Here is a 48,998-nt window from a genome sequence, read left to right as displayed (position 1 = left end):
GGGGGGAGGGGGGAGGGGGACAGGGGGGGAAAGAAATATCCTTTACACTTTTGCTCGTTGTAGATGCTAGCAAAAAGCTTTATCTCAAAGTGGTTCTGTTGACAAGTTATTGTAAGATGTTGAAAAAGTTTAACAAACTTGAGATAAATTGACAAAATCTAATTGGGCATTGGGCAATGGGCAATGGGCATTGGGAATTGGATTCGGGAGAGATTCTTTTCATGCCCTATGCCCGATGCCCCATGCCCTATGCCCGATGCCCTAATTCTTGCCGCAAGCGGTACAAAATTGTATTTTGGTCAACTTGGGACAAAATTTCTTGAATGACGGTGCTAGCGCCTAGTTGACCCCATGTGCAGCCTTTTTTCAGGTACTCTTGTGCGGCTTTACCGATCGCGTAGGCGCCATAACCGGCGATACCTGCTTGAGCGATCGCACTTCCGGCGAAGGCTGTTATATTGGTGGGATTTTCACCACTGGCTAAGGCGGTGGCACTTTTGCCTAAGCCTAAAAGCAAGCTGCTTCCTAATTCTCCCAAAAGTAAACCGCCAGAACTAAATAAAATTGTCTTAAGAAGTGAACCTGCTTCGTAACCGGTCATCGGTAAGCCGTATAATCTTGCTAAGGAGCGAATTAACGCTAAGTCGGCAACGCTTCCGCCGACGATGTCTAAAAAGGCGATGGGATTTAAGCCGACTGCTAAAGCTTTGTATTTGGTAAACTGCCAAATCAGGTCTTCTGCTTGTTGTTCGCGTAAGTCGATGGTTTTTTGAGCGATCGCTGTTTCTGCATCTCTTGCCTGAATCAGTGCATTTAAGGCGAGAAGCGATCGCCCTTCACGATTGAGAATATTTAAAATTGTCTGTTTGAGTTCCTCTACTTGAATTGGTGGTGTCTCCCATTCATAAGTTACACGTCCATCAGTCCACTCAACCCGCACTTCCATTAGCGCAGGTTCCGCTGCTACCATAACAATTTCATCTGGTAATAGTGGCTTTTGTTGGGGATGTCCTGCACCGAGTTGTTGCAAATTTTTATAAATAGCGGTTCTATCTGTATCTGGATACAAGTCTATTTTGTTAAATACAAGAATTAGGGGTTTTTGCGATCGCCGCAATTCTAGCAACGCTTGATACTCAGTCTGGGTAATATCACCCGAAACGACAAACAAGATTAAATCAGCTTGCTGCGCTATGTCTCGCGCCATTTGTCCTCTTACTTCCCCTTGAATTTCATCTAATCCGGGGGTATCAATTAATTCTACCTGCACTTTTCCGCCAGGAGTCCACCGCAGGGAACGAGGATACTGAGTTACGCCGTTAAGGGGACCTGTTTGGAGAATTTTTTGTCCCACTAAGGCGTTTAAAACTGCTGACTTTCCACGACTGACTAAACCGAAAGCGGCAATTCTAATTACGTTAGAGTCAAGCTTATTGAGAGTATTCGTCAATGTCTCTAATTCTGGTTTCACAAAAGATGCTAATTCCAGGTTTGATTGCGGTTGTCCGGGTTTGCGAAGATATCCATACCAAGACAGCACTTGTCTGAGACTAGCACGAGCGCGATTTAAATGAGTTTCTTGGAGATTAGGCACGTTCTTGCCTTTGTTATAACAAGCTACATATCTATTTTGATTCAATTACATAACAAAACTCAGCAATGCCTAAAGACGCTACTGAGTTATTAATTATTTAATTATCCACAATCTGTGGTTAATTACACGTTTGAATTATGCCACGTCTAATAAGTTAGATAAAATTACGCTTTTCTGAAGCGAGTTTAATTATCAGCCAGAAATAAAAATTCCTGGCTTAGATATCTATCGCCAAGTCCGGTTTCCGTCTTCGTCAGTTCTTGCTTGACGAATGACATCGGAAATTTCTTCCGCATCTTTTACGTGGTGAAGTGCTTTTTGTTCACCATCTGGTTCATCGACAACAAAATAAGTCGGTACTGTGATATGCTCGCCTGTAATGTCTGGTGAATCTACAGCAATTTGTTGAGCTTTTTCTTCAACTGATTTTGACTCATCAACCACATCTCCGGGATTGAGTGTGGCGTTCTTTTCTTTAGGTGTCGGTTCTTCTCTGGATTCTATAGTTGGGCTTACTGGTTGCTTAATTTCATTTTCTGATTGATTAGCCATAATCTTTAATTTTCCAGAATTCGTCTACTAACATTACTTTATAGAATCAAAGCCGTGAAGAGTTCCTTCTCAAGAAAGACTTTGAGCATACGACTAAATGATGAATTTCTTAGGTTATATCAATTCTATATGAGGTTGCGCTTAATAAACCCTCACCCTAGAAGGGTGGGGCTATACATACAAAGCCCACCTACGTGGGCTAATTAGACGTATCTTCATAGAGAAATGGTATTAGTGCTGATGTTACTTTTGAGGTTGAAATGGTGTATACTTACCGCCTAGAGCCTCAACAATGGTGCGGGTATTCGCTTCCATCATTTTGATGTAGGAATCGCCTTCGCTTCCAGGGGCACCAATTGAATCAGAATAAAGTTGACGCGGTGCTAGTTTGACGTTGGCTTCTTGGGCAACTGTGGTAATTAAAGCTGGATTAATCGTTGTTTCGGCAAAAATTGCGGGAACGCCAATCTTTTTAACTGATTCTACCAAACGTTGTACTGTTTGAGCGCTGGGTTGTTCTTCGGTGCTGATGCCAATTAATGTACCGGCGATCGCTATTCCATAACCGCGTCCATAATATTGAAATGCATCATGGGTTGTTATTAATTTGCGTTTCTCCGGTGGGATAGTTGCAATCTCTTGTTTTATCCAGCTATCCAACTGTTGTAATTCTTTACTTAGTTGCGTTGCGTTTTGGGTAAATTTCTCTTTATCTTCTGGCGATAACTCTATTAAAGCATCCCGAATCGCGTTTACCATCGCCCGCGCATTCTCTGCGTTACCCCAAACATGCGGATCTGGTACTATTTCACCTTTGCCTTTATCTAACTGCAAAGGCTTGACAACTTCCCCCACCGCAACCTGACGCGCTTTTCCTCCAGTAGCTTTCATGATTTTAATCAGTCCCGGTTCTAAGTTGTAGCCGTTATACAAAATCAAGTTAGCTTCTTCTAAAAATCTACTATCTTCTGGTCTTGGTTCATATACGTGCGGATCTGTACCGGGTTTGAGAATTCCCGTTAGCTTGATTTCATCTTTGCCAACATCTTGCGCTAAGTCAGCAATGATGGTACTTGTTGCGACTACCAACGGTTTGCCATCTGCCTTTGGGGTGTTACGGTTATTTGGTTGAGTACAACTAAATAAGAAAAGGCAAAAGGTAAAAGTAATGATTGTTTTTAGCTTTTGAGCTTTTGTCTGCCTAGAGGTGCGAACTTCTGTCTGGGGTATTATTTCCATTTATATCTGATATTACTTCCTATTATAGATGTTTTCATATTTGTCTCATATTTATATTAAGCTCAAGGAAAGCAATATTTAACTTCGTTATGAAAACTGTCTCGTACCCGAAATTTGATTTATCCAAAAGGAACCCAGGCAAGATGCCTTTAGAAGTTGTCACAAGTGAGGCAAATTCCGCTGAAGCGATTAACATTGCTCATTTAGGGGTACACTACCGCACGCAAGAAGCTTTGAGAGACGTTAATTGTATTATTAAGTCAGGGAGACTAACAGGAATTTTTGGTCCCAACGGTGCCGGTAAAAGTACGCTGATGAAAGCGATGTTGGGATTGGTTCCCGCTAGCCGTGGTACAGTGTTGTATCACGGTAAACCTTTGATGCAGCAACTTGATAAAGTTGCTTATGTACCGCAGCGATCGCAAATTGACTGGACTTACCCCGCTACCGTTTGGGATGTGGTGATGATGGGAAGGGTAAAAAAAACAGGTTGGTTTCGTAACTTCTCAACAGTTAGCCGTCAGGTAGCGAAAAGTGCTTTAGAAAGAGTGGGAATGAGCGAATATAGCGATCGCCCAATTGGACAACTTTCTGGAGGACAACAGCAACGAGTATTTTTAGCCCGTGCTTTAACCCAAGAAGCGGAAATTTTCTGCTTTGATGAACCGCTTGTAGGGATAGATCAGAAAACTCAGTCAGTAGTTTTTCAAGTCTTTGGTGAACTCGCTGCCGCTGGTAAAATCGTCTTGGTTGTCAACCACGACTTAGGCGAATCAATCACCCACTTTGACGATTTGATTTTGTTAAATCGCGACTTAATCGCCACAGGAAGCCGCCAACAAGTACTAACTGAAGACAATTTGTCAAGTGCCTATGGTGGGAAAGTTATTTACTTTTCTGATGCAGCGTGAATTGGGAATGGGTAATGGGCATTGGGCATGGGGCATGGGGCATGGGGCATGGGGCATGGGGCATGGGGCATGGGGCATTGGGCATTGGGCATTGGGCATGGGGCATGGGGCATTGGGCATTGGGCATTGGGCATGGGGCATTGGGCATGGGGCATGGGGCATGGGGCATGGGGCATTGGGCATGGGGCATGGGGCATGGGGCATTGGGCATGGGGCATTGGGTGGGGGAACCCCACCCCTACTTGTCCCCCCATCTCCCCATCTCCCCCCCTCTCCCCCTCCCCCACTCCCCCTCTCCTCGCGTAACGGTTCATAATATAAATAATTATGCTTGAATCATTAATTGAGCCGTTGCAATATGGCTTTATGCAGCGATCGCTTGTAATTGCGATTTTAGTTGGTTTGTTGTGTGCGATTGTTGGCAGCTATTTGATGGTGCAGCGATTAGCTTTGCTGGGTGATGCTATCAGTCACTCGGTTTTGCCTGGATTGGCGATCGCCTTTTTGCTGGGTGGAAATATTTTTATCGGTGCATTTATTGCGGGTGTCATCAGTACAATGGCGATCGCTTGGATTAAAACGCGATCGCCTATCAAAGAAGACGCAGCAATGGGGATAGTTTTTTCAGCGTTTTTTGCCCTTGGTGTGACGCTAATTACTATCATTCAAAAAGATAATAAAATTGACCTCAACCACTTTCTTTTTGGTAACATTCTCAGTGTGACAGTTGACGAAGTTAGAGACACATCAATTATCGCTGCGATCGTGTTGCTAGTCGTCTTTTTATTATACAAAGAACTGTTATTTTATACCTTTGACCCTTTAGGCGCTCAAGCTGCGGGATTGCCAGTAAATCGGCTGAATTTTGGATTAATGCTGCTGATTGCTTTAACAATTGTTGCCAGTATGAAAGCTGTAGGTGTGATTTTAGTTTTATCACTTTTAATAACACCAGGAGCAACTGCTTATCTATTAGTTAAACGCTTGCATAAAGTAATGATTTTGGGGGCAATAATTGGCGTAATTTCTAGTATTAGCGGTATGTATCTAAGCTACTTTTATAATTTGCCATCTGGTCCGGCGATTGTTTTGGTAGTATCAGGATTGTTTTTCTTGACTTTTTTATTCAGTCCCCAACACGGTGTTTTTACTTATCGTCAAGGAAATTTATCTCGCGTAAAAATAAGCCAGCGCCGTGGGGGGGTGGAGGAGTTTGAGGCGATGAAAGCGCAAATACGCGAAGAAGAACAATAAAAAGAATGGGTAGTAGTGCATAGTAATGATTTAACTTTGTAAACTAGCGTTATACTGATGAACGAAATACCAGACTGCCCCAATGTGGTTGTTGAGTGATTTTGAGAACGACAATGTTTTACGTACTAAACGTGAAATTCGTTGGCGTAAAGTATTGTTGAATCGTTCAATATAACTTGTTTTACCACTGTCCTTACCGACTGCACTTCGGGCGTTTACTTGGTAAGACTTGTACGCATACGCCTCCCAAAAGTCTGTGTAGATGCATTTTCAGTATTTATATATCTTAACATACCTGACTTTTTTGACACCTACCTACTTACTTAAGAAGCACCTTTCTTAATGATTTCTACGATTATTTTAGAGAAAGCTACAATGATTGGAATAAATAAAGGAATAATTATAGTCACTAACCATACTTTGATGGTATTCATATCGAAAGGCCATACTGGGTAACTATTAATCATAGATTTATAGGATGAATCTAGTTTTGAGATAATGTTCATTTCTTTTTGAATAGTTTTTACTAATTGAAAAATTTCATTTGGATTTTTTGTATTAAGTAATTCAGAAACCATATAGTTATTTATGTTCTCATAATACTCATTTAGTTTTTGTGCAAAAGGCTCTAGAAATTTGTTTTTTGATTTTTCCATTTCTTTATGAACAGTATATAATGTCCACATAAAGCAAGTAGAAGAAAACAAAATTAAAATTGGTATTATTGAAAGCATATACACAAATCTCTCAAGAAGTATCTCTTTTTTGTAAAAATAATAAATAGACAAAAAAGCCATAAACCATATTAAACCTAGCAAGTATGTGGCTGTTATCATATATTCACTTATTATTTTCAAACCACCACATTTATCAGGATGCCAAGGGTTTATCTTTATTTCTTTTGACTGAACAAATTTTCTTATTCCTCTAAGATTAATAACTAAAATAACTGCCTCCATAATTATGACATACATTATTATCGTTGCAATGATTGTGGAACTTATTCTTGGAATAAATTTCGTACCTGTCCACCCTAATAAATCATCCCTTGAACCATAAAATAATATTCCATAAACTATGCTTATGAATATAGGTATAAATCTAGATAGTGGATGCTTATATAATCTTAATAAATCATTCACTTCTCTATAATATTGATTTTCTATCATGTTGTTCCTGTAAAGGAAACTAGATAATCTTTCTAAAACATTATCAGTTGATAACCAATAATAGAAACCCACGACAATAGGGTTGTAACTTAAAATCCACATCCAGGCATTCCAATCTTTTAATAAACCTTTTTTTCCATCCGATAAGAAAAATGATTTACTTAAAGTAGCAGCCATTATGTATATTAAGGCCATGAGAATTGCTGATATAATGCTAATTTTAAATGGATTTATATCAATTTTATGTAAAAGTTTTACAAACAAAAAATTTGCTATAGGATCTGAAGTATAGATTTTTTTATTTATTATGTTTTTTTCAGTCATGAAATTACTCCTTAAAATTAAGACTAGGACAGTGAAGTTACTACTATTGAGCTATTTTGTGTAGGGAGTTTTTCTAGGTTAATCTCTTTTTATTTACTTGATCTTGAAAGAGAGTCGGAAAATCCTTAATCCAATCAGAAAGAACATCCAGAGTCATAACGTAGTGCTATCTACAGTATAAAGTTTAGCCTTTTTTATAAATTAGTTAGTGTTCGGTAAGATGAACAATAACAACTACACACGAATTTATGGCAATTTCAGGAAAAATTTTCAGCTTTATTCCATTGTTTTTGCTTTAAAATGGCTATTTTTTGTAAATTTTCAGCCTAGTATTTATTATTACTTAGAAGACGTGGTGTTGTTAATAAGCCTTAGTTATCAAGCTATTTGCCCGTAGAGTAGCAAAATGATTATGGGTTTCATTTTATCTTGAAACTGGCTAAAAGTTCAGTAATTTCTCTAACAAATTTTTTTCAAAATCTCAATATAAGTATTGTCTTTATGGATTGTGCCTATATTTATTACTATAGAGATTAGACTTTTCCAAGACTTTATGATAGATAAAAACCAAAAACTGGATGAACTAATTAGTCTCAAAACTGATGATCGAGCGCAGAAAATCCATGACAAAGCGGCTTTCGGTAACTTGCGTGGCGGACCAGATACGCCCCAAATGGGACACCTTGTAAACTTTTGTAAACACTAAGTCTAGAACCCTTGTAAATAAAGGATTATATATATGCATTAATGCCTTTACAGTTAATAAGTTAATCAAAAAGTAAGTTCTGCAACCCAGGCATTAGATAAAATAATTGCCCAACAAGGATAAAAATGTAGTGCAACCGCGCAGCTTTCGTGTGCGGTTAAGGCGTAGGCGAATATGAGAGTTACATAACTTTACAACGTGTCCCATCTTACACGTATAATGAAAGCAAGATGTTTTATACTTATAGACTGTAGGGTGTGTTGTGCAAGAGCGCAACGCAGCAAGGACTGTACTTGGTGCGTTAGCTAAAAGCATAACGTACCCTACAATTTAAGTTTATTAACTATGCCCTACAGTCAATTTACTATCGGCAAAGTAAAGCAAGATTTTCAATTAACTACTGTAGAGGGAGTTCGTTTTTTTCCAGATTCGATTGAATCGGTTACTCCAAGTTCGAGACTGCAAGCTATTTTAGAGGATTTACCGTGGGCTTTAGCCGTAGATACAGAGAAAGCGCGTTCAGAGGTGATTATCAATCCTGTATTGCTGGAAGTACGACGTATTTTCAATCAACAAATCAGCGTGTTTTCAGGGGAAGAGTTTAACGTTGATGCAAGTATTGGACTCAACGGTGTATGTGACTTTATTGTTTGCCGTTCACCGGAACAATTAACAATAGAAGCACCTGCTATTGTTATTGTTGAGGCGAAAAAATCAGATATAAAATCTGGACTGGGACAATGCATTGCAGAAATGGTAGCTGCACAGCGATTTAATGAAAAAAGAGGGCAACCCTTAACAGCAGTTTACGGTACTGTCAGCAGTGGAACGCAATGGCGATTTCTCAAATTAGAGGGACAAACAGTAACAATTGATTTAATGGATTATTCGCTTCCTCCTATCGAGCAAATTCTCAGTTTTTTGGTGTGGATGGCGAAAATGGGTTAATTTTTGTTGAGAAATATTACCCGGTTAAATAACAATCCTCAAAAATAAAATTGCGTGCAGACTTGACAAAAAGCCAATTTATGTATAAAGATGAATTGAAGTACCTTTCGTCCCACATATTGAAGTGGGTAGGAGGCAATGCATGATTGGCAGTATTTCTTTAACCACGTTGACAATAGTTTAAATGAAGGCGTTTACCGCATCTTTGAGCCAGAATGGAAAGCAGAGATTCTCTACTGGTTCAGTCGAGAGGATGTAGGGAAAAAGCAAAAAGAAGAGTTTATCCAGGCTTTAATAGATTTTGATGATGGGTGCGGCGATTTTTATCGATATCGCGCTTATTTTCTGGCTTGTGAGGCTTTAGCTAAGTTCCCAGATTGTAGTTTGGGCGATCGCATTGTCGAACAGTTGCTGAAATTAAGTTATGCCTATTTCAGACAGGATAAACGAGATTGGCAAATACTTCCGCAACCTTTGGTGAAGACAGCAAGAAAAACGCTGGAATTAACCGATAAAAAACGGGTAGTTGCGGCTTTTGTTCAGTTAGTTCATACTACTGAAAGTCGTACAATTATGCGACTTGCAGCAGAGAAATTAGAACAATTAGATCCGGGTAATAAAAGCGCGATACTCCGAAGGAGTGGCTTCGCCAACGCTGCAAAGTTTTTCTTAAAGTCATCTGCTGAAGATATACCCACAACTCAAGAGGAAATAGTTTCTGTTGATGAAAATGCGCTCGCTGCTATCATCAATACCATAGAGACGACACTCTCTAAGGAGATTTGCTATGATGCGATCGCATCTTTGGGGAAAATAGCTTATGGCAATCAAGCTGCTATTACTGCCCTTGAAAAGTTCTTGCAGATAAACCAAGGTGATAGAATTTGTTTGGAGGCAGCAACTACACTGTGGAAAATTGATTTAGGTAATCTTGCTGCGCTCAATGCTTTAGTGTATATCCTCGAAACTACTGGAAATGCACATTTATTAGATTGTGCTGCTGCATATTTGCTGGAAATTGATTCGGGTAACAAAGCTGCAATTGTAGCTTTATTAAAAGTAATTGAAAATTCTTCAGATCAATCTCTTTGTCGGGTAGCTGCTTTCAACTTGGGAAAATTTGAACCTGGTAACAAAGTAGCGATTAGCACTTTATCCCAGATGCTGGAAACTTCTCAGCGTCAAACTAGTAAGGATGAATGGGAGCAATTCTATGCAGCCAAAAGCTTAATAAAAATCGATCCAGACAATGCGAAAGCGATCGCCACTTTCTGCCAGATGCTGGAAACCTCTGAACGTCACTGGATGCGTTTGCAAGCAGCCGAATATCTAGTGCAAATAGAAGACTATCGTCAACAAGCGATTAAAGCGCTGTGGGAAGCGATCGCATTACAAGATGAGTATGAATGTCGTAATGCGATCGCTATTTTTGCGAAAATTGACCCCAGTTATCAACTTGCAATCAATGCAGAAATTCAACTTATCAAAACCACACAGAATATATCAATTCTAATTGATGCAGTTCAAAATTTAGAAGAATTTGATTTAGGCAACAAACTCGTGAAAGATAAGCTAAACGAGGTCATCTCTATTTTTATTCGGCTGATTCAAATTTTTCAGGAACCTGATGAGAATAAAGACGACTTTTACCCCAAAGCCATCAGTAAACTATCTTATGAATCCTGTCTTTTAGATATAGCTGATAGCTTGACGAAAATCCTAGAAAGCGAACATTTGCCGCAAGTCGTCATTGCGCTCAAAGAATATCTCAGCGAAAAGTTCTACAAAAACAGTTCTTATCGCTATGAAGCTGTGTTTGACATTATCTGGCATTGTGCAGAAAATATGACTTATCCAGAGTTCTACAAAGCTTGGCATAGCTAATAAGAAACATCCTCATAAAGCCCACACCCTAGAAGGGTGCGGCTATACGAACGAAGGCTGCCTACGCAGCCTCAATTAGCCCACGAAGGTGGGCTTTGTTCGTGTAGCCCCAGACTTCCAGTCTGAGGGCTAATTATTCAACCCGAAAACTCCTCACTCATGCGCTGTTCTAAAAGCTCTAATAAAGTATCTACATCCTTACCAATTTGCTCAAAACAATTCGCTGGTGCAGGTTCGGGTGCAAACTGAATTAACTTAACTTCACCGCTACCAATAGCAATCATGACAACTTCAACTTCCGGTTGATAATGCTCAATAATTCCTAATAGTTCCTGAAGCCTATTTTCCACTCTTTCATTTAGTTTCTCTACCGATTCTTTGGGACAATAAACAAAATGCGGCTTCGGTTGCAAATCAATGCCGATAGTACCCTGAGTGTCACTATTTTCTAACCATAATGCCCAAGATAACGCCGCCAATTCTAGCTGATTTGCTTTGACAAATTTATCCAACTGGCGACGCCACTTGGTATTTCCTGATTCTGACTGGGTACTACCAAACATCATAATAATTTTAGATTTTGGATTTTGGATTTTGGATTGTAAACACTTTCATAGGACTTACGCAAAATACCTCTCAAACTCTTATTCCTTCTCTTCGAGACGCCAAGGGCGAACGTGTCCTTCGTGTCTTCTCCTTCGGAGACGCTTCTCTTCGAGAGGCTTCGCCAACGCGAACGTGGTTCGTTACTCCGTGAAGGAGTGCGTAAGTCCTATTTCACTCGATCGCATTTCTACTTTAAACCAGATTGTACACGCCAGAGACTTTCATAAATGCCATTTTTCTCTAGCAGTTGTTCATGGGTTCCGGATTCTACTAATTTCCCATGTTCCATGACATAAATGCAATCGGCATTGCGAATGGTGGAAAGTCGATGAGCGATCGCTATTGTTGTTCGATTGACTGTAATTCGTTTGAGCGATCGCGCAATTGCGGCTTCTGTTTCATTATCCACCGCTGAGGTAGCTTCGTCTAAAATCAAAATCGGTGGATTCTTCAAAATTGCGCGAGCGATCGCTATTCGTTGTCTTTGTCCACCAGAAAGCTTTTGTCCGCGTTCTCCCACAATTGTCTCATAACCTTGGGGCAATCGCGCAATAAATTCGTGAGCTTCGGCAATTTTCGCTGCCGTGATTATTTCTTTTTCTGAAGCATCAAAGCTGCCATAACCAATATTTTCTGCTACAGTACCATGAAACAGAAATACATCTTGACTTACCAAGCCAATGCAGCGGCGTAAGTCTCGCAAATTCAAGTCTTGTAACTCTATACCATCAACGGTGATGTTTCCGGAGCGCACTTCGTAAAACCGTAACAAAAGTTTGACTAAAGTGCTTTTCCCAGAACCAGTAGAACCAACAATTGCAATTGTTTTTCCTGCGGGAATATGTAATGATAAATTCTCAATTATCGGTTGCCTATCTTGATAAGCAAAACTGACATTTTTAAATTCTACATCGCCGCGTACCGTCTCAACAGGTAAAGGCACATTTCCTGGATGAATGGTGATTTGTGTTGCCAATAAATCCATGATGCGATTAGTAGAAGCCATTGCTCGTTGATATAAATCAAAGGTATCTCCCAATCGAGTTAGGGGCCATAATAAAAGTTGAACTAAAAACACTAAAACGCTGTAAGTTCCAACAGACATTCTGCCAGCGACAGCTTCCATACCGCCGAATATCAGCAATACTGTGAAAGCTGTTAAAATCAGCATCCGAATCAATGGTATAAAGGCAGCAGAGAGAGCGATCGCTTTTGTATTACTTTGGCGGTAAGCTTGACTATCTTGCCTTAAACGTGCCTTTTCATAATCTTCAGCCGTAAAACTTTTAATCGTAGTAATACCGCTGATATTATTAGATAACCTTCCATTGAGTAAGCCTACCTTTTCTCGCACATCAGCATAGCGCGGTGCCAGCAATTTTTGGAAAGCAACCGAACCAAAAACGATAAATGGCATCGGTAATATTGCCATCCACGCCACACTAGGAGCTAGAATAAAGAAAGCACCACCAATAACTACAATAGTTGTCATAACTTGGATAATGTCATTTGCTCCCACATCCAAAAAGCGCTCTAATTGGTTAACATCATCACTGAGGATAGACATTAAACCACCAGTACTGCGTTCTTCAAAAAAAGCCAATTCCAACTCTTGCAAATGGCTGTAAGCATCCAAACGTAAATTATGCTGAATACTCTGCGCCAAATTGCGCCATAACAAGTTGTAGAAGTATTGAAAAACCGATTCTAAAATCCAAGTTACAGCAGTCAGGAACGCCAAAATCAAAAATTGCCCAAACGTATCTTTTACTCCCAGTTGTGCAATAATAGAATCTTGCTTTTTGACGACCACATCCAAAGCAATACCAATTAAAGCTGGTGGTGCTAAATCGAAAACTTTATTGAGAATAGAACAAACACTAGCTAACCAAATTTGTTGACGATATTCATGTCCATAATCAAGCAAGCGTTGCAGAGGATGTACTGAATTTCCATCCCTTTTTAACATCCGACGATATTTTAATACAGTAGACACAGCCGTTTCCAGTTAAGTGACCATTGATATTAGCACGTTACAAAGGTTTGAGTCTTGACTCTTAGGTAGAGTTATGAAAATGGAAGACTTTCTGTAACTGATGATACTCTTGAGCTAGCAGAAGGTAGTATTTTACTTATTTCTCGGTATGAAGGAAGGAGAAAAAATTTGAAAAATCAGCAATTGGGGAATTGGCAAACGACAGTAGCCGGATTTTTAGCGGCAATAATTGTTATTATTAGCTTGAATGCTTTTATCATTATTAACCCAGGACAAGCAGGTGTAATCAGTATCTTGGGTAAAGCCAGAGATGGTGCTTTAGGAGAAGGTATTCACCTGAAACCGCCTTTTATCTCAGTAATAGATGTGTATGATTTGACAGTGCAAAAATTTGAAGTGCCGGCAGAAAGTTCTACTAAGGATTTACAAAATTTAACTGCGAGATTTGCGATCAATTTTCGGCTCGATCCGATACAGGTAGTAGAAGTAAGAAGAAAACAAGGAACTTTAGAGAATATCGTTTCAAAAATCATTGCTCCTCAAACACAAGAAGCCTTTAAAATAGCCGCTGCAAAAAGAACAGTAGAAGAAGCAATTACCAAAAGAACTGAGTTGAAAGAAGACTTTGATAATGCGTTAAGCGATCGCCTAGAGAAATATGGAATAATAGTATTAGATACAAGTGTAATTGACTTAACCTTTTCGCCAGAATTTGCCAGAGCAGTTGAAGAAAAACAAATCGCGGAACAACGAGCGCAAAGAGCGGTCTACATAGCACGCGAAGCCGAACAAGAAGCGCAAGCAGAAGTTAATCGTGCCAAAGGCAAAGCCGAAGCTCAAAGACTCTTAGCAGAGACTCTCAAAGCTCAAGGAGGGCAATTGGTTCTACAAAAAGAAGCTATTGAAGCTTGGAAAACCGGTGGAGCTCAAATGCCCAAAGTCCTAGTTATGAGTGGAGATTCTCAGAGCAGCGTACCTTTTCTCTTCAATATGGGCAATCTTCAAAATGAATCCTGATGTAAGGTAATGACCATCTAAAATTTACACAGGAGCGATCGTCAACTAAAATACAACCATAAACACCAAGGACATAATAAACATATTTATGTCAACACCCAATCACACGAATCTCACTGTCTCAGAAGCGAAAAAAATCCTGAATAAATTCAACTGTCTGGATATCGCACCTGTTGTCAAGCCATCAGAAAAAGTTTTAATCCGTCAGGCGTTACTTTTGTTAACCAGCCTTTCTGATTATCAAATTTTAGGAATTTGCGCTGATACAGAAGAAGAAGGAATGCTTGCCACGAGAACTTATTCCCAAGCTTTGGGTTATGAAGTACCGAGTAATTTACCCCCAATTGAAGGTCCAGTTTACGTCAAATTAAACGGCAAAAACGGCTTGTGTTATCTCGATTCCTACGCAGGACATCATCGAGGCGTATTGGTGTCTTGCCAATCTTACAATGAAAAGGGAATCAACGAAATGTATGGACATTTGCCCTTGGATTTATTTGTATAAACTTCATCAAAAGTAGGGTGGGCAATGCTCATCCTACTCACTAATAGCTTTCGTACAGACGTTCCACCGGAACGTCTCTACCGCTTTTTTTAACTCTTAACAACTAACTACTATCCAATAACTCTTACTCCCTTCCCGCTACAAAATTACCTATCTTCTTTTTCTTCCTCCTTCGTGTCCTTCGCGTCTTCGCGGTTCGTTAAATAGGTATTCTTCAAGCAAGAAGGGAGTAACTTTTAACTCCGCTCCTCTTAACAACTAACTACTATCCAATAACTCCTACTCCGCTCCTCTTAACAACTAACTACTCTCCAATAACTCCTAACCAATTACATGAGTATTATTACATTACAATCAATCAATAAAGATTTTGGTATCAAAGAAATTTTAAAAGATGCCAGCTTTAGTATCGATGCTACTGATAAAGTAGGCTTAATTGGCACTAACGGTTCTGGCAAATCAACATTATTAAAAATAATTGCCGGACTAGAACCGCTTGATAGCGGTCAAATTTTAGTTAATAATTCTAAAATTATCTATCTTCCGCAGCAACCAGATTTAGACGAAAGTCGCACAGTTTTAGAGCAAGTTTTTGCTGATAGCGGCGAACAAATGGCTTTAGTGCGCGAGTATGAAGAACTTTCTGATAAAATAGCTCACAATTGCGAAGATAATCAGTTAATGTCGCGTTTGTCTGCGGTCATGCAAAAGATGGAAGCGACTGGTGCTTGGGAGTTAGAAACTAACGCCAAAATCATCCTGACAAAGTTAGGAATTTCCGACTTTAACGCCATTATCGGCACATTATCTGGAGGCTATCGCAAGCGCATTGCTTTAGCAACAGCTTTGCTTTCAGAACCGGATGTTTTACTCATGGATGAGCCAACAAACCATTTAGATGCTCTTTCTGTGGAATGGTTGCAAAGTTACTTGAATCGCTATCGCGGCGCACTTTTATTAATAACTCACGATCGCTACTTTTTAGATCGCGTTACCAATCGTATCATAGAAATTGACCGAGGCGACATTTACACATACGCAGGTAACTACTCATATTATCTAGAAAAGAAAGCTTTAGCGGAAGAATCTGCTGTTAGCAGTCAACGCAAACATCAAGGGGTATTGCGACGCGAATTAGAATGGTTAAAAAAAGGACCCAAAGCCAGAAGTACAAAGCAAAAAGCGAGAATTGATCGCGTCCACGCAATGCAAGAAGCTGAATTTAAACAAGTTCAGGGTAAAGTTGATATTTCTACAGTTGGTCGTCGCATCGGCAAAAAAGTTATTGAACTAAATAACATATCCAAAGCATACAACGGACGCACTTTAATTAAAGATTTTACCTACAATTTTAGTCCAGAAGACCGCATCGGCATTATTGGTGGTAACGGTGCAGGTAAATCTACTTTAATGGATATTATCACCAAACGCATTCAGCCAGATTCGGGGAGTGTAGAAATTGGTTCTACAATTCACATCGGCTATTTTGACCAACATTCGGAAGAATTACTCACAGCATTAAACGAAAATCAGCGGGTAATTGACTATATCAAAGAAGAAGGCGAATTTGTCAAAATTTATGATGGAACACAAATTACAGCTTCGCAAATGTTAGAGCGGTTTTTGTTTCCCGGAAATCAGCAATATGCACCAATTCATAAACTTTCCGGTGGTGAAAAACGACGTTTATTTTTATTGCGTGTTCTCATGAGCGCACCTAACGTGTTGATTCTCGATGAACCGACAAACGATTTAGATGTGCAAACATTAGCAGTGCTAGAAGAATATTTAGAAGATTTTTCTGGGTGTGTAATTGTAGTTTCTCACGATCGCTACTTTTTAGACAGAACAATTGACAAAATTTTCGCTTTAGAAGATAACGGTAATTTACGTGAATATCCCGGTAACTACTCAATTTATCTCGACTACAAAAAAGCCGAAGAAACCGCACTACAACAAATCGCTCCTGCTAAAGAAAAGTCGAAAATAGATGCTGAACCGAAAAATACAGAAAATAAAAAGCGTCGAATATCAACTTGGGAAAAGCGAGAATTTGAGCAATTGGAAGGGAAAATTGCTAAGTTAGAAGACGAGAAAGCACAACTAGAAAAAGCCTTGACAAACGTTGCACCAGGTAATTATACTCAAGTGCAAAAATTGTACGATCAAGTGGAAGAACTCAAGCAAGCGATCGATGTAGCGACCGAACGTTGGATGGAATTAGCAGAGATGGAATAAAATAATTAAATTCGACCGACAAAGAAGGCTACACTACCTATTACTTGAATTAAGCGTGAGCGAAGTAGGGAAGGCTAAACGACCATAAGCATGGGTTCTATAAGTAATTGCACCCGATGCATAACCACCCTGATAGCCTGTAGCACCATAAGCCTGTGCTAATTGGGTAATATCTGCGACCACAGGTGATAGACGGTTGATTAATGATGACACACTAAAACAAAAGTAAAAATCATGACACAATCACTACAAAAACTATATACGTTTGATGAGTTTTTAAAGTTTTTAGAAACACAACCGGAAAACACTCGTTACGAATTACACGATGGAGATATCGTTAAAATGCCGCAACCACTTGGAATACATGAAAAAATAATTATGTTTTTAGCAAGGATGCTACTTTTAAAATCCATTGAACTCAAAAGTGTTTATGAAATAAGCAGCAAAAACGTACTAGTTAAGCCGGAAAACAAACAATCAGGTTACTATCCAGACATTTTGTTACTAAACCTTCCTAACTTAGAAAACGAACCGCTATGGGAAAAAGAATCGACTGTTAGTCAAGCCGCATCAGTTCCTTTAGCCATTGAGGTGGTTAGTACTAATTGGAGAGATGATTACCATAAAAAATTAGCTGACTACGAAGAAATGGGAATACCTGAATATTGGATTGTAGACTATGCTCCTTTTGGTAGCAAGATGTTAATAGGCGAATCCAAACAACCAATCATCACAATTTATACTTTAAATGATGATGGGGAATATCAGAGTAAACAATTTAGGGAACAGAACCGTATAGAGTCACCAACATTTCCAGATTTAAATCTAACTGCCGAACAAATTTTTTCAACAAGGTATTGACAAATCAAAATTAATTGCATTAAAAGCGATTTAGTATACTGATTTAAACTTATCAATACAACTATCGCTGGTGTTTTGAGGATGTTTGCGGATATCGGCTAATAATTCTTCTCGTTTCACATTTATGGTTAAAGTCGAATTTAATAAGCAAAATGAGCTTTGACTTTCTCAAAATGCCTTTTGACTTTCTCATTTCGGTGTTTTCCGCAAGCAAAAAGCCTTTTGACTTACTCAAAATGCCTTTTGACTTACTCATTTTGGTGTTTTCCGCAAGCAAAAAGCCTTTTGACTTACTCAAAATGCCTTTTGACTTACTCATTTTGGTGTTTTCCGCAAGCAAAAAGCCTTTTGACTTACTCATTTTGGTGTTTTCCGCAAGCAAAATCAACTTTTACTTTCTCAAACCCCAGTTTGCTTTCTCATTTTCCTTGATTCACGCAGTCATCACAACTATCGTTAATGCGATCGCTTGCCATGCATTTAAAAACACTTGGATGCAGTTCCACAACACCCCTCTCCTTAACAAGGAGAAAGAAAGGGGGTGAGGTTTTATGTATCTCACTCAACCGAGAATCGCTATAGTTGAGGGATTTTGGCGTTAGTATAAATAAAATCGACAAGCGATCGCGCGGGAATTGACTATCTTTATTCTGACCGGAATTGTATAATTTGAAAGTGTAGCTTATCAGTGCGTAGATACAGACATCTTAATCAGACAGTGGTGTAAGCAAACCCCATTTTATCAAGCCAGTGTCTAGGCAGAGGCTCAAAGAAAGATTTTAAGCCTAGCATTATTATGTAATAAAACCCTTCCCTGCCATGAGCGATGAAATTCCAGTCAAAAAAATCTTAATGTTGTCAGCCAATCCCAAAGGTACGAAACAACTGCGTTTAAATGAGGAAATTCGTGAAATTAAGGAAGGGTTACAACTAGCGAGACAACGCGACAGATTTAAAATAGAGTCGGCAGAAGCAGTGCGCGACTTAGATATTCACCGCTCTATTCTGAATTACGAACCCCAGATTATACATTTTTCCGGACATGGTGCAGGGGAAGAGGGCTTAATATTTGAAGATAACACCGGACAACAAAAGCTAGTGGATGCAGCAGCATTAGCTGGACTGTTTGACTTGTTCGCAGATCAGGTAGAGTGTGTATTACTTAATGCTTGCTATTCCGAGATTCAAGCTAAAGCGATCGCCCAACATATTGATTATGTTATCGGCATGAGTCAGGAAATTGGCGATAAAGCTGCCATTAAATTTGCTGTTGGTTTTTACGATGCTCTGGGGGCTGGAAAAACCGTTGAATTTGCATATAAACTTGGTTGTAGAGTCATCCGCATGGCAGGGATTCAAGAGCATTTGACACCTCAACTGTTGAGAAAAGAAGATTTGCATGGGGAAAGTATAAATACCACACCCGTACTCACTTCACCCCCACCCGATGCTCGCAAAGCAACCGTTGTTTCTCCTCCAACCACACTAGAAGAAACTACTATTACCAAGTATCGTCAGAAAGTTGAAGAATTTGCTTCTGATGGCGTGATTGATGATGACATTGAATCCCACATATTAAATGATTTACAGAAAAAGCTAGGATTAACGGATGAACAAGCCCGTGAAGTCCAAGAAGAAGTATTAGAACCTTATAAGATTTACAAGCAACAATTTACCAAGAAAGTAGCTGAACAAGGATACCCACTGGGGGAAAAAGCTGAAGCTGAATTAAAGAAGTTGCAAAACTACTACGGAATTAAAGACGAGTACATAAATTCACTGAAACAAGAAGGGGAACAACAAGAAGCCAAAAAACTACGACAACAACAAGAAACCAAAAAACTACGACAACAACAAGAAGCTCAAAAGCTTCAACGACAACGAGAACAACAAGAAGCCGAAAAACTACGGCAAGAATATGAAAATAAACTAGGGCGTTATGAACAGGAATTATTAAAAGCAGTTAAAGCTCAATACCCACTGGATGAATATCTTCGCAATGAAATTAAAAATTTCCAGCAGTTTTTAGGACTCAGCGATGAAGATGTAGCACAGATTGAAAAACCAATTCTGGACAACAAAGAAGTAGAATACCAAGAAAAACTCCGACTACAAGAAGCCGAGAAGCGACGACAACAGGAACAACAAGAAGCCCAAAGACTGCAACAACAGAAACAGAAGACTGATGACCTGCCCTCTGAAAAGGGAATAGACTACACCAAACTGCGCGACTTGCTAGCAGAAGGCAAGTGGAAACATGCAGATCAGGAAACTCTAGCTGTCATGCTCAAAGTCACTGGCAGACGAGAACAAGGCTATTTAAATTCCCAATCCATCGAAAACTTTCCTTGCACAGACTTACGCACCATTGACCAACTTTGGGTAAAATACAGTAATGGGCGATTTGGGTTTAGTGTGCAAAAGCGCATTTGGGAAAGTGTGGGAAAGGACTACGAAAAGTTTGGCGATCGCGTCGGCTGGCGTCAGATGAGAACTAGGCAAGTTGACAAATGGTTTGGATTGAAACAAGAAACCCAACATGTGTACGAATGGCTAGACTACGATCAATTAACCTACGACACCAGTGCCCCCTCAGGACACCTTCCAGCCACCTCGGTCGCCACTTCACACTTGATTAATATTCTCCATATAACGAAAAATACGTATGTAAAAGCATGGTACACACATTCTTTTCTCGCGTCGAGACTTGTAAACTGTAACATATAACGCTTACACGAAATTGTAAAGATTCACAAACAAGTCATTACCCACGAAGTATTGCGGGTTCTAGGTTTCCGTTACCTGGCACTGGGCATGACAAAAAGCATCTTGTTATGTTTGTAGTATGATGCTGGCAATTTGCGGGTTATAACAATTAGCACTCAATAACTTGCACGCTACATTTTCTATTTCTTCGTTAGTCGCTTCCCATTCATCCCAAAGCAGTCTCCTAAGTCCTGGAGACGATTTCTTCGCCTTTTTTTTGGGAGCATCCCAAATTTGTAAGTTATATCAAACCCAGGTTATAAATTGTCATTGCGAGCGCAACGTAGTGGAGTGAAGCAATCGCAAGATATGGGATTGCTTCACTACGCTGTCGCTTCGTTCGCAATGACAAACATGTTCTTGCAAAATTGAGATGCTCCCTTTTTTTTGCCTTCAACCCTGCTAATGATATCATCCAATTATCCAATAACAACTAACAACTTATCTACGGCTCATACCGTACAATCACTTGACGCGATAATATAGAATTTGCACAATTAACATTACCCGTCAAACTTTTACAAGCATCTCCAACCTCAGAAAGACCGATGATAATGCGAACATGCAAACCGTAATCAGTAGGATAAACCTCATACAAAAACGGTTTGTCAGTTTCCGCAGTTAAAGCAGCTGCTAAAACTGGTGTTGTACAAATTATCGCTTTTTTATCTGGTGGAATATAAAAATCTATAAAAAAATCGCGATCGCTTGTTTTATTTGTCCAACCACTACCCACCGGATATGTAGACCAGGATATACATTTAAAATCCAGTCCTTTTTCATACTCAAAACCCCTTTCTACAGCAATTTTATGAATCAAACGAGGATTATCTATTTGTTTTTCTTCTAATTGTTTCAGCAACTTATCAACATTTATAATTCTCGCTCTGACAATATCAGCCAATAAACAAGTAAACAAACCTAAAAAAATCGCCGTCAACGTTATTATTAAACAATGCTTCTTTATTTTGTAGTTAATAAACATGTTTTTCATATTTTCTCGATCAGCTTGTAAATACTAAACAAATCATACTTGCATTTTTCCGGAAAATCTTACCACATCTCTAAATTAAACTTCTTTCTTTGCGCCTCTGCGCCTTTGCGTGAGAAAATATTCTATGCTACAATCGACAACCCAAAACCTCCGATTCCAAGCCATCCACTTTTTAGAACAAAGTCCCGAACAACGGTTGCAAATTCTCCAACAACTTGGTATAGCTCGTTATGACTTTTTAACTAAAATGCGCTTAAACGAAGTAAACATAAATTGTCTCATACGCTTTTTCCAAAATCCCAATAATCTCAAATTTCCTAACTTAATCGAAGCCGATTTGTCTAACTTAATTTTAGATGAAGTAAACTTTATTCGGGGCAATTTATCAAAAGCAAATCTCAAAAACAGCAGTTTAATAAATGCAGATTTACTATTTGCTAATTTTACTAATGCAGATTTAAGAAAGGCAGATTTGCAAGGAGCAACTCTGAATGAAACTATATGGTTAAATGCTCTTGTAGATGAGTGTCGATTTGGTGAGGGTATTGGTTTAACAAAAAGTCAACGTAAAGATTTACAACTTCGCGGTGCTAGGTTTGATTATTAGGAAGATGATAATTAGAATAACGAACCGCCAAGTACGCCAAGTACGCCAAGAATAATAGGACTTACGCAGAAACCCTCTGCAACTCTTATTCCTTTGTGTCCTTCGTGTCTTCGTGGTTCGTTTTTCCGTTACCTGTGCGTAAGTCCTAAATAAATAGAACTATATTAATGATTAATTATATGAAGTTGCCAAAAAAGTTGATGCTGCTGGGTTCGGGAGAATTAGGGAAAGAGTTTGTAATTGCTGCTCAACGTTTGGGGAATTATGTAATTGCGGTTGATCGCTATGCTAATGCTCCAGCTATGCAAGTTGCGGATTGTTATGAAGTTATTTCTATGCTGAGTGCAGATGATTTGGAGGCTATAGTTAGCAAACATCAGCCTGATTTTATCATACCAGAAATTGAAGCGATTAGAACGGAAAAGTTACAGGAGTTTGAATTAAGAGGAATTACGGTTATCCCGACTGCGGCAGCTACTAATTATACGATGAATCGTGACAGAATTAGGGAGTTAGCACATAAGCAATTGGGGATTAGAACTGCTAAATATGATTATGCGGAAACGTTGGAAGAGTTGATTGCTGTTAGTGATGAAATTCAATTTCCTAATGTTGTCAAACCTGTGATGTCATCATCAGGAAAAGGTCAATCTGTAGTGCAGAATTCAAGTGAGGTTGAGAAAGCTTGGGATTATGCGATCGCTAATTCTAGAGGTGACAGTCAAAAGGTAATTGTCGAAGAATTTATCAACTTTGAAATTGAGATAACTTTATTGACAATTAAGCAGTGGGATGCACCGACTCTTTTCTGTTCTCCTATCGGTCATCGTCAAGAAAGAGGAGATTATCAAGAATCTTGGCAACCTGCTATAATTTCGGAAAAAATGATAGCGGATGCTGAAGAAATTGCCAAAAAAGTTACCGATGCTTTAGGAGGTGCGGGAATCTTTGGAGTTGAGTTTTTCATTACCAAAGATGAAGTTATTTTTTCGGAACTTTCTCCCAGACCTCATGATACAGGTATGGTGACGTTAATATCGCAAAATTTGAATGAATTTGAATTGCATTTAAGAGCTATTTTAAATTTGCCCATTCCCAATATAGAACAGTTGGGAGCATCAGCCAGTGCGGTAATTTTAGCTTCGCTTTCTTCAGATAATATCGCTTTTACAGGTGTTGCTGATGCCTTGTCAGAAAAAGATGTTGATATTAAACTATTTGGTAAACCTAATGCTCATCCATATAGAAGAATGGGAGTAGCGTTAGCTAAAGGTGTTGATATTCAAGAAGCACGGGAAAAAGCAACGAGAGCAGCGAGTAAAATAAAGATTGTTTAAACCTCGTCTACCTTGATAACAGTAGTTTTCTGCCCAGAAAATATTAGCAGCACAAGAATAGGTGGTATATTTATGCAGTTAGAAACACAAAAACGTCATTACACACCTGAAGAATATTTAGAACTGGAAGAAAAGGCAGAATATAAAAGCGAATACCGTGATGGAGAAATTGTTCCGATGACAGGTGGCACTACAAATCATAATAAAATTGCAGGCAACTTTTTTGCTTACCTAAAGTTTGCTTTAAAAGGTAAGAATTATGATGTTTATATCGGTGATGTGCGTTTATGGATACCGAAGTATCGGCAATATACCTATCCAGATGTGATGGTAATTCAAGGACAACCTGTTTATACGGGAACAAGTACAACAACTGTAATGAATCCCTCACTAATTGCGGAAGTTTTATCTAAATCAACTCAAAATTATGACCAAGGTAATAAATTTCTTTACTATCGTTCTATCCCTGAATTTAAAGAATATATTTTAATTGACCAATATCAATATCATGTGATGCATTATGTAAAAACTGCTGATGGTAAATGGATTTTTGATGAAATTGAAGGTGAATCTGCAACTTTATCATTTGAAACAATTGATTTTCAAATTGCATTGACCGACCTTTACGAGCAAGTAAATTTTGCGGAAAGTGACGAAGATTAATATTTTTTAAATTATTTAGTGTTATTACTTACATTGCAGTAAAAATTCATACTAATAATCTGGATAACGTAATTTCATTTTTACAAATCTAACGCAAGGCTGATGTAAACAATTTGCGGAAATGCTATTTTAATTTGGGTATCTATTATCTGACCGTTGTTTTGTCAGACAAAGATGAGTAGGTTAGTTGTTTTAAGCTTAGGACAGGGTAATTTAGAGGATGGCTTTCCAGCGGTAACAGTCCAGCTTGGGGAACAAAACAACTTTTATGGAATGAAGTTTACTGCTAGTTTGCCAGCAGCACCAGAAATTAGTGTAATATACCGGAATTGGCGATCGCTTTATTCATTTTTTTATCAACGTCTCGGTTTGCGTCTGAATGTGGAAGCTGAAGCTGACGACGATTTTGAAATTGAAGAAGCTTATGTAACTAATATTTCGGAAGTCGATCTTCACGATTTATGCGAACAGTTAGACAACAGCATCAATGCATGGCTTAATTCAACGCAATTTAACAAAATTGATCGGCAATTACGCACGCAATTAGAACCATCCGCAGAAATTCGCTTCATAATTGAAACCAATGATAATCAACTGCGGCATCTTCCTTGGCATTTGTGGAACTTTTTTACAGATTATCCTCGTGCGGAAGTCGCGTTAAGTGCAGCAGAATATCAACAACCGAATATAATTACTGCAAATAGCAGTGAAGGAAAAGTTAAAATCTTAGCTATTTTTGGTGACAGTCGAGGAATTGAAATTAGTCAGGATCGAACTTTCTTAGAAGAATTATCGCATCAAGCAGAGATAGAATTTTTAGTAGAACCATCGTTAAACGATTTAAACGATCGCCTTTGGAAACAAAGTTGGGATATTCTCTTTTTTGCCGGTCATAGCTACACTAAAGAGAAAGGATGGTTGCAACTTAATCAAACAGATAGTTTAACGCTGGATCAATTAAAGTATGCTCTCACTCAAGCGATCGCACGCGGTTTGAAGTTAGCAATTTTTAACTCTTGCGATGGTTTGGGTTTAGCGCAGCAACTACAAAGTTTGCAGATTCCGCAAGTAATTGTTATGCGAGAACCAGTCCCGGATGTGGTAGCGCAAAAATTTTTGAAGTATTTTCTCGCGGAATTTTCCAGCGGACAATCTTTATATGCAGCGGTGCGTTATGCACGAGAAAGACTGCAAGGATTAGAAAAAGAATACCCCTGCGCTACTTGGCTACCCGTAATTTGTCAAAACCCTGCCGTAGCACCGATGATTTGGTCACAATCGGCGAAAACAATCATTTCTCCCCAAAAAGAATATAAAGCTACCAAAAGCGACGAAATTCAACTTCAGCATAGCTTGTCAACGTTGTTGATTGCCAGTGTACTTGTGGGAACTTTAGTCATGGGAGTACGCTATCTGGGGATGCTGCAACCTTGGGAATTGCAATCTTATGACCATTTAATGCAGTTGCGATCGCCTGATGAAAAGCAAGATTCCCGCTTATTAATCGTCACAATTGATGAAGCAGATATTCAATATCAAATACAGCAAAAAATGAATCTGCGTTGGTCGCTATCAGACCAAGCATTCAATCAACTTTTGCAAAAACTAGACTCATATCAACCAAAAGCTATTGGTATAGATATATATCATGATTTTGCTTTTGACCGTAAATATCCTGAATTAGCCAATCGCTTGAAAAAGGACGATCGCCTATTTGCACTGTGTAAAGTTGCCGCGTCGGTTGATAAAGCACAGGATGGCGTTCCCCCACCACCTGAAGTCCCAATACAACGCCACAGTTTTAGTGATTTTGTCGCCGATGAAGGTGATATTGTTCGTCGTCAACTTTTACACTTAACTCCCCCAGCTAAATCGACCTGTGTAGCAGAATATTCTTTTAACTTTCAGCTAGCACAACATTATTTGAACGCACAAGGTATTAGATGGAAAATCAATTCAAACAAAAACTTGCAAATTGGCGATGTAGAATTTAAAGAATTAAAATCCCACACTAGCGGTTATCAAAAATTCGATGCATCCGGTTATCAAATATTGCTGAATTATCGTTCTTTACTTTCTCCACAAAAGATTGCTCGGCAAGTAGCTTTAAAAGATATTTTAACCGACCAAATTAAGCCTGAGTTAATCGAATCACTAAAGAATCGCATTGTTTTAATTGGGGTTACAGCATCAAGCAATTCTGATTATTGGAAAACCCCCTACAGCAGCAACGCAGCAGACAATGATAAGCAAATTCCGGGGGTATTTGTGCAAGCACATATGATTAGCCAAATTCTCAGTGCAGTGCTTGACAAAAGACCTTTATTGTGGTTTTGGTCTGGGTGGATGGAAACATTTTGGGTGTGGGGATGGTCATTGGTAGGAGGAATTATCGCTTGGAGGATTCAGCAACCACTTTATTTAGGATTAGCGATCGCCATAGCGTTAATTGCAATTTTTAGCATTTGCTTTAATATATTTACACTCGCAGGGTGGATACCACTTGTCCCATCAGCATTAGCATTAATTGCTAGTGCAGTTGTCTGGAAAATATTACCGCGTCCTCGTATAAATAAAAAAATTTAAATTAGTAAATATGAATAAAAATAAATTTTTTACAAAGCAGATAAAACTTACTTTAATTACTTTACTACTTAGTTTGGCAACATCACAAGTTCAAGCGCAATCATTGAATAACATAGTTTCTATCAAACAAAATAAACCCGCCGATCAGCAATTTCCCGATGATGGCGATCCTACAGGTCGGCGTCGAGGAGGAGCAAGCCGACGTGGTGATTGTCCCAACTTAAAAACGCCGCTGACAGCCTTAGTTCCTGGTGAGGAAACTAACAAGAAATCCTTTTTAGGAACAACAATCAGCGAGTATCCTAGCTTTTGGGTTTATATTCCAGAGTTAGCCAGCGATATCCGTTCTGGAGAGTTTGTCTTGCAAGATCGAGAAGGTAACGATATTTGGCGTACACCAATTACTTTACCAGGAAAACCGGGAGCAATTAGTGTCAAACTACCGCAAAATCCTCAATATGCTTTGAAGCCAAACATGACATATCATTGGTTTTTCAACATTTATTGTAATCCGACTCAAAATAATTCTGTGTATTTTGTTGATGCATGGGTGCGACGAGTGACAATAACTTCTCAACTGCAACAACAGTTAAATAAAGCAAAATCACAGAAGTACAAAGTTTATATCGCTAATAATATTTGGTACGATGCGATAACTAATTTAGGAGAATTACGCCGCAATAATTCAGGTGTTGGCGTCTTTGTTGAAGATTGGACTAAATTATTAAAATCGGTCAATTTATCAGAACTTGCACCAGCACCAATTGTGCAAATTTACACCCCCAACAAATAGATTGGGGAATGGGGAAACGCCCTAAATTCCTGCAAATTGTCAGATGGGCAATTCAAGGTGAGTACAGAAGTTGAGAGTTTGTTGCCGTTTTTGCGTAAGTCCGGTTTCATATCATGTTCGCATATACTTAATTAAACTTATGTAACAAAAAAAGAAGTTTAATATCGCGCTATATGTTTTATTGATAAACTTACTAATGCTATTTCAATCATACTGAAATATCAACTTTAAGCTACCGCATGTGGTTTGTCAAATAATCATCATGCGTCATATTTCATCAATTTCAATCGCTGAAGTCTAAGAAATTCGAGTCAAACCAGGTTGATAGTTTTTGATTTTATTTTTTATTTGTCATAAATCTCGTTGTTCACCCAACTGATGACAAATGACATTTATCTGATGTGGAGCAATGCGGCAGTTGAATAAATTGACCGTTAATAAGTGTTTTTAGATATCTGTACAGTTAATTGTAACTATTGCAAATGAATTTTTTATGGATTTTTTTAAAACCATTAGTAAAAGTCTGATATTAGGTATTACCATAATTGTCTATACCCATACATCTGCTGCTGCTGTCACTATTGAGCAGACAAATTTTAGTGATAAGCAGACCGTTCAACCTACGAGTGAGATTAAGCTAAAACTTGATCGTCTGCCAAGTCAAAATGAGGGAAGATTATCTATTTTTATTGGTCAGACTGATGTAACTTCGATGTTTCGGACGGTTGGCAATGAATTAATTTACCAGCCAAAGAATATTCCCCTTCCTGTCGGTGAAACCAAAGTCATTGTTTATCTAGTAAAAGAAAATAATCAGTGGCAAGAAATTGCTCAACTACCGTTAAAAGTATCAGAACTGGCTGTAAAACCGACAGATTCACAAGTCACTCAAGCCCCAACACAACAACAACCAACACAACAACGGTCTCAACGCGGACCATCACAATCAACTGAATCAACTCCAAGCGAAGAACCAACAACCAACAACCAACAACCAACAAATAACCCCGCACAGCCAAACTCACAAGAAAACAATACGTTATTACGTCCAACCCTGACTCTGGAATCTCAGTTTTTAGAAGCACGCAGTGGAGAAATAAATTCACGTCCTACCTCTACCGAACTGACTTTTAAAGGAGACTTTAACCCGCAGGAAAGAATTGGGGATCTAGATATTAGGGGTGTATTTAGTCTGTTTGGAACTACAATAGAAGAAAATGCCATTCGATTTCAGCAGCAGGGTGAAAACGCACGTAATCTTGATTTAGAAAAGTACGATATCGATTTAGCTTATGGTTCTACAACATTTTCTTTGGGACACAATACTTACGGAAACCATAGGTTTTTGCTTAACAACATTAGTAATCGTGGATTGTTACTCAACTCTCGACTAAGCGATCGCTTCGACATTACTTTGGCTACCACCACCGCTACAGATATCGTCGGGTTTGACAATATTTTTGGCTTAAACGACTTAGATAACGACAACATCTCCGCTGCAATTGTTGGCTATCAGATAGTAAAAGGCAATCCTGATAATGATTCTAGAGGAGTTCGTTTAGAAGCAACTCTTATGACTGCATCCCGTCAGCCCGAACCTGACTTTAACCAGTTACAGGTGGTTGATGCAGAGGACAGTGATGGATTTGGATTGACATTAGTTGCCGAAGATAGTTCTGGTAGATTGCGCTTCAATGGGGGATTTGCCCGCAGCACCTTTACAAACCCCTCAAGTGAACGAGATTCTGAACTCACTGAAGGACTAGATATAGTACCCGTAGTCCCAGCCACTGAAAATGCATACTTTTTAGAGGCAGAATACGATCTGGTGAAAAACGTGAACCTTGGCAGCGATCGCATCTTGAATTTAACCTTGAAAGCCACCCACGAACGCATAGATCCCTTATTTAACTCGATTGGGGCTAGTGTTGCTCCCGATACATTGCAAACAGTAATATTACTAGAAGGGATAATTGCCGGGGCTAATCTGACATTAATACAGAATTGGAACGAAGATAACCTGGCAGATATTTCCACGACCCCAAAAAACAACAGACGCAACACAGCCTTTAATCTAAACCTACCCCTGCAAACAGTATTCGCGGTGCAAAACCCCTTACTCCCCACATTGAGTTATTCCTTCACCAGAAACCGCAATTTTACAGCAAACTCTCCTGAACCGGTCAACCTTTTAAGCTCAGACTTGCTCACCACCACTCACACATTTGGTACCGCATGGAAAATTCAGAATTTAACTTTTGGCTATAACTTCTCCAGTACTTTCTCGGACAACCGTAGAATCAGCGGGGCAGCTGAGGTAGACGGTCAGCCAGATCAACAACCAGAAGATACTCAAGACTTTACCAATGAAATTAAAGTTGGGTGGCAAGCGACTCCTGGTTTGCGATTAGATTTGGGATATCAATGGACAAGCAGTAGAAGTCTAGTAACTAATATCACTCAATTTAGCAGCATTCCAACTTTAGGAATAATGTGGCAGATTGACCCCAGCATGATGTTGATAGTAGACTTCAGCCGGAATGAAAACACTGACTCGATAAATCGGGCTTTTGTACGCGGTGATACCATGAATGTAATCTTGGGTAAGACGTTCATAATTCCGGGTCCAGCGGGGTTAGAATTGCCCGCTAATGTTTCCTTACAATATGGATTGACCTCTAATAGCGATCGCGATCGTGAACTAAACCAATCTAGAGATGGCACGATTCACACCCTAACAGGTAACATTAGTATTAGTTTTTAACATCAACCCACTAGAAATTCGCTTTTTTCAACCAAGTAAAGCAAAAGATAAAGCAATCACGAAAAAACCTTTCACTCTTCGGTGCAATTAAATTAGATAAGAGGACAATTGAAAAACTATTAATCTCAATTTCATCAGAAAGTTTTAAACAAAAAAATATGCGATTCCGTGTTCTTTGGATTTTGTTTTCTTTACCATTCACTTTTTTGCCAACAGCCAGCAGCCTAGCAATCACAGTCAGTCCCTTTGGAGTCAATGTCAGCACCTTTTCAGCCACAAGCGTCTACCTGACATTTAGAGGACTAGATAATCAGCGTGCAGCAGAAGCACTCTGGTGTGGGGAAATTAACGCCAATAACTCATGTGTACCGGGAACCATTTATGGTCGTCTTCCGAGGAAATATGACCGAGGAACTGTTAGCAGTCCCGATAACTACACCGACATTATGACAATTCCTCCTTCGGTTGCTCGTCGCGCTTACCAGGATGCGGCACGCGGCAATTCTCCAGAATTCTTTTACGTGCGGCGGTTTGCTAGCACAATTGGAGGAGCTGACGAGTACGTAGCTGTAACATGCAGGCTGGCAGGTTATAGTGCCAGGGTTCCACTGTCACTGACCAACGTGCGTCTGCGGTTTGAGAACACCGATCCCGCTGTATTAGGAGTGGTACGGGGTCAAACTCCCCCCCCATTTCAAGCAAAAATTACCTACAATGGCAGCGGACGACTCAGAGGACGTTGGGAAGTCGTGCTACCAGGGGATACACCGCCTAACACGCGAGACTTGCTGCCAGCGGCATCACTACCCCCCGAACAACGTGGCTTACAACGACGCTATACTCTTCTTGAGCCGATTGATGTGTTTTTGCCACCCACTGGGCAGTTAGTTTTGCGTGGTCCAGATCCAGCCAAGCTTCCTCAAGTCTCAAGCGGACTGCATCTGATACTACTGAGAGTTGAAGCAACAAATGACGAAGATGCTGCCAACTCGCAGACTGGTTTAACCACTGTGTTTACTGGTGGAGTTGCTGGTTCCCCTTTGCCAGTGTTGCGTTACTATGTTGGCAATCGAGATGGGATAGGGCAAATAAAGCCTTCTTTGAGTCAGATCCAGTTACTATTGCCAAACCAAAGTGCCAAAATCCCAACCAACCAGCCTGTGAGTTTTAACTGGCGCGAGTCTCAAGGGGCAAGCGCATATAAACTAGAGGTTGAAAGCGATAAAAAACCAATACTCTCAGCAGTGCTGAATGCAAACACGACCAGCTATACAGCTCCTCCCTGGCTTCAAGAGAAAGCTGGGGATACTTTGCGCTGGCGAGTGCAAGCGATCGCTCCTGGTGGTACAACTATAGGTCAATCAGAATGGAGCGAGTTTCAGTTTCAAAAGTCTAGCAACTAACCATCATTCCTTTGCCTACGGTTCCTATAAACGAATAAAAGAGCGTTAATCATACCGTATTGTCGGCGGGGTTTGAAAACATGTCCAAATTTCTAATTATTACAAGTTAGCTAAAAACTTCTCATTTGATTTCTTAAACTTGGATATCCAACCTTTGTATAAATTTAGAATTTTTGAATAGGGAAGCGTGCTATCATCCATCATATCCCTCATTGAAGGTGAAAAGTATTTAGGAAAAATTTTGTGCAGAATTTTGGCAAAGCGCTGCCTGATGAGAAACTGAATAAATAATTTAGAAGATGAGGGAGAAGCATTTTCGCTCAATTCTGCTAAAGCGTGAGCATCTTCTTTACGATTAATAGTAAACTGTTCTAGCGCCAACGCTATATCGTCAGAATACTGGTCTAAAAGTTTGTCAAACACAGCTACATCTTCAAGTGCTGCATTACAACCTTGACCAAGAGAGGGTGATACAGCATGAGCCGCATCTCCAATTAGCAGTACACTATCACTGTAGTGGTAACGGTTACAGCGAATCGTTAAAACTGATGATACTGGTCTAGCAAGAAAGGCTTCTGCTTCCTCTTTTGGCATTAACTGAGCAACTTCTGGGAAATTATCTTGAAAAAATTGAAGTACTTCTTCTGAGGTTGAAAGACCAACTATCTGATTTTTCTTGTGAGGAAAATAAATAACACCGCTAATTGTGCCATCGAGTTGATATACTAACAAAACGGCTGTGTTGGGATCTAGTATCCAACTGTGTATTTTACCCGTTTCTAGATTAACTCCTGGCTTTTCGTTAGGATTAGGCAAAAAAATTGTTTTGTAATCATTGCGGTAATACTTTTGGTTACACTCAAAAAATTCTGTAGTTAGCAAGCTTTCTCTGACGACAGAATGCACCCCATCTGCGCCAATTAACAAATCATAATCAACAGTGAAATCTGCTTCGCTGATGGGGGTTAATGCTTCATCAAGTTTTTCAAACTTCAGTTTCTTTGCTGCAAAATCCACTTGTATACATTTGCTGTTAAAGTGAATATTGAGTCGGCTATTGTCATACTTTTGGGTTAATGCATTTAATAAAGCGATCGCTAAATTTGTGCGATCGGCAGTGAGGAAAGGTTTCTTTCTCTGCATTCTCCTCATTTTGCCGTTTTTTTTATGATTAATACTTCCCGTCGTTTCTACACTTATGGCTTTGACTGCTTCCTCTACCCCTTCAATCTTCCGTAAAGCATTCATTCCCCTATCATTCAAAGCGATAGAAAACGTTCGAGATTTTGAGAACTTTACAAGTCGCGGATCGTTGAGGCGATCGTAAATATCGATTTGATATTTGTCACCACGACGCAACAAATAGTGAGCAAGTAAAATACCGCTAGGTCCAGCACCGACAATCGCAACTTTCTTGACCATAACTATCTGCTCCATGTATTTTAACTCTTAAACTTTACGCCTAGATTCCGCAGAATCAAGGTATGAAAATGTCAACTAAAGGATGAAGTATAAAGTCATAAGGATGAAATAATCCCCATCAATAAATAGATTTGCATGAAACAAGCAAAAAGGATTTTTTTTCATCAATAAATAGATTCGCATGTACCATGAGTATCTTTCGTCTTTCATCCTTCTCCTTTGGAGACGCTGCGCGAACATCCTTTTTTGGTCATCCCTTCCGAACCGTATTGGAACTACTGCAATCAGTTGCTAAATATTTTATCGCATTCCCTAATCACATAAGCTACATCATAGCCCCCTCTTCGCTTGCGGGGAGGGGGTTGGGGGTGGGGTTGTTGTACCTCACTCAACCGAGAAACGCTATAGTGTATGTAAAAACACAGGCTGAATTACAGTTCAAAATTTTCTCTAACACTAAGCTCGTCCAAACTAACTTGAATGCTAAAGCGTTTACCTCTTTCGCCTTTAAAAAGCTTAAGTTGAATGTAATTATCTTGACCTCTAGCTTCGACTTGCTGAAGAATATTCCCCGCTTTAGATAATAAAGTAACTTTGATATTTCGTGGCAAATATTTATCTTTACCCGTTGGATGCAATTGTATGGAAATAGATATTTTTTCTTGAGCTTCTTCGGTGATATTCACTAGTAACGCCACAGTTTGATGATTTAGTTGTATTCCTAAGTCAATCAATTTGCCTCGCTTTGTCGCTAAGGCAACACTCCTAGTACTGAAAGCTAAATTCATTTCTGGGCTAAGAAGTGTATCAATAGCTTGCCAACTTTCATCAATTACACCTTGTAACCATTCACTTAATTTAGTTGTAGTTTCTTGTAGATATACAACTAAATTTTCTTCTACTTTTGTTTCTGTGGCTACAGGTAAAGGAATAGCTGTCGGTTCTAAAAAACGCGAGTAAAATAACAGATGATTTGGTTCTGGGTCAAATTTTGCTAGCGGTAGCCGATAAAAATTATCTCGTGGTTGTAGTTTGATAGTATAATTAACTAGTTCATCGTAACGCAAAAAGCCTCTAATTATTACTTCTTCTTGCTCTTCTAAGACTTCAAGTAATACATAGAAATGAGCCGCTAATTCTGGTCTTTCAATGATATCTACTGCTAAATTTACCTCTTCGTCAAGTATATTTTCAGTAGCAATTAGACAAAGTTTAAATTCACCAACTTTGAGGTAGTTGATATTTGAATCACGCTTGATTGGTTGCTGGGTGATGCGTGTACTCAGCCATTCTTCAAAGCCAAGTAGCGCTAGTGCGTTCAGATAAGTTTGCCATTTATCAGCTTCATTATTAACGCGATCGCTCCCAGCGGGTCTATGACCATCGCTAATTTTTTTCGCTGATTGAAAATGTTCTGATTCTAACCAAATCGATTCGGGTAGTAACAGTCTTATATCAGTGGAATTAAGCATATCTTTATTACTCATGCAGATTTGTGATTATTTATATTTTGGCGAAGTTCCTGTGCATATAAGCTATCCAGACTCCGGCTTTTTCCCGCTCTAATTTCTTCTGCGGCTTCTTGAAAAATTTCTGCATCAGCAAAAGCTTCAATTTGCTCAACCACAGTTTTGAGATATTCTATTTTTGGGGGAATTTCTGTTAGACCTTTTGAATGAGCCTCTGATAAAATTTTTTCTAGAACTTGTTGTACTGTAGATGTGCGAACTTTGGAAAGTAACTCTCCCGGATTTAATATCCGTCTAGTTTGATCCCAACTTGACATACCCAATTTAAGACCAACATCTTTCAAAGGCATCCCCTGACAGTAATAAAGTTGCAATCCCGGAATGAATTGATTGGCGAGATTAGCATATTTTCGGCTTTTTTGCAACTCGCTTAAGCGATCGCTAATCTGTTCTTCAATTGATCCAACTAATGCCGTTTTCAGTTGTTCATGCAAAAACTCGATAATTTCCCGTTGTTCCACATCTAATTCATCTGGGGCATCATTGGGTAAATCTACTCTAGTTGTATAATTTCCCGTATCCGGGTCTTGAATTTCCAGAGGTTCTCGGTAACTCCAAATGTCATATTCTCTGAGTTGAGTTGCTACATGTTTTAGTTCTTTTGTCAACTCAACCGGGGTTTTAATTATGACACCTCGTTGCTGCAAGCTTTTTAACATTTCTTGCAGTTGGGCAGTGGAGGGGTCAGGACATCTTTTTGCACCGACTTGGCGCTGATTCTGTCTATCTCGACGATAAACTGAATGAAAGACTTCGACTAAATGGCGATCGCGTACAGATAATTTTTCAATCTGTTTCGGTCTAACTCGATTCATCAAAGCCCAATCACTGAGATTCTGAAAACCAAACTCTGATAAGAAATCTTTAACTTCAGAATTTTGTTTAGTTTGCAAGTATACCCAATTATCTAAGCTCATGCTAGAGGCATCAGCGTTATATGTTCGCAAAACCTCAACCGTAAAAAATTTAAAAGTTGATATTTTCGCGATTCCGTTTTCATCTAGGATAAGTTGAGTTTTGCGATCGCTATCCAAGATAATCGGCGTTTTTCCGTCATCATTCAGCACAAATGGCAGTAAATCCTTGTACGTAAACGACTTATCACCACTAAACAGACTATCTATCTTTTGACAAGCTTTGAGAATCGGTTCGCTAACATAGCACCGCAAACAAAATCCAGCTTTTGCACTTGCAACATCAACTTTCTTTGAGTTAAAGCCGTAAAAATAGGATAGCAGAAAAGCTTGCATCTCCCTAGTTTGGGAACTAGGAACATTTTGCTGACAAAATTCCTCGGCAATCGGAACTAAACTGTATTCATATCCTGCCCTTTGACTCTTAAGACTAATTCGGCAAATATGCCAGTATCTTGATGTCGCACTCATAGATCCTGGTTCTCCTAGTGTACGATGACTTTTATGTATCTTTCTATGCAATAAATAGATGCAAGCATATTCAGCTTATGCAGCAGCTATTATTTAGGTTGTCATTAACAACTACCATTAGTCAATTCCACTCCAGAGCAAAACCCAACAAAGTTAAATTACATCTGCCCTGAGATAGATTTGTCAGGCGATCGCAAAGCTACTCCAAAGGAGTATCGCCAAAATTTCTGATTTGGTGGTCTATATTAGACTTCAAGACTCATTTTTTGTTTTCGCGCTGTTGTCAAGCGACGGAAACCGCTTGTTTTAAAGCATTTACCTGCGAATATAGCATAAAACGTTACCAATAAATTCTGACTTTTGAATTCTCTTTCATCCCAAAAGTGCATAAGTTGATTGACTGACAGCCATTAGTAATTAGAAAGCAACAAAGCCATTCTGAACAACAAAAAGCAGAAAATTATGGCAAGTCAAACTTATACCGTCAAACAGGGCGACTTTCTATCATCAATCGCCCAGCAATTTTACGGCGATGGCAGTGAAGCGTCTTGGAGAAGAATTTACGAAGCGAATAAAGCCTTAATTGGACCTGACCCGACCCAGATAAAACCAGGAATGGTACTTACCATTCCTGGGGTATCTGCCCCTCAACCGTCGAATAATAATATCGTCAACAGAGTTTTAGAACTCACCAATATAGAGCGCAGTAAAGCTGGTTTGCCACCACTAAGATTAAATCCGCAATTGACTGCGGCAGCACAAACTCACAGCGAGAATATGGCACGGAGCAAGTCTATAAGTCACCAACTCCCAGGCGAGTTATCATTAGGCGATCGCATCTCACATGCAGGCTATAGATGGTCAGAAATTGCCGAGAACATTGCAGCCGGACAGAAGACACCAGAACAAGCAGTCTCCATTTGGATCAATGAAGTTCCTCCCAATGATGGACATCGCAGAAACATTCTTAATCCCAATTATCGGGAGCTTGGTGTTGGTTACTCTAACGACTATTGGACACAAGATTTCGGCTCACCCGCATGATGTCAGCTTAAGTTGAGAATTTGCACCACAAGCAACGCAATTATAACTATTACTTAAGTATCACAGTACGAACCATCCTGAGAAGGGCGATCGCGCTCTTGTGTTACCCTCAAACCCGTCACTGATTTCTCACCTACGCGGTGGAAGTATTCGGGTGCTTAAGCCCTCAAAAAAATCCACCTGTAAATAATCCGATGATTTGCGATGAGTCGGGGCATGAAATGCTCTTCGTCTCATTAAGAAGTATGACTCATCATCGGAAATTTACAGGTGGTAATTTTTAGTGGTGAGTTAGCGAAGCGCGTAACCCACCATTGTTAAGTCATTCAGAGGGGAATTAGATAGTGCTTAACGCATCATAAAAGAAAGGGGCGATCGCACTTCTCTCCCCCCTGGTTCTCTGTCAGAATAAAACGGCTGGGTAATAAGCGCAAACAATCTTTTTATTTCACAGTTATAGCATCTGAACCAAAATGTTTCTTAATGTACTGCTCAATCTCTTTAAGTAGGTTTTTTTCTTCTTCGGAGTGAGCTCTTAAATCAAATTCGTTTACAGAAATTAATTGCTCTTTGTAAGAGTTAACGGCGTGATAAATAACCACAGCAGCATGATCGATAATACCATAGTCAGGCATAACAACAACATTGTTTCCTTCAAGATTTGAGCCAACAGCGTTCCGAGACCTAATCTCCTCCAAAAAATTTGTAGCCGCTTCTTCAGAATTAAAAGATAGCAAGATCCGGTTAACTGAGAGAGTTGAAAATTTGAATGTGCTAAGAGCCATTAGAACTGTAGCAATTGTGGGATTGCCATTCGCTAGATAGGTTGTCATTTGAAATTCCTCTTACTCTAAGAAGTGATGTTGTATAAACGAACAACGCTGAAATAGTGCGATCGCTATAGTGCGGGCGCTTTGCGCCCGGAGCGCTCTTGTGTTACCCTCAAACCCATCACTGATTTCTCACTTACATTTGGGAAGTATTCGGGTGCGATCGCTCAAGGTTTGCTTATGTCTATCGAGAATTATTTGAAGGAAGTGCGATCGCCTATCTTGTCTTGCGATCGCGTGTTACCCTCAAACCGATCACTGATTTTTCACCTACACTTGGGAAGGATTCGGGTGCGATCGCCCTCAAAAAACCCACCTGTAAATAATCCGGTGATTTGCGATAAGTCGGGGCAAGAAAGGCTCTTCGTCTCGTCAAGAAGCATGACTCCTCACTGGAAATTTACAGGTGGGAATTTTGTAGGGTGGGTTAGCGAAGCGCGTAACCCACCATTGTTAAGTCATTCACCGGACTCAGAGGTCATTTTCTCCCTTCGCGACAAGTTAGCAATCGCTCTTAACCTGGATTCCAATTATCTGGATACCCTTCAAACTCTTCATTGTCATATATCCTCTCCACTCCTTGTTCTCGTATCTCTCTCCCAGTCTGCCGATCGCACACATACGCTGTGACAACGAACCGTGATGGGAAAGCCCAAGACCTCAAACTAGGCTGGTTTGTTCTCGGGTAGATCACCCGTACACTCAAGAAAACCGACCTTTGTGGTGAACCACCACCAAAGGGACGGCTCCCATCTATTGCTTGTACTGCACGAGCGTTCACTGTTCGCTCCATCGCTCTCCAATCGTCAAGTCGTTGCCAATGTGCCCATTGAGGAACAATGTTTTCCGGCACGTCCGGACCTCCTAGATTTAAAGCAAACAAATGCCCTCGATCTATGTCTCTTCCATTCCAGCGATCGCTCCATCCCGCTATAGGCTGCGGTGTTTGATCGCGCCTACCTACAGGAACTGGCATGACAACTCCTTCTATTAATACGGGTCTACGCCCAATATTACTACCGCTGGTGGTGGGTGGGTCTTCCAAACCAATCGTTACTCCACCATAATCAGTGTTGTTCAGGCGGCGTTCATGGGGCGCTCCAAAAAACCAACACAAATAAAAATAAAGTAGATGTATTGGGAAGCACCTATCAGGTGTTCCCCCTCCATCTCCTGGATTTCTCTTTTCTAACTTTCGATCTGAGCTTTCTATCAAACCAGTGTTTTCGCAAAAAGTAGCAGTTCCCCTGTCTTCAATTTCAGGTTTGACAACACTATTGGGGGTAAAAGAAATGTAATCAGCCAAATCATAGGCATTTCTAGACTGGTCGTTGAACAGAGCTAAAGTGTAAGTTTCGCCAGGTTTAAAGTCGTAATCAAAGCTAATTGTGCCGGACAACTCGGTTTTGTTGTTATTGGAGACCCAATCCCATTTTTTATATGACTTGTACTTATCCGGAGATGGCATTCCGCCGTGATATAAAGCCCACCATTGGTAATAAGGTTCGGCAGAAAGATGGTAGTCAAATGAAAGATTTCGTAACAAACTTTTCAGGTTAGAAAGATTAGCAGTTTTTTGTGGAACGATGAATTGAAAGTAGTCAGTCAAATCATAGGCATTTTGAGACTGGTCTTTGAACAGAGCTAAAGTGTAAGTGTCACCAGGTTTAAAGTCGTAATCAAAGCTAATTGTGCCGGACAACTCGGTTTTGTTGTTATTAGAGACCCAATCCCATTTCTCATGTGACTTGTACTTATCCGGAGATAGCATTCCGCCGTGATATAAAGCCCACCATTGGTAATAAGGTTTAGCAGAAAGATGATAGTCAAATATGAGATTATCTGCCAAAAGATTGAGGTTAGAGAGGTAATTAGATGATGAGGTAAATTTCGGGTTAGGTACGACTGATGTTGTTGTCACCCAAAGCTGACCATCGTCTCCCGGCCCCTGATGCAGTATGTAAAAATTGTTATTGTATATCGCAATAGCGGGGGGACCAGATGTGCGAATTGGGCGTTGTAGAGCAGGTTCATCAATAGTCAGGATTTTATCTTGACGGTCTTTATTATTAAAAGACCAAACAAAACCATCGTTTCCCGATCCCTCATGAGCAAAGTAAATTTGCTTCCCGTCTGTTACCACTGCGGGAGGACCAGATGTGTTATAGGAAACCTTATTATTTTCATTATCGACGAGCTTGAATTCTTCGTCTTCACTCCATTTACTTGTGTTCCATCTATCATCAAAAAAGGTATCCCGCATCACACCTGACCCGTCTTTCCCTTCATGGAAGCAGATCAGAGTTTCGTTTACCACTGCTAGAGATCCTGCGCCGGTTGTGCCATGATTGGGTAGTTTATCCTCGCCAGACCACTTCTCTCCGTTAAAGGTACAGTACCACAGCCAACCCTTTCCGTCTTTGCTTCCCTGTCCCTCATGAACGCAGTAAAGCAATCCTTTGTACACTGCTAGAGTAGCAGTGGGATAACGACGCGCCCTCAGTGAGGTGCCTATGCCTCTGCCATCCTTGTCTAGCTTATCGGACGAAGACCAGTTCTGTCCGTCAGAGGTATGACAGTAATACAGCCAACCATCCTCTTGCGCTCCTTCATGGACGCAGTAAAGCTTGTTGTTAAAGACTGCCAGTGCAGGGGGACCGGATGTGCGATTCTTGCCTATTGTTTGGTCATCATACCATTTCTGTCCGTCAAAGGTACAGTAATGCAGCGAACCATCGTTGTTCGGTCCCTCATAGACGCAGTAAAGCTTGTTGTTAAAGACTGCCACGGCTGGAGAACCCGATATGCCAATCTTTAACTTGTCATTTGCCTCTTCTGTCCCTACGTCCCCTACGTCTTGGAGGGACTTAATTTTTAAGTTATCATTTAGCTTTTCTGTGCCTGTGCCTTGGAGGGACTTGGAGCTAAATACCTGCACACTCTCAGACCATTTATCAGGAAAAACTCCGATCCACTCTCGTGGGAACGTCGGTTCTGGTTTTAATCCTGGTAATTCTGGTCTTGAGTTTGGGTCATCCAAAATCTTTTTGATCGCGTTCTGCAACGGAAAACGATTTGAGTCGTTAGCCATGATTTAACTCCATAAACTAGGATTGTAGTAATCAACGAAATACCAAACTTAACCGATGTGGTTATCAAGTGATTTTGATCTATGACAGCTTGGGTGAAACAGTCTCGAATTACTCAAGATTTAGTATGAATGCAGGTGCAGCAGAGCGATCGCTAAAACTTGTCTAAATCGATCGCCCATGTCATTGCACCTCCCAACTCTTTTTCAATCAAATAACTGACCTTATAACCCAGTGATTTCTCGTCGTCATAAGTCACCCAAAGTCCGGTTTTAGTGCTGTAGGCGTAGGGAGTCAAAGTGGCATCATCCCACCTTTGTACGTCGAGTTCGCCATTAGCAAGTTTCTCAAGGATTTCAAAATAAGCGAGGACACCAGGAGTGACTGTTGCTGGTCCTGCGGGTCCGGGACCGCTAAAAGGTTTTCCGAAGCCATCGGTACGGTCTGCAACAACATAAGTCCGTCCGTAAGTGGGCATCCCTAGCACGATCTTTTCTTTGGGAATATTAGCTTTGAGGTAAGATTCCACCGTATCTTTGATGTCAAAAGTACCATTGGGTACGGAATCTTGCAGGAGGGGAGCGTTGGCTCCTGTTCCCACTGTGTTGGGATCGTCAAAAGCCCCGTGGTAGTCATAGGACATGACGTTGAACCAATCTAAATATTGACCGCACTCTCGCAGCCATTGAAAGAATGAATCGCCCGTTTTGCTGCCGTGGGGTATTGCAGAAGAAGCTATTGTGATGAGAAAATCTTGCCCAGCAGTTTGACGGAACTCTTGCAGCAATGCTATGTAATTGTCATAATCGGCATCTTGACCACCTCGCTTAGAGTCGCCAGGATATTCCCAGTCTAGGTCAATACCGTCAAAGCCGTACTGTTTGGCATAATCGATCGCAGACTTAATAAACTGCGTCCTACCATTCGGATCGGCTGCCATTTTGCTGAATAATTGGCAGGTAAAGGGACCGTAGGGGTATTTTGTTCCGGCTGACTCAGGCGTGTCATCGCAACTGTTAAAACTCCATCCACCAATTGAGAGTAGCGTTTTGAGGTTAGGGTTTTTTTGCTTGAAACTCTGTATCGCCGGATACAGGACTTTTTGATCGTTCCATTCCACTGGTTGAATTGTGTAGTCACCTGTATAGCGTTGTTCTCCGGTTCGGGTTTCGGTCGGATCGACACTCCAACTCACAAAGCCGAACATACCAAAGGCATAGTTGATGTGTGTAAATAGCGCGGGATCAACTTGTTCGGGTAAGAATTTCCCACCGCCTTGGCGGTATTGCGCCCAGTTGCTAAAGTAACCAACAAATTTGTAAGCCATTTTAGTTTCTCTGTTTTGTTTTTCTGGTGAATATGTGGTTGGTAGCGGTACTTGTTCTCCTGCGTCAGGGCGGTATACGCTGTCATTAATGCAAAAAGCAAAGCGATCGCTCTTGTGAATGTAAATTTACTTTCGATACTGGTAAAACTTTTTCCCTAGCTCTAATTGTTGCAGTTGTTGAGGGTAAAGAACTTACCTCCCTTCAGTAGTAGAATTAGCCTTGTTTGTGGTGTACGAGAAATCCGGACTAAAGCTGACAAAACCTTTGAGTATCAACTGCAAAGAACCACTTGCCAAGGAACTTGTTAACCTCCCACTTATATATGGGTAGCAGGAAAACAATTTATGCAGTGAGTGAAATAATAATAGACTAGTACCGCGCTCGTCCCAAGGGGGACACGTTGCGCGTTCTTATTTTGGCGTGCGTGCGCTAACGCGGAATTCACGCATTCCAAATGTTTAGACCATAAGCTTTTCGTCGATTTTGTAGACGCGTAGCGGCTTAGAGCACAGGGTATGGTAGCTTTATTTCCGCATGGGCTAGCAGACCTTCTGCTGAAAAACGAAGTGTCTCACGATGAATTTGGCACTTCTATTCTGCGATACATAAATGAATATGGCGGTTATCAAGTTACAAAAGAAGATTTTCTCAATCTTGGTTCATAACGAATTTTATTTGCACTCTCTGTGCCAAAAGTCAAGCAGTTGGTCTGGGCTAAAAAAATCTAATCCAACGCTTAGAAGGTTTGGCGCTGCCTTCGATTAAACTACTACGTTTGGTTTGGGATAGTCGATATTTTTCAAAGATAGTGCATAAATTGATTTCACTTTGCCTATTAACGATGTAGATAAAGAATTTATGTTGTAGCCGTCGCTTGTAAGGTACGTGCTGCGGTCTTCTAACTTCATCCAACTCACATTAATAAAAAGAGAGCTTTCATGAGTGAAAACAACCTAGAAGAAATCAAAATTTGTATTCAGATACTACCAGACATGTCTGAAGAAGCACAACGAATAGCGATTGAAGAGAATCCACAGAATGCAAAAAACGGCTTGAATTTTATCGAAAAATTTGGCGACACCGTTGAGTCATCGCGAATGGCGCTTATCGCCGATAAAAAGTGGAAACCAGGTCGGACATTGCGCGTGCGCTTTTTGGATGGCGACCCCATAGTTCACCAGAAAATTGCTCAGGTAGCACAGCAGTGGAGTCAATTTGGTAACATCAAGTTTCAGTTTGGCAACGATCCTAATGCAGAGATTCGCATCTCCTGCAAACTCGGTGCCGGTTCTTGGTCTTATATTGGTACTGATGCCTTAAACATTCCGAAGAATCAGCCCACAATGAACTATGGATGGCTCAAACCCGATAGCGACAATAGAGAGTACTTTAGAGTTGTAATGCATGAGTTTGGTCATGCTCTTGGTTGCATCCACGAACATCAACATCCACAAGCCGGAATTCCTTGGAATCGAGAAGCTGTTTACCGCTACTATATGAGTGCGCCCAACAATTGGAATAAACAGAGCGTAGATACCAATATATTCCAATTGTATAGTAAAAACATCACTCAATTCTCCCAATACGACCCACAGTCAATCATGCACTATGCGGTTCCCAAGGAGTTAACAATCGGCGGCTTTGAAATTGGTTGGAATACCAATCTCTCAGCAACGGACAAACAATTCATCGCTCAGATGTATCCTCTACCCAAGACTGGTGGATAAACCGCAAAAGTGTCAATTAACCGACTAATGGCAATTTGGAGGGGACAAAGGGAGGGGGGGACAAGGGGAGAGGGAGAGGGGGGGAGGGGGAGAGGGGGGGAGGGGGAGAGGGGGGGAGGGGGAGAGGGGGAGAGTATTAAATTTTGAATTCTCCTTGTCTCCTTGTCTCCTTGTCTCCTTGTCTCCTTGTCTCCTTGTCTCCTTGTCCTCCTTGTCCCCTTATCTTTTGAAGTACCATGCTAAAAGTCACCTTGTCAGGCGATCGCATTCACATCGGCGAAAGATTCTCCGTGTCTTTCCAACGCACTCTGCGAATACCTAATGATGGCATCTACCCTCTTCCTCCGGGGCTGGGTGCTTTTCCGATTCAGCGTGTCGCCGATTATCTAGATCGTGTTCCCCCTCATTGGCGCGAACAAGGCGGTTATTTCATTCCCATGTATCAACGAGAAGCATTGTGGCTGGGATTCGACGGTGCAAGTTTCAAGCCAAACGCAGTCAAAATTGCGATCGGTAAAATCAACGCAATTTCCGGCGAAGCTTTAGATGAAACACTCCACACCGACCCCCAAAACTATATCGTCTGTCCAGACCAACCCTGGCTAGACGGGATAAATGCAGGTGATAACTTTATTCGTCAGTTTGTCGCCATGCCCTTGGGACAAGCTTACACTGTTGAGGCGCAAGTTACTGGTACAGAGGAATTTGGGGGAATCCAGATTTTGGTTTACGAACCCAAACCAGGAAGATTTCCCGACCAACCGCCACAAACACGCGGCTTCAGTAGTTTTGAGCTACCACCACCAGCCGCCCCGATGGAAATGGGTTTGGGGGCAGGAGGTAAAATGCAGCAAAAAATCTACCCCGATTCTTACGGTCTTGATGTGTGGGATACTGAAAATTACGGCTCTGTTTTCGTGCATATTGTTAATAGCGAGCAGTATCGCGAATTGACAAACCTCGAACCTCCGCCAACACCAATTACCGCTCAAGTTTACGCTCAGTATAAGTTGCCCTGGTTTGCTCTTTACGACGAAGCACAGGGAGATTTGCCAGCAGCTGACAAGCTAAGTAAAATCAAACCCATTCAAGACCAAGATAATCAGTCAGTTGATATAGCCGAATCCCAAATCGAAAAGCTGCATCATCCACATGCTTAAGATTTAAGCGCTCTCTGCGCTTACTACGTGCTTAAGCGCTCTCTACGCTTAATATATTCCTAAATCTACAGCAATGCGATGAGCGCAGGCAAACCCCGAAAACGCCACCGCATTCAAACCCTGACCCGGAAAAGTACTATCTCCCACGCAATAAAGTCCGGGAATATCTGTACGATTAAACGGCATCCCCAATAAACCGCGCAACTTACGCCGGGGAACTGGTCCATAAGTACCATCAACACGACCTAAAAAGCGGCGATGCGATCGCGGTGTTCCCACCTCTAAATAATCCAATCCTGCATCTAAACCGGGAAAAATCTTTTCCAAGCGGTCAATAATTCGCCACGCTGCTTCTTCTTTCTTCGCCTCGTACTCACTCGCAGATAAATTCTGCCAATCTGCAATCCAATGCGGCGTGAAAGCGTGAATTATATCATAGCCTGTCGGTGCTAAATCTGGGTCAAGCAGAGTGGGAATCGAAACAAAAATTGTTCCTGACGCAGAAGCCATTTTTTCCCAGTCTTCTAGCAAAATGTGATGGCATTCTGTCCCCTTGGGCAACACCGAATTTTTTACCCCCATGTGCAAACTAAGAAAACTGGGCGATTTTTTATAGCGCTGTTGCCACTTTCTTTCACTTTCTGGTATTGCTTCTGCTGGTAGTAAATTTTCAAACGTATCCCAGCGTGTAGCATTAGAAACTATGCGTTTTCCCAAGTATACTTTACCGTTAGCCAGTTGCACGCCCACGGCTCGTTTATTTTCTTGAATGATTTTTGTTACTCTCGCTTGATAGTGAATCTCACCCCCAGCTTTTTCTAGACCCTCAACTAGTTTTTGGGCAATTTGTCCCACCCCACCTTTAGGGTAGTTGACTCCTCCATAATGCCTGTCACAGAACACCATTCCCGCATTAATCATCGGTGTCATGTCCGCTGGAACTACCGACCAGCAATAGCACTCAATATCGATAAATTTTAATAATTCCGGGTCTTTAATATAGCGTCGCGCTAAATCTCCGGCATTTTGGGGCAGATACTTAGCTAAACCGAGACACGCTAATGGGTGCTGGAAAAATGACCGCAACAAATACCGAGGTTCTTCCAGAGACAGCAAATCCATGCGATTGAGGCAATTAAAGACTTTCCAACATTCGTCATAAAAACGACGAATTCCTTCTTTTTCATGAGGGAATTTGGCAGTAAGGTTTTGCAAAAATTTATCATAAACTCGATCAACTTTAACAGAGAAGTTGTCGGGCAGATGATAATGAATCTGCACCAAGTCGGGAATTGTCTCTAAGCTGACATTTACAGCATCAAGAGCGCGTTTTAATAAGTTGGTGGTGCCGCTTACGCCAAACCCGAAAATCATCGACGCCCCAACATCAAATTTATAGCCTTGCCTTTCAAAGTAACCAGCACTACCACCAGGAATTAGATAACGTTCCAGCACCAGCACTTTAGCACCCTTCGCGGCTAGCTGGGTTGCTGTCACTAAACCACCAATTCCAGAGCCAATGACGATTACATCGAATGAGAAAATGGGGCATGGGGCATTGGACATAGGGCATGGGGCATAGGGCATAGGGCATAGGGCATAGAAAGAGTTTCTCACACAATCATGCATAAATAATGTTCACCGGATGTAGATAACGTTTTACTCAATTCCCAATGCCCAATGCCCATTGCCCAATGCCCAATTCCCAATGCCCATTGCCCAATTCCCAATGCCCAATTCCAAAAAAAAAGAGGGACGAGCCGTTACATTGCTGGCTAATCCCGTCTGCCGATCCTTAAAGAGAGGAGAACACTTGAGACTAATATAAGCTTGATTGAGAATAGATGTCAACTATTATTGAAAAAGAATTGCAATAATTTTGGAGGTGTAATTTTAGCTTTCAGTGGTACGCGCCGCTCATTGTATTATGAGGTCTCAGTTGTTATATAATATATAGTCGCCATCATCCGCAAGTTATGACGCTCCAATTGCGTATTTACGTTCCGCCCCATCCTTTAATTAAGCACTGGCTGGCAGTCGCTCGTGATGCTGCGACACCTTCAGTTTTATTTCGCAGTGCGATGACTGAGTTGGGACGCTGGTTAACTTATGAAGCTGCTCGCGAGTGGTTGCCAACTCAAGAAACAACTGTTGAGAGTCCTTTAGCTTCGTGTCCTGCGACTTTGATTGACCCAGAGATGCCGATCGCAGTCGTGCCAATTCTCCGGGCAGGGTTAGGATTGCTAGAGGGAGCGCAGACGTTGCTACCTTTGGCTTCTATTTATCATCTGGGCTTAGTGCGAAATGAAGAAACTCTGCAACCAGAGTGTTACCTAAACAGATTGCCAGAAAAATTTGACCCCCAAACACGAGTGTTAATTACCGATCCGATGTTAGCAACGGGAGGATCGATGATGGCAGCGATGGCAGAATTGACACAACGGGGTGTCGATCCGACTTTGACGCGGATTGTTTGTGTGGTGGCGGCTCCCCCAGCTTTGCAAAAATTGAGTGCTGCTTATCCGGGTTTAATAATTTACACCGCCACCATTGACGAAACCGTCAACAACCAGGGGTATATTGTACCGGGATTAGGAGATGCAGGTGATCGCATCTTTGGGACTTAAGCTAGTATGCAGCTATAACAGTAAGGTGCAATAACTAGTTGGGAGATGCAAAGCGTTTCATCAAGGCGGTAAAGATATGAGTCAGCGTGATGGTTTTGCGAGTGGTTTTTTTGCTGGGGCAATTGTCGGCAGCGTAATCGGTGGCGTTGTGGGTGCCCTGATTACTCAAAGACGCGATCTCGAATTAATACAAGAGGAGTCGGAACAGACAAATGGAACAGCAGAGGCTAAAAAAACAAACATTTTGAAACGGCGTACTATGAAAGCCGCAGAAAATGAAGGTGTGGAAATAGAAACGGCGCGGCGATCGCTCGAAGATAAAATCGCCCAGCTCAATGCCACAATTGATGAAGTCCGCAAGCAGCTGGGAAATGTCAATACTAATTCTACTCAGTCAATTAGCGATCGAGCCTCGCGCAGCGATGAGCTTCGCTAACGTTAGCGAGATTCAGACAGGGGTAAGTGCGCCGCTCCTAAAAAAGCTAATGTGGAGATACCACTTGTGGTATATGTTAAAACAATCCGCACACACCATGACCCAGGCTCAACTAAAATCAATATAAAGACCGATGCGTGACACTTAGCCGAAAACGGACACATCCATGAATTTACTGGTTACTACTCTGGCTACTTTCGTACAGATTTATAGCGCCCTGCTAATTATCAGGGTTCTGTTGACTTGGTTCCCCAATATCAGCTGGTACAATCAACCATTTTCTGCTTTGAGTCAGATCACCGACCCCTATCTGAATCTCTTTCGCTCAATTATTCCTCCATTAGGCGGCATGGATTTTTCACCAATGTTAGCGATTATACTGCTTCAGGTTGTGGGTGGTGGTCTTGTTAGTTTGGCATCAAGTTTGCAGTTTGCCTCATTTTAAACTAAAAGATTTTCGGTCTGGGCTGGTTAGCCCAGACTACCGATAACGCGCGAGCGTGCCCCTGACTTCAGGCATGGGGGTGTAAAGCGCAGGAGAATTTATTCACCGTCCTAAAAACCGCCCTGGCGATTAATAGATTAAGTGTATAATGTAGTTAGGAGTTTTTACTTAATAAGGGAATCATTGGGCATTGCCGGACATTATGCATTGTCTTGACCCTCTTTAATATTTTGCTTTAAAGACCGGATAAACTCACGGA

At 40.7% G+C, this 48,998-nt stretch carries 43 protein-coding genes and 1 pseudogene; 26 read left to right on the top strand and 18 right to left on the bottom strand.

The genetic code is table 11. The annotated features are described in order from the left end of the window. Positions 1–247: 247 nt before the first annotated feature. The 3 genes from AABK37_RS17010 to AABK37_RS17000 all read right to left on the bottom strand — a co-directional run bounded on the left by AABK37_RS17010 (position 248) and on the right by AABK37_RS17000 (position 3,385). Positions 248–1,594 carry a GTP-binding protein gene (locus tag AABK37_RS17010; RefSeq protein ID WP_432552738.1) on the bottom strand — a complete coding sequence of 449 codons (1,347 nt, stop codon included), beginning with the start codon at positions 1,592–1,594 and terminating at the stop codon, positions 248–250. Positions 1,595–1,819: 225 nt separating this feature from the next. Beyond that, the gene (locus AABK37_RS17005; RefSeq protein ID WP_432552737.1) at positions 1,820–2,146 is read right to left on the bottom strand and encodes a hypothetical protein; all 327 of its coding nucleotides are present in this window, start codon (positions 2,144–2,146) and stop codon (positions 1,820–1,822) included. 243 nt (positions 2,147–2,389) lie between these two features. After that, positions 2,390–3,385: a metal ABC transporter substrate-binding protein gene (locus AABK37_RS17000; protein WP_432552736.1), complete on the bottom strand. Its 996-nt coding sequence runs from the start codon at positions 3,383–3,385 to the stop codon at positions 2,390–2,392. A gap of 143 nt (positions 3,386–3,528) precedes the next feature. Here AABK37_RS17000 and AABK37_RS16995 point away from each other — a divergent pair, with 143 nt between their 5' ends. Beyond that, a complete protein-coding gene (locus AABK37_RS16995; RefSeq protein ID WP_432552735.1) occupies positions 3,529–4,296 on the top strand; it encodes a metal ABC transporter ATP-binding protein in 768 nt (255 codons plus the stop codon). Here AABK37_RS16995 and AABK37_RS16990 read toward each other — a convergent pair. Further along, on the bottom strand, positions 4,249–4,500 hold the full coding sequence (locus AABK37_RS16990; RefSeq protein WP_432552734.1) for a hypothetical protein: 252 nt from the start codon (positions 4,498–4,500) through the stop codon (positions 4,249–4,251). The two genes, AABK37_RS16995 and AABK37_RS16990, sit on opposite strands and share 48 nt — an antisense overlap. On the opposite strand from AABK37_RS16990, the gene AABK37_RS16985 reads away from it, so the two are divergent. Both AABK37_RS16985 and AABK37_RS16980 read left to right on the top strand, forming a co-directional pair. Next, the gene (locus AABK37_RS16985) at positions 4,478–4,612 is read left to right on the top strand and encodes a hypothetical protein (RefSeq protein ID WP_432552733.1); all 135 of its coding nucleotides are present in this window, start codon (positions 4,478–4,480) and stop codon (positions 4,610–4,612) included. The two genes, AABK37_RS16990 and AABK37_RS16985, sit on opposite strands and share 23 nt — an antisense overlap. An 11-nt stretch (positions 4,613–4,623) precedes the next feature. Next, positions 4,624–5,550 (top strand): metal ABC transporter permease, encoded by a 927-nt coding sequence (locus AABK37_RS16980; RefSeq protein WP_432552732.1) that lies wholly within the window; start codon positions 4,624–4,626, stop codon positions 5,548–5,550. 30 nt (positions 5,551–5,580) lie between these two features. On the opposite strand, the pseudogene AABK37_RS16975 reads toward AABK37_RS16980, so the two are convergent. Continuing rightward, positions 5,581–5,811 (bottom strand): annotated as a pseudogene (locus tag AABK37_RS16975) (IS1 family transposase); the annotation flags it as partial. Positions 5,812–5,873: 62 nt separating this feature from the next. After that, entirely contained in the window at positions 5,874–7,043 is a 1,170-nt protein-coding gene (locus AABK37_RS16970; RefSeq protein WP_432552731.1) for a hypothetical protein, read from the bottom strand. Between the two features lie 1,051 nt (positions 7,044–8,094). Between AABK37_RS16970 and AABK37_RS16965 the strand changes: the two genes are divergently transcribed. After that, positions 8,095–8,697 (top strand): hypothetical protein, encoded by a 603-nt coding sequence (locus AABK37_RS16965; protein ID WP_432552730.1) that lies wholly within the window; start codon positions 8,095–8,097, stop codon positions 8,695–8,697. 138 nt (positions 8,698–8,835) lie between these two features. Next, positions 8,836–10,581, top strand: a complete 1,746-nt coding sequence (locus AABK37_RS16960; RefSeq protein WP_432552729.1) for a hypothetical protein — start codon at positions 8,836–8,838, stop codon at positions 10,579–10,581. Positions 10,582–10,718: 137 nt separating this feature from the next. On the opposite strand, the gene ccmS is transcribed toward AABK37_RS16960, so the two are convergent. Together ccmS and AABK37_RS16950 are read right to left on the bottom strand one after the other, a co-directional pair. After that, positions 10,719–11,147, bottom strand: coding sequence for a beta-carboxysome assembly chaperone CcmS (gene ccmS, locus AABK37_RS16955; RefSeq protein ID WP_432552728.1), 429 nt, complete (start codon positions 11,145–11,147; stop codon positions 10,719–10,721). A gap of 227 nt (positions 11,148–11,374) precedes the next feature. Further along, entirely contained in the window at positions 11,375–13,156 is a 1,782-nt protein-coding gene (locus tag AABK37_RS16950) for an ABC transporter ATP-binding protein (protein ID WP_432552740.1), read from the bottom strand. A 195-nt stretch (positions 13,157–13,351) separates the two neighbouring features. Between AABK37_RS16950 and AABK37_RS16945 the strand changes: the two genes are divergently transcribed. The 3 genes from AABK37_RS16945 to AABK37_RS16935 all read left to right on the top strand — a co-directional run bounded on the left by AABK37_RS16945 (position 13,352) and on the right by AABK37_RS16935 (position 16,943). Continuing rightward, positions 13,352–14,200: a prohibitin family protein gene (locus AABK37_RS16945; protein ID WP_432552727.1), complete on the top strand. Its 849-nt coding sequence runs from the start codon at positions 13,352–13,354 to the stop codon at positions 14,198–14,200. A gap of 88 nt (positions 14,201–14,288) precedes the next feature. Further along, a complete protein-coding gene (locus AABK37_RS16940; protein ID WP_039754364.1) occupies positions 14,289–14,705 on the top strand; it encodes a DUF1824 family protein in 417 nt (138 codons plus the stop codon). Positions 14,706–15,038: 333 nt separating this feature from the next. After that, positions 15,039–16,943 carry an ABC-F family ATP-binding cassette domain-containing protein gene (locus tag AABK37_RS16935; protein ID WP_432552726.1) on the top strand — a complete coding sequence of 635 codons (1,905 nt, stop codon included), beginning with the start codon at positions 15,039–15,041 and terminating at the stop codon, positions 16,941–16,943. A 33-nt stretch (positions 16,944–16,976) separates the two neighbouring features. On the opposite strand, the gene AABK37_RS16930 is transcribed toward AABK37_RS16935, so the two are convergent. After that, complete coding sequence (locus AABK37_RS16930) at positions 16,977–17,156, bottom strand: hypothetical protein (RefSeq protein WP_432552725.1); 180 nt, start codon at positions 17,154–17,156, stop codon at positions 16,977–16,979. 21 nt (positions 17,157–17,177) lie between these two features. Here AABK37_RS16930 and AABK37_RS16925 point away from each other — a divergent pair, with 21 nt between their 5' ends. From AABK37_RS16925 to AABK37_RS16915, 3 genes are all read left to right on the top strand, one after another. Beyond that, positions 17,178–17,804 carry a Uma2 family endonuclease gene (locus AABK37_RS16925; protein WP_432552724.1) on the top strand — a complete coding sequence of 209 codons (627 nt, stop codon included), beginning with the start codon at positions 17,178–17,180 and terminating at the stop codon, positions 17,802–17,804. A gap of 152 nt (positions 17,805–17,956) precedes the next feature. Next, positions 17,957–18,349 carry a hypothetical protein gene (locus AABK37_RS16920; RefSeq protein ID WP_432552723.1) on the top strand — a complete coding sequence of 131 codons (393 nt, stop codon included), beginning with the start codon at positions 17,957–17,959 and terminating at the stop codon, positions 18,347–18,349. A 274-nt stretch (positions 18,350–18,623) separates the two neighbouring features. Further along, positions 18,624–20,531: a GUN4 domain-containing protein gene (locus AABK37_RS16915; protein ID WP_432552722.1), complete on the top strand. Its 1,908-nt coding sequence runs from the start codon at positions 18,624–18,626 to the stop codon at positions 20,529–20,531. Positions 20,532–21,015: 484 nt separating this feature from the next. Here AABK37_RS16915 and AABK37_RS16910 read toward each other — a convergent pair whose 3' ends face one another. Continuing rightward, on the bottom strand, positions 21,016–21,489 hold the full coding sequence (locus tag AABK37_RS16910; protein ID WP_432552721.1) for a hypothetical protein: 474 nt from the start codon (positions 21,487–21,489) through the stop codon (positions 21,016–21,018). Positions 21,490–21,688: 199 nt separating this feature from the next. Between AABK37_RS16910 and AABK37_RS16905 the strand changes: the two genes are divergently transcribed. The 7 genes from AABK37_RS16905 to AABK37_RS16875 all read left to right on the top strand — a co-directional run bounded on the left by AABK37_RS16905 (position 21,689) and on the right by AABK37_RS16875 (position 31,717). Then, a complete protein-coding gene (locus AABK37_RS16905; RefSeq protein WP_432552720.1) occupies positions 21,689–22,171 on the top strand; it encodes a pentapeptide repeat-containing protein in 483 nt (160 codons plus the stop codon). A gap of 167 nt (positions 22,172–22,338) precedes the next feature. Continuing rightward, positions 22,339–23,508 carry a formate-dependent phosphoribosylglycinamide formyltransferase gene (purT, locus tag AABK37_RS16900; RefSeq protein ID WP_432552719.1) on the top strand — a complete coding sequence of 390 codons (1,170 nt, stop codon included), beginning with the start codon at positions 22,339–22,341 and terminating at the stop codon, positions 23,506–23,508. 72 nt (positions 23,509–23,580) lie between these two features. Beyond that, positions 23,581–24,171: a Uma2 family endonuclease gene (locus AABK37_RS16895; protein WP_432552718.1), complete on the top strand. Its 591-nt coding sequence runs from the start codon at positions 23,581–23,583 to the stop codon at positions 24,169–24,171. Positions 24,172–24,345: 174 nt separating this feature from the next. Further along, a complete protein-coding gene (locus AABK37_RS16890; RefSeq protein ID WP_432552717.1) occupies positions 24,346–26,757 on the top strand; it encodes a CHASE2 domain-containing protein in 2,412 nt (803 codons plus the stop codon). Between the two features lie 10 nt (positions 26,758–26,767). Then, positions 26,768–27,550, top strand: coding sequence for a DUF928 domain-containing protein (locus AABK37_RS16885; RefSeq protein ID WP_432552716.1), 783 nt, complete (start codon positions 26,768–26,770; stop codon positions 27,548–27,550). Between the two features lie 493 nt (positions 27,551–28,043). After that, a complete protein-coding gene (locus AABK37_RS16880) occupies positions 28,044–30,314 on the top strand; it encodes a hypothetical protein (RefSeq protein ID WP_432552715.1) in 2,271 nt (756 codons plus the stop codon). A 158-nt stretch (positions 30,315–30,472) separates the two neighbouring features. Then, positions 30,473–31,717: a hypothetical protein gene (locus AABK37_RS16875; RefSeq protein WP_432552714.1), complete on the top strand. Its 1,245-nt coding sequence runs from the start codon at positions 30,473–30,475 to the stop codon at positions 31,715–31,717. Between the two features lie 99 nt (positions 31,718–31,816). Here the strand turns inward: AABK37_RS16875 and AABK37_RS16870 are convergent, their stop codons facing one another. The 3 genes from AABK37_RS16870 to AABK37_RS16860 form a co-directional block, all read right to left on the bottom strand. Next, the gene (locus AABK37_RS16870) at positions 31,817–33,139 is read right to left on the bottom strand and encodes an FAD-dependent oxidoreductase (RefSeq protein WP_432552713.1); all 1,323 of its coding nucleotides are present in this window, start codon (positions 33,137–33,139) and stop codon (positions 31,817–31,819) included. Between the two features lie 431 nt (positions 33,140–33,570). Further along, positions 33,571–34,626 (bottom strand): DUF1822 family protein, encoded by a 1,056-nt coding sequence (locus tag AABK37_RS16865; protein ID WP_432552712.1) that lies wholly within the window; start codon positions 34,624–34,626, stop codon positions 33,571–33,573. Beyond that, complete coding sequence (locus tag AABK37_RS16860) at positions 34,623–36,053, bottom strand: hypothetical protein (RefSeq protein WP_432552711.1); 1,431 nt, start codon at positions 36,051–36,053, stop codon at positions 34,623–34,625. The genes AABK37_RS16865 and AABK37_RS16860 overlap by 4 nt, the downstream gene beginning before the upstream one ends. Before the next feature lie 462 nt (positions 36,054–36,515). Between AABK37_RS16860 and AABK37_RS16855 the strand changes: the two genes are divergently transcribed. Beyond that, positions 36,516–37,097 (top strand): CAP domain-containing protein, encoded by a 582-nt coding sequence (locus AABK37_RS16855; protein ID WP_432552710.1) that lies wholly within the window; start codon positions 36,516–36,518, stop codon positions 37,095–37,097. Positions 37,098–37,540: 443 nt separating this feature from the next. Here AABK37_RS16855 and AABK37_RS16850 read toward each other — a convergent pair whose 3' ends face one another. The 4 genes from AABK37_RS16850 to AABK37_RS16835 all read right to left on the bottom strand — a co-directional run bounded on the left by AABK37_RS16850 (position 37,541) and on the right by AABK37_RS16835 (position 42,343). Beyond that, entirely contained in the window at positions 37,541–37,930 is a 390-nt protein-coding gene (locus tag AABK37_RS16850) for a hypothetical protein (protein ID WP_432552709.1), read from the bottom strand. Positions 37,931–38,144: 214 nt separating this feature from the next. Beyond that, positions 38,145–38,303, bottom strand: coding sequence for a hypothetical protein (locus tag AABK37_RS16845; RefSeq protein WP_432552708.1), 159 nt, complete (start codon positions 38,301–38,303; stop codon positions 38,145–38,147). Positions 38,304–38,441: 138 nt separating this feature from the next. Then, the gene (locus AABK37_RS16840; protein WP_432552707.1) at positions 38,442–41,018 is read right to left on the bottom strand and encodes a DNA/RNA non-specific endonuclease; all 2,577 of its coding nucleotides are present in this window, start codon (positions 41,016–41,018) and stop codon (positions 38,442–38,444) included. A gap of 152 nt (positions 41,019–41,170) precedes the next feature. Further along, entirely contained in the window at positions 41,171–42,343 is a 1,173-nt protein-coding gene (locus AABK37_RS16835) for a glycosyl hydrolase family 18 protein (RefSeq protein ID WP_432552706.1), read from the bottom strand. A 516-nt stretch (positions 42,344–42,859) separates the two neighbouring features. On the opposite strand from AABK37_RS16835, the gene AABK37_RS16830 reads away from it, so the two are divergent. From AABK37_RS16830 to AABK37_RS16820, 3 genes are all read left to right on the top strand, one after another. Continuing rightward, on the top strand, positions 42,860–43,009 hold the full coding sequence (locus tag AABK37_RS16830) for a hypothetical protein (protein ID WP_432552705.1): 150 nt from the start codon (positions 42,860–42,862) through the stop codon (positions 43,007–43,009). 273 nt (positions 43,010–43,282) lie between these two features. Beyond that, positions 43,283–44,071, top strand: coding sequence for a M12 family metallopeptidase (locus AABK37_RS16825; protein ID WP_432552704.1), 789 nt, complete (start codon positions 43,283–43,285; stop codon positions 44,069–44,071). 236 nt (positions 44,072–44,307) lie between these two features. Next, complete coding sequence (locus AABK37_RS16820) at positions 44,308–45,231, top strand: hypothetical protein (protein ID WP_432552703.1); 924 nt, start codon at positions 44,308–44,310, stop codon at positions 45,229–45,231. A 48-nt stretch (positions 45,232–45,279) separates the two neighbouring features. Here the strand turns inward: AABK37_RS16820 and crtH are convergent, their stop codons facing one another. Further along, positions 45,280–46,797, bottom strand: coding sequence for a carotenoid isomerase (gene crtH / locus AABK37_RS16815; RefSeq protein WP_432552739.1), 1,518 nt, complete (start codon positions 46,795–46,797; stop codon positions 45,280–45,282). A 107-nt stretch (positions 46,798–46,904) separates the two neighbouring features. Between crtH and AABK37_RS16810 the strand changes: the two genes are divergently transcribed. The 4 genes from AABK37_RS16810 (at position 46,905) to AABK37_RS16795 (ending at position 48,739) form a co-directional block, all read left to right on the top strand. Beyond that, positions 46,905–47,030, top strand: coding sequence for a hypothetical protein (locus AABK37_RS16810; RefSeq protein WP_432552702.1), 126 nt, complete (start codon positions 46,905–46,907; stop codon positions 47,028–47,030). A gap of 177 nt (positions 47,031–47,207) precedes the next feature. Beyond that, the gene (upp, locus tag AABK37_RS16805; protein WP_432552701.1) at positions 47,208–47,858 is read left to right on the top strand and encodes a uracil phosphoribosyltransferase; all 651 of its coding nucleotides are present in this window, start codon (positions 47,208–47,210) and stop codon (positions 47,856–47,858) included. 76 nt (positions 47,859–47,934) lie between these two features. Further along, positions 47,935–48,294 carry a hypothetical protein gene (locus tag AABK37_RS16800; protein ID WP_432552700.1) on the top strand — a complete coding sequence of 120 codons (360 nt, stop codon included), beginning with the start codon at positions 47,935–47,937 and terminating at the stop codon, positions 48,292–48,294. 166 nt (positions 48,295–48,460) lie between these two features. Then, positions 48,461–48,739, top strand: a complete 279-nt coding sequence (locus AABK37_RS16795; protein ID WP_432552699.1) for a YggT family protein — start codon at positions 48,461–48,463, stop codon at positions 48,737–48,739. Positions 48,740–48,998 lie beyond the last annotated feature (259 nt).

Source organism: Tolypothrix sp. VBCCA 56010 (genome assembly GCF_050875635.1).
Classification (GTDB): Bacteria; Cyanobacteriota; Cyanobacteriia; order Cyanobacteriales; family Nostocaceae; genus Hassallia.
Note: the sequence above shows the minus strand (reverse complement) of the source record. Positions and strands in the feature narration are given on the sequence as shown.

What these genes read in the sequence shown, in the direction of transcription:
- AABK37_RS17005 (WP_432552737.1), bottom strand. Translation starts at nt 2,146, where the DNA reads ATGGCTAATCAATCAGAAAATGAAATTAAGCAACCAGTAAGCCCAACT.
- AABK37_RS17000 (WP_432552736.1), bottom strand. Translation starts at nt 3,385, where the DNA reads ATGGAAATAATACCCCAGACAGAAGTTCGCACCTCTAGGCAGACAAAA.
- AABK37_RS16995 (WP_432552735.1), top strand. Translation starts at nt 3,529, where the DNA reads ATGCCTTTAGAAGTTGTCACAAGTGAGGCAAATTCCGCTGAAGCGATT.
- AABK37_RS16985 (WP_432552733.1), top strand. Translation starts at nt 4,478, where the DNA reads ATGGGGCATGGGGCATGGGGCATTGGGCATGGGGCATTGGGTGGGGGA.
- AABK37_RS16990 (WP_432552734.1), bottom strand. Translation starts at nt 4,500, where the DNA reads ATGCCCCATGCCCCATGCCCCATGCCCAATGCCCCATGCCCCATGCCC.
- AABK37_RS16980 (WP_432552732.1), top strand. Translation starts at nt 4,624, where the DNA reads ATGCTTGAATCATTAATTGAGCCGTTGCAATATGGCTTTATGCAGCGA.
- AABK37_RS16970 (WP_432552731.1), bottom strand. Translation starts at nt 7,043, where the DNA reads ATGACTGAAAAAAACATAATAAATAAAAAAATCTATACTTCAGATCCT.
- AABK37_RS16965 (WP_432552730.1), top strand. Translation starts at nt 8,095, where the DNA reads ATGCCCTACAGTCAATTTACTATCGGCAAAGTAAAGCAAGATTTTCAA.
- AABK37_RS16960 (WP_432552729.1), top strand. Translation starts at nt 8,836, where the DNA reads ATGCATGATTGGCAGTATTTCTTTAACCACGTTGACAATAGTTTAAAT.
- ccmS (WP_432552728.1), bottom strand. Translation starts at nt 11,147, where the DNA reads ATGATGTTTGGTAGTACCCAGTCAGAATCAGGAAATACCAAGTGGCGT.
- AABK37_RS16950 (WP_432552740.1), bottom strand. Translation starts at nt 13,156, where the DNA reads ATGTTAAAAAGGGATGGAAATTCAGTACATCCTCTGCAACGCTTGCTT.
- AABK37_RS16940 (WP_039754364.1), top strand. Translation starts at nt 14,289, where the DNA reads ATGTCAACACCCAATCACACGAATCTCACTGTCTCAGAAGCGAAAAAA.
- AABK37_RS16935 (WP_432552726.1), top strand. Translation starts at nt 15,039, where the DNA reads ATGAGTATTATTACATTACAATCAATCAATAAAGATTTTGGTATCAAA.
- AABK37_RS16925 (WP_432552724.1), top strand. Translation starts at nt 17,178, where the DNA reads ATGACACAATCACTACAAAAACTATATACGTTTGATGAGTTTTTAAAG.
- AABK37_RS16920 (WP_432552723.1), top strand. Translation starts at nt 17,957, where the DNA reads ATGAGCTTTGACTTTCTCAAAATGCCTTTTGACTTTCTCATTTCGGTG.
- AABK37_RS16915 (WP_432552722.1), top strand. Translation starts at nt 18,624, where the DNA reads ATGAGCGATGAAATTCCAGTCAAAAAAATCTTAATGTTGTCAGCCAAT.
- AABK37_RS16905 (WP_432552720.1), top strand. Translation starts at nt 21,689, where the DNA reads ATGCTACAATCGACAACCCAAAACCTCCGATTCCAAGCCATCCACTTT.
- purT (WP_432552719.1), top strand. Translation starts at nt 22,339, where the DNA reads ATGATTAATTATATGAAGTTGCCAAAAAAGTTGATGCTGCTGGGTTCG.
- AABK37_RS16895 (WP_432552718.1), top strand. Translation starts at nt 23,581, where the DNA reads ATGCAGTTAGAAACACAAAAACGTCATTACACACCTGAAGAATATTTA.
- AABK37_RS16890 (WP_432552717.1), top strand. Translation starts at nt 24,346, where the DNA reads ATGAGTAGGTTAGTTGTTTTAAGCTTAGGACAGGGTAATTTAGAGGAT.
- AABK37_RS16885 (WP_432552716.1), top strand. Translation starts at nt 26,768, where the DNA reads ATGAATAAAAATAAATTTTTTACAAAGCAGATAAAACTTACTTTAATT.
- AABK37_RS16880 (WP_432552715.1), top strand. Translation starts at nt 28,044, where the DNA reads ATGGATTTTTTTAAAACCATTAGTAAAAGTCTGATATTAGGTATTACC.
- AABK37_RS16875 (WP_432552714.1), top strand. Translation starts at nt 30,473, where the DNA reads ATGCGATTCCGTGTTCTTTGGATTTTGTTTTCTTTACCATTCACTTTT.
- AABK37_RS16870 (WP_432552713.1), bottom strand. Translation starts at nt 33,139, where the DNA reads ATGGTCAAGAAAGTTGCGATTGTCGGTGCTGGACCTAGCGGTATTTTA.
- AABK37_RS16865 (WP_432552712.1), bottom strand. Translation starts at nt 34,626, where the DNA reads ATGAGTAATAAAGATATGCTTAATTCCACTGATATAAGACTGTTACTA.
- AABK37_RS16860 (WP_432552711.1), bottom strand. Translation starts at nt 36,053, where the DNA reads ATGAGTGCGACATCAAGATACTGGCATATTTGCCGAATTAGTCTTAAG.
- AABK37_RS16855 (WP_432552710.1), top strand. Translation starts at nt 36,516, where the DNA reads ATGGCAAGTCAAACTTATACCGTCAAACAGGGCGACTTTCTATCATCA.
- AABK37_RS16850 (WP_432552709.1), bottom strand. Translation starts at nt 37,930, where the DNA reads ATGACAACCTATCTAGCGAATGGCAATCCCACAATTGCTACAGTTCTA.
- AABK37_RS16840 (WP_432552707.1), bottom strand. Translation starts at nt 41,018, where the DNA reads ATGGCTAACGACTCAAATCGTTTTCCGTTGCAGAACGCGATCAAAAAG.
- AABK37_RS16835 (WP_432552706.1), bottom strand. Translation starts at nt 42,343, where the DNA reads ATGGCTTACAAATTTGTTGGTTACTTTAGCAACTGGGCGCAATACCGC.
- AABK37_RS16830 (WP_432552705.1), top strand. Translation starts at nt 42,860, where the DNA reads ATGGTAGCTTTATTTCCGCATGGGCTAGCAGACCTTCTGCTGAAAAAC.
- AABK37_RS16825 (WP_432552704.1), top strand. Translation starts at nt 43,283, where the DNA reads ATGAGTGAAAACAACCTAGAAGAAATCAAAATTTGTATTCAGATACTA.
- AABK37_RS16820 (WP_432552703.1), top strand. Translation starts at nt 44,308, where the DNA reads ATGCTAAAAGTCACCTTGTCAGGCGATCGCATTCACATCGGCGAAAGA.
- crtH (WP_432552739.1), bottom strand. Translation starts at nt 46,797, where the DNA reads ATGTCCAATGCCCCATGCCCCATTTTCTCATTCGATGTAATCGTCATT.
- AABK37_RS16810 (WP_432552702.1), top strand. Translation starts at nt 46,905, where the DNA reads ATGCCCAATGCCCATTGCCCAATGCCCAATTCCCAATGCCCATTGCCC.
- upp (WP_432552701.1), top strand. Translation starts at nt 47,208, where the DNA reads ATGACGCTCCAATTGCGTATTTACGTTCCGCCCCATCCTTTAATTAAG.
- AABK37_RS16800 (WP_432552700.1), top strand. Translation starts at nt 47,935, where the DNA reads ATGAGTCAGCGTGATGGTTTTGCGAGTGGTTTTTTTGCTGGGGCAATT.
- AABK37_RS16795 (WP_432552699.1), top strand. Translation starts at nt 48,461, where the DNA reads ATGAATTTACTGGTTACTACTCTGGCTACTTTCGTACAGATTTATAGC.